The sequence below is a fragment of the Streptomyces sp. NPDC059788 genome (assembly GCF_042732265.1).
Taxonomy (GTDB): Bacteria; Actinomycetota; Actinomycetes; order Streptomycetales; family Streptomycetaceae; genus Streptomyces.
In genome coordinates, this window is record NZ_JBHWHY010000003.1 from 170292 (window position 1) to 227962 (window position 57671).

At 70.7% G+C, this 57671-nt stretch carries 49 protein-coding genes, 1 tRNA gene and 3 pseudogenes (1 of these 53 only partly in view); 31 read left to right on the top strand and 22 right to left on the bottom strand.

Features of this window, described 5'->3' with window-relative positions; all coding sequences use genetic code 11:
- A protein-coding gene (locus ACFV57_RS04060) for an MFS transporter (protein WP_385225418.1) crosses the window boundary here: on the bottom strand, positions 1–344 show its start. Its footprint begins 1189 nt before the window's first position; only the first 344 of its 1533 coding nucleotides appear in the window; its start codon is at positions 342–344; its stop codon lies off the left edge, out of view.
- A gap of 511 nt (positions 345–855) precedes the next feature.
- Positions 856–1524 (bottom strand): TetR/AcrR family transcriptional regulator, encoded by a 669-nt coding sequence (locus ACFV57_RS04065; protein ID WP_385225420.1) that lies wholly within the window; start codon positions 1522–1524, stop codon positions 856–858.
- Between the two features lie 272 nt (positions 1525–1796).
- Between ACFV57_RS04065 and ACFV57_RS04070 the strand changes: the two genes are divergently transcribed.
- Positions 1797–2516, top strand: a complete 720-nt coding sequence (locus ACFV57_RS04070; RefSeq protein WP_385225422.1) for a rhomboid-like protein — start codon at positions 1797–1799, stop codon at positions 2514–2516.
- On the opposite strand, the pseudogene ACFV57_RS04075 reads toward ACFV57_RS04070, so the two are convergent.
- The 3 genes and pseudogenes from ACFV57_RS04075 to ACFV57_RS04085 form a co-directional block, all read right to left on the bottom strand.
- Positions 2500–2601 (bottom strand): annotated as a pseudogene (locus tag ACFV57_RS04075) (DUF397 domain-containing protein); the annotation flags it as partial. The gene ACFV57_RS04070 and the pseudogene ACFV57_RS04075 sit on opposite strands and share 17 nt — an antisense overlap.
- Positions 2598–3413 (bottom strand): helix-turn-helix domain-containing protein, encoded by an 816-nt coding sequence (locus tag ACFV57_RS04080; RefSeq protein WP_385225424.1) that lies wholly within the window; start codon positions 3411–3413, stop codon positions 2598–2600. The gene ACFV57_RS04080 and the pseudogene ACFV57_RS04075, both read right to left, overlap by 4 nt.
- 115 nt (positions 3414–3528) lie before the next feature.
- Positions 3529–4191 (bottom strand): TetR family transcriptional regulator, encoded by a 663-nt coding sequence (locus tag ACFV57_RS04085; protein WP_385225426.1) that lies wholly within the window; start codon positions 4189–4191, stop codon positions 3529–3531.
- Positions 4192–4324: 133 nt separating this feature from the next.
- Here ACFV57_RS04085 and ACFV57_RS04090 point away from each other — a divergent pair, with 133 nt between their 5' ends.
- Together ACFV57_RS04090 and ACFV57_RS04095 are read left to right on the top strand one after the other, a co-directional pair.
- Positions 4325–4456 (top strand): hypothetical protein, encoded by a 132-nt coding sequence (locus ACFV57_RS04090; protein ID WP_385225645.1) that lies wholly within the window; start codon positions 4325–4327, stop codon positions 4454–4456.
- On the top strand, positions 4453–4806 hold the full coding sequence (locus ACFV57_RS04095; protein WP_385225428.1) for a hypothetical protein: 354 nt from the start codon (positions 4453–4455) through the stop codon (positions 4804–4806). The genes ACFV57_RS04090 and ACFV57_RS04095 overlap by 4 nt, the downstream gene beginning before the upstream one ends.
- Before the next feature lie 45 nt (positions 4807–4851).
- Here ACFV57_RS04095 and ACFV57_RS04100 read toward each other — a convergent pair whose 3' ends face one another.
- Positions 4852–6123, bottom strand: a complete 1272-nt coding sequence (locus ACFV57_RS04100) for an IS701 family transposase (RefSeq protein WP_385225430.1) — start codon at positions 6121–6123, stop codon at positions 4852–4854.
- Between the two features lie 438 nt (positions 6124–6561).
- Positions 6562–7266: a TetR family transcriptional regulator gene (locus ACFV57_RS04105; RefSeq protein WP_385225432.1), complete on the bottom strand. Its 705-nt coding sequence runs from the start codon at positions 7264–7266 to the stop codon at positions 6562–6564.
- Between the two features lie 506 nt (positions 7267–7772).
- Between ACFV57_RS04105 and ACFV57_RS04110 the strand changes: the two genes are divergently transcribed.
- Entirely contained in the window at positions 7773–9326 is a 1554-nt protein-coding gene (locus tag ACFV57_RS04110) for an IS701 family transposase (protein ID WP_385225434.1), read from the top strand.
- 107 nt (positions 9327–9433) lie between these two features.
- On the opposite strand, the gene ACFV57_RS04115 is transcribed toward ACFV57_RS04110, so the two are convergent.
- Together ACFV57_RS04115 and ACFV57_RS04120 are read right to left on the bottom strand one after the other, a co-directional pair.
- The gene (locus tag ACFV57_RS04115) at positions 9434–10858 is read right to left on the bottom strand and encodes an NAD-dependent epimerase/dehydratase family protein (RefSeq protein ID WP_385225436.1); all 1425 of its coding nucleotides are present in this window, start codon (positions 10856–10858) and stop codon (positions 9434–9436) included.
- 19 nt (positions 10859–10877) lie between these two features.
- Positions 10878–11501, bottom strand: coding sequence for a ScbR family autoregulator-binding transcription factor (locus ACFV57_RS04120; protein WP_385225438.1), 624 nt, complete (start codon positions 11499–11501; stop codon positions 10878–10880).
- A 207-nt stretch (positions 11502–11708) separates the two neighbouring features.
- Here ACFV57_RS04120 and ACFV57_RS04125 point away from each other — a divergent pair, with 207 nt between their 5' ends.
- From ACFV57_RS04125 to ACFV57_RS04165, 9 genes are all read left to right on the top strand, one after another.
- Complete coding sequence (locus ACFV57_RS04125; RefSeq protein WP_385225440.1) at positions 11709–13040, top strand: ScbA/BarX family gamma-butyrolactone biosynthesis protein; 1332 nt, start codon at positions 11709–11711, stop codon at positions 13038–13040.
- A gap of 485 nt (positions 13041–13525) precedes the next feature.
- The gene (locus ACFV57_RS04130; protein ID WP_385225442.1) at positions 13526–13687 is read left to right on the top strand and encodes a hypothetical protein; all 162 of its coding nucleotides are present in this window, start codon (positions 13526–13528) and stop codon (positions 13685–13687) included.
- Between the two features lie 478 nt (positions 13688–14165).
- Positions 14166–15530, top strand: a complete 1365-nt coding sequence (locus ACFV57_RS04135) for a hypothetical protein (RefSeq protein ID WP_385225632.1) — start codon at positions 14166–14168, stop codon at positions 15528–15530.
- Between the two features lie 244 nt (positions 15531–15774).
- Positions 15775–16368 (top strand): hypothetical protein, encoded by a 594-nt coding sequence (locus ACFV57_RS04140; RefSeq protein ID WP_385225444.1) that lies wholly within the window; start codon positions 15775–15777, stop codon positions 16366–16368.
- Between the two features lie 40 nt (positions 16369–16408).
- Entirely contained in the window at positions 16409–17995 is a 1587-nt protein-coding gene (locus ACFV57_RS04145) for an MFS transporter (RefSeq protein ID WP_385225446.1), read from the top strand.
- 431 nt (positions 17996–18426) lie between these two features.
- Complete coding sequence (locus ACFV57_RS04150; protein ID WP_385225447.1) at positions 18427–19032, top strand: hypothetical protein; 606 nt, start codon at positions 18427–18429, stop codon at positions 19030–19032.
- 95 nt (positions 19033–19127) lie between these two features.
- Positions 19128–19730: a carbonic anhydrase gene (locus ACFV57_RS04155; RefSeq protein ID WP_385225449.1), complete on the top strand. Its 603-nt coding sequence runs from the start codon at positions 19128–19130 to the stop codon at positions 19728–19730.
- Between the two features lie 17 nt (positions 19731–19747).
- On the top strand, positions 19748–21361 hold the full coding sequence (locus ACFV57_RS04160; RefSeq protein WP_385225451.1) for a SulP family inorganic anion transporter: 1614 nt from the start codon (positions 19748–19750) through the stop codon (positions 21359–21361).
- A 186-nt stretch (positions 21362–21547) separates the two neighbouring features.
- Positions 21548–21623: transfer RNA gene (locus ACFV57_RS04165), tRNA-Arg, on the top strand.
- A 68-nt stretch (positions 21624–21691) separates the two neighbouring features.
- Here the strand turns inward: ACFV57_RS04165 and xerC are convergent.
- Positions 21692–22681: pseudogene (xerC, locus tag ACFV57_RS04170) on the bottom strand (tyrosine recombinase XerC).
- A gap of 347 nt (positions 22682–23028) precedes the next feature.
- Here xerC and ACFV57_RS04175 point away from each other — a divergent pair.
- A complete protein-coding gene (locus tag ACFV57_RS04175) occupies positions 23029–25047 on the top strand; it encodes a hypothetical protein (protein WP_385225453.1) in 2019 nt (672 codons plus the stop codon).
- Between the two features lie 54 nt (positions 25048–25101).
- Here the strand turns inward: ACFV57_RS04175 and ACFV57_RS04180 are convergent, their stop codons facing one another.
- Positions 25102–26037, bottom strand: coding sequence for a HindIII family type II restriction endonuclease (locus ACFV57_RS04180; protein ID WP_385225455.1), 936 nt, complete (start codon positions 26035–26037; stop codon positions 25102–25104).
- A gap of 503 nt (positions 26038–26540) precedes the next feature.
- On the opposite strand from ACFV57_RS04180, the gene ACFV57_RS04185 reads away from it, so the two are divergent.
- The 5 genes from ACFV57_RS04185 (at position 26541) to ACFV57_RS04205 (ending at position 31965) form a co-directional block, all read left to right on the top strand.
- A complete protein-coding gene (locus ACFV57_RS04185) occupies positions 26541–26969 on the top strand; it encodes an RHS repeat-associated core domain-containing protein (RefSeq protein ID WP_385225457.1) in 429 nt (142 codons plus the stop codon).
- On the top strand, positions 26970–27377 hold the full coding sequence (locus ACFV57_RS04190) for a hypothetical protein (protein ID WP_385225459.1): 408 nt from the start codon (positions 26970–26972) through the stop codon (positions 27375–27377).
- A complete protein-coding gene (locus tag ACFV57_RS04195; protein ID WP_385225460.1) occupies positions 27374–28183 on the top strand; it encodes a hypothetical protein in 810 nt (269 codons plus the stop codon). Before ACFV57_RS04190 ends, ACFV57_RS04195 begins: the two co-directional genes overlap by 4 nt.
- 183 nt (positions 28184–28366) lie before the next feature.
- Entirely contained in the window at positions 28367–28555 is a 189-nt protein-coding gene (locus ACFV57_RS04200) for a hypothetical protein (protein ID WP_385225462.1), read from the top strand.
- A 428-nt stretch (positions 28556–28983) separates the two neighbouring features.
- The gene (locus ACFV57_RS04205; protein WP_385225464.1) at positions 28984–31965 is read left to right on the top strand and encodes a LuxR C-terminal-related transcriptional regulator; all 2982 of its coding nucleotides are present in this window, start codon (positions 28984–28986) and stop codon (positions 31963–31965) included.
- A 280-nt stretch (positions 31966–32245) separates the two neighbouring features.
- Here the strand turns inward: ACFV57_RS04205 and rfbB are convergent, their stop codons facing one another.
- The 4 genes from rfbB to ACFV57_RS04225 form a co-directional block, all read right to left on the bottom strand.
- Positions 32246–33196, bottom strand: coding sequence for a dTDP-glucose 4,6-dehydratase (rfbB, locus tag ACFV57_RS04210; RefSeq protein WP_385225466.1), 951 nt, complete (start codon positions 33194–33196; stop codon positions 32246–32248).
- A complete protein-coding gene (locus ACFV57_RS04215; protein ID WP_385225633.1) occupies positions 33193–34257 on the bottom strand; it encodes a glucose-1-phosphate thymidylyltransferase in 1065 nt (354 codons plus the stop codon). Before ACFV57_RS04215 ends, rfbB begins: the two co-directional genes overlap by 4 nt.
- 169 nt (positions 34258–34426) lie before the next feature.
- Positions 34427–35653 (bottom strand): cytochrome P450, encoded by a 1227-nt coding sequence (locus tag ACFV57_RS04220; RefSeq protein WP_385225468.1) that lies wholly within the window; start codon positions 35651–35653, stop codon positions 34427–34429.
- The gene (locus ACFV57_RS04225) at positions 35650–36951 is read right to left on the bottom strand and encodes a glycosyltransferase (protein WP_385225470.1); all 1302 of its coding nucleotides are present in this window, start codon (positions 36949–36951) and stop codon (positions 35650–35652) included. Before ACFV57_RS04225 ends, ACFV57_RS04220 begins: the two co-directional genes overlap by 4 nt.
- Positions 36952–37315: 364 nt before the next feature.
- Here ACFV57_RS04225 and ACFV57_RS04230 point away from each other — a divergent pair, with 364 nt between their 5' ends.
- From ACFV57_RS04230 to ACFV57_RS04275, 10 genes are all read left to right on the top strand, one after another.
- Positions 37316–38830, top strand: coding sequence for a flavin monoamine oxidase family protein (locus ACFV57_RS04230; protein ID WP_385225472.1), 1515 nt, complete (start codon positions 37316–37318; stop codon positions 38828–38830).
- On the top strand, positions 38827–42132 hold the full coding sequence (locus tag ACFV57_RS04235) for a ferritin-like domain-containing protein (protein WP_385225474.1): 3306 nt from the start codon (positions 38827–38829) through the stop codon (positions 42130–42132). The genes ACFV57_RS04230 and ACFV57_RS04235 overlap by 4 nt, the downstream gene beginning before the upstream one ends.
- Positions 42133–42178: 46 nt before the next feature.
- On the top strand, positions 42179–43435 hold the full coding sequence (locus tag ACFV57_RS04240; RefSeq protein ID WP_385225476.1) for a cytochrome P450: 1257 nt from the start codon (positions 42179–42181) through the stop codon (positions 43433–43435).
- Between the two features lie 70 nt (positions 43436–43505).
- On the top strand, positions 43506–44333 hold the full coding sequence (locus ACFV57_RS04245) for a methyltransferase domain-containing protein (RefSeq protein WP_385225478.1): 828 nt from the start codon (positions 43506–43508) through the stop codon (positions 44331–44333).
- Between the two features lie 83 nt (positions 44334–44416).
- Entirely contained in the window at positions 44417–45850 is a 1434-nt protein-coding gene (locus ACFV57_RS04250) for an NDP-hexose 2,3-dehydratase family protein (RefSeq protein ID WP_385225480.1), read from the top strand.
- Position 45851: 1 nt separating this feature from the next.
- On the top strand, positions 45852–46853 hold the full coding sequence (locus ACFV57_RS04255) for an NAD-dependent epimerase/dehydratase (RefSeq protein WP_385225482.1): 1002 nt from the start codon (positions 45852–45854) through the stop codon (positions 46851–46853).
- Positions 46854–46935: 82 nt separating this feature from the next.
- The gene (locus ACFV57_RS04260) at positions 46936–48045 is read left to right on the top strand and encodes a DegT/DnrJ/EryC1/StrS family aminotransferase (protein WP_385225484.1); all 1110 of its coding nucleotides are present in this window, start codon (positions 46936–46938) and stop codon (positions 48043–48045) included.
- Between the two features lie 55 nt (positions 48046–48100).
- The gene (locus tag ACFV57_RS04265; protein ID WP_385225486.1) at positions 48101–48727 is read left to right on the top strand and encodes a dTDP-4-dehydrorhamnose 3,5-epimerase family protein; all 627 of its coding nucleotides are present in this window, start codon (positions 48101–48103) and stop codon (positions 48725–48727) included.
- Positions 48728–48860: 133 nt separating this feature from the next.
- Positions 48861–49700 (top strand): SAM-dependent methyltransferase, encoded by an 840-nt coding sequence (locus tag ACFV57_RS04270; RefSeq protein ID WP_385225488.1) that lies wholly within the window; start codon positions 48861–48863, stop codon positions 49698–49700.
- Positions 49701–49844: 144 nt separating this feature from the next.
- Positions 49845–51479 (top strand): FAD-dependent monooxygenase, encoded by a 1635-nt coding sequence (locus ACFV57_RS04275; RefSeq protein ID WP_385225490.1) that lies wholly within the window; start codon positions 49845–49847, stop codon positions 51477–51479.
- Positions 51480–51574: 95 nt separating this feature from the next.
- Here ACFV57_RS04275 and ACFV57_RS04280 read toward each other — a convergent pair whose 3' ends face one another.
- On the bottom strand, positions 51575–52693 hold the full coding sequence (locus tag ACFV57_RS04280; RefSeq protein ID WP_385225492.1) for an LAETG motif-containing sortase-dependent surface protein: 1119 nt from the start codon (positions 52691–52693) through the stop codon (positions 51575–51577).
- Between the two features lie 130 nt (positions 52694–52823).
- Here ACFV57_RS04280 and ACFV57_RS04285 point away from each other — a divergent pair.
- A pseudogene (locus ACFV57_RS04285) lies at positions 52824–52937 on the top strand (deoxyxylulose-5-phosphate synthase); the annotation flags it as partial.
- On the opposite strand, the gene ACFV57_RS04290 reads toward ACFV57_RS04285, so the two are convergent.
- The gene (locus ACFV57_RS04290) at positions 52934–53815 is read right to left on the bottom strand and encodes a LysR family transcriptional regulator (RefSeq protein ID WP_385225494.1); all 882 of its coding nucleotides are present in this window, start codon (positions 53813–53815) and stop codon (positions 52934–52936) included. The pseudogene ACFV57_RS04285 and the gene ACFV57_RS04290 sit on opposite strands and share 4 nt — an antisense overlap.
- Positions 53816–53910: 95 nt before the next feature.
- On the opposite strand from ACFV57_RS04290, the gene ACFV57_RS04295 reads away from it, so the two are divergent.
- Positions 53911–54624: a hypothetical protein gene (locus ACFV57_RS04295; RefSeq protein WP_385225496.1), complete on the top strand. Its 714-nt coding sequence runs from the start codon at positions 53911–53913 to the stop codon at positions 54622–54624.
- Positions 54625–54649: 25 nt separating this feature from the next.
- Here ACFV57_RS04295 and ACFV57_RS04300 read toward each other — a convergent pair whose 3' ends face one another.
- The 5 genes from ACFV57_RS04300 to ACFV57_RS04320 form a co-directional block, all read right to left on the bottom strand.
- Positions 54650–55405, bottom strand: a complete 756-nt coding sequence (locus tag ACFV57_RS04300) for a hypothetical protein (RefSeq protein ID WP_385225498.1) — start codon at positions 55403–55405, stop codon at positions 54650–54652.
- Positions 55386–56111 (bottom strand): RNA polymerase sigma factor, encoded by a 726-nt coding sequence (locus ACFV57_RS04305; RefSeq protein WP_385225500.1) that lies wholly within the window; start codon positions 56109–56111, stop codon positions 55386–55388. The genes ACFV57_RS04300 and ACFV57_RS04305 overlap by 20 nt, the downstream gene beginning before the upstream one ends.
- A complete protein-coding gene (locus tag ACFV57_RS04310) occupies positions 56111–56338 on the bottom strand; it encodes a hypothetical protein (RefSeq protein ID WP_385225502.1) in 228 nt (75 codons plus the stop codon). Before ACFV57_RS04310 ends, ACFV57_RS04305 begins: the two co-directional genes overlap by 1 nt.
- A 212-nt stretch (positions 56339–56550) precedes the next feature.
- On the bottom strand, positions 56551–56835 hold the full coding sequence (locus ACFV57_RS04315) for a hypothetical protein (protein ID WP_385225504.1): 285 nt from the start codon (positions 56833–56835) through the stop codon (positions 56551–56553).
- A gap of 89 nt (positions 56836–56924) precedes the next feature.
- Entirely contained in the window at positions 56925–57494 is a 570-nt protein-coding gene (locus tag ACFV57_RS04320) for a DUF4232 domain-containing protein (RefSeq protein WP_385225506.1), read from the bottom strand.
- Positions 57495–57671 lie beyond the last annotated feature (177 nt).

Here is a 57671-nt window from a genome sequence, read left to right on the forward strand (position 1 = left end):
AAGACGCCCTGGAGGGCGCGCGCGCCGAGCAGTACGCCCTCGTTGGACGCGGCGCCGCCGAGGGCCGAGGCCAGCGCGAAGCCGACCAGGCCGATGACGAAGGTCCGCTTACGGCCGAACAGGTCGGCGACCCGGCCGCCGAACAGCAGCAGACCGCCGAACGCGAGGGCGTACGCCGTGATGACCCACTGCCGGTTCGCGTCGGAGATGCCGAGATCGGCCTGTGCGGAGGGCAGTGCGATGTTCACGATCGTCGCGTCGAGCACGACCATGAGCTGCGCCAGGGCGATGAATATGAGCGCTTTCCAGCGCCGGGGATCGACGTTCGTGGCCGATTCAGACATGGGTGGGTCCACCTAGCGGTGCGTGAGCGAAAAACGGGACGTGGGCTTGGTGTGGGTAAGCGTTGTCGGACGACGGTGGGCGTCGGTAAGTGAAAGAACGGTGCTGGTGTGGTGTTGAGCTGGTGTTGAGTGCGTGTTGATCAGGTGTTGATCGGCTACGTGTACGGCGGTCCTGCGGGTGCCGGTCCGGGTACGGCGGTTCGTGTACGGCGCTCCGCGTACGACGGTTCGCCTACCGCCGTGCGTGCGCCGCGGTTCGGGTATGGCAGTCCGTGTACGACGGTTCGTGTACGGCGGGCAGCCGAAGCTGTCTCTGTGCGACAGGTCCGTGTACGGACGGGTCCGCTTCCGGGACGCCGGTGGCCGTGCCGGGAGGATCGAGGGCGCGGTGGCCGGACGTCGGCGGCCGTCGCCACGGCGGCGCATGGCCGCCCGCCGGCGATCGGACGTCAACTCTCCCCGGCCGGGCCGGGCGGGCCCTGGCCGGGTCTCGAATCCCCCGTACGGTGCGCTAGCTGTGCCGAAGATCCTCCAGCGTGGCCGCGCAACCGGGCAGTTCGGAGCGCGCCGGCGCCCGCAGGCCGTCCAGGAACAGCAGCAGATGCCGGTATACGAACCGGTCGAAGTCGGTACAGCCGCTTCCAGGCAGCGGCCGTGTCAGTTGGGTGAGCGCGACCATCAGGTCACCGACGGCGATGTCGGTACGCAGCTGGCCGCTGTCGCGCGCGGCACCCATCAGGGCCTCGACGGCTCCCTCCAGGCGCTCACGCGCTGCGAGCAGGTCGGGGTGGTCCTTGTCGACACCGTCCGAGAGCAGCGGGCACAGGGCCCCGATCCGCTCCTCGACCGCGGCGAAGACAAAGCGCCTCAGCGCTCGGAAGGTATCGGACTCCTCCGCGAGCGCGGACTCCGCCTTGTCCGCGGTGCGGTGCATGACGGAGAGCGTGACGTGGTGGATCAGCTCCAGGCGATCCGGGAAGTGACGGTAGAGCGTCGCATTGCCGACCCCGGCACGTCGAGCGATTTCATCGAGCGGGATCTCCGCCCCGAACTCGACCATCGCCTCACGGGCCGCCCCGATGATCCGCTCCCGGTTGCGCAGCGCGTCCGCGCGCAGCCGATGCGGTGGCGTCGCCGCGCATGCGCCGGGGGCGCGGGTGCGGGACCGGGTGGCGGTCATGTCGGCACGTTCCTCTCGTCGTCGTGTTTCTTCGTGTCCGGGTCGTGCGTCCGGGTCGTGCGTCCGGATGGTGCTTTGCGGTTGTGCGTCCGGGGCGGGCCCGGAAGCCGGTGATCCGCCAAGCGGGGAGTGATCCCCCGCTTCAGTCGGACGTCTGGTTAAACGGGGACGACCTCCCCGGTTATTTCGGCCAAACCTGTGTTCTGCGCCACACGCGCCGTACGGACCCCGTGCGATACGACGGGCCGCGCACCATGGCGTATACATGCGCCATGAGGGATGCGCTCCGCCCGGCCACCCTGGCCCGCGCGGCCTGGTCCTACGTACGCCGGGCCCCCGGCACGTTCACCTGGCTCGCGATCCTCTTCGTGACGTCGGTGATCATGCACCACCTGGCGCCCGACACGTTGGACCACGTCCTGCAACGCCGCTCCACCAACATCAACAACCTGCTGCACTCACCCGGCCGGGTACTCCTCACCAGCGCACTCTGGCTCGGCGGCGGCAACTGGCTCTACTACTTCGTCCTCTACAACGTCTTCCACGTCCCCGCCGAACGCTGGCTCGGCACCCGCCGCTGGCTCGCGGTCATGGGCGTCACCCACATCGGCGCCACGTACCTGAGCGAAGGCATCCTCGCCCTCGCCATCCATACGGGCGCGGCGCCGCACTCCGCCGTCGACACGCTGGACGTCGGCGTCAGCTATGCGATGGCCGGCGTTGCGGCCGTTCTCACGTACCGCCTCCCCTGGCGCCCCCTCCGCTACGTATACGCCGCAGGCGTCCTCGTCTTCTACGCGATCCCCCTCTTCGACAACCTCACCTTCACCGACATCGGCCACCTCTCCGCCGCGCTGCTGGGTTTGGCGTGTTACCCGTTCACGCCGGGCCGGCAACACCGCCACATGCGTACGGCAGGAACTCGGCCCAAGCAGTGGCCCCGAACGCGAGCTGGGGACCCTTCGGGTCCTTCGAATCCCGGACACGTATAGCGCCCGGCGGGGTGGTGCTTATCTCTACGCATTCACCACCGAGCGAGTCGCTGTAGCTGGACTTGAACCACACACAGACGGTCACAGGTTCTCCACCATCTTCCGCATGAACTGGGCTGAGTCCCGCGGGCTGAGCGCTCGCTTGAGGAGCTCGTTGTATCGCTGGCGCATAACGCTGACCCTCTCCGGTTCGGCGTAGATCACGCCGCCCATGTGAATCTCCGTGTAGGCGAGGTTCTCGTGCTGAGCCGTCTCCAGCAGGACGAACGGGCCATGCAACGCCGGGGTGATCAGGTCACTGTCGAGGAGGATCTGAACGGACGCGTTGTACTGTTCGCCGACTTCCAGCATTCGGAGCAACTGCTCCTTGTGCATCTCGTTGTCCCCGATAGAGCAGTGCAGCACCTGCTCGCGGATCACGAAGCTGAAGGACCTCGTCGGATCGTTCAGCAGGGCCTGGCGATCCAGACGCGACCTGATCCGGCGCTCGATCGTCTCGGCGTCCAGCGGAGGCCAGTGCCCACTGATCAACGCCCGGGCATACGCCTCGGTCTGGAGAAGTCCCGGCACCAGGCAGACCTGGAAGAACTGGAGCACGATCGAGTCGGCCTCGTGCAGCATGTAATCCGCCGAGTACGACGCGAACTTCTCCGGCTTCAGGTACTCCTCCGCCGCCGTCAGCATTCCATGCGCGCCGCACACTTGATCCGCGACCCGAAGCAGATGGCTCGTCGGCTTTCGTCGGCCCTGCTCCATCGACTTCACATACTCGGCCGCATAATCCGCCTCCTCGGCCAACTGATCCCGACTGACCTGTGCATGACCTCGCCACAGCTTGATTTGATCGCCGCAATACCGCCACGTCATCGGTGGTTGGGCATTTTCGTTCGCCGCCATGTCCGCCTCCCGCTACTCGCGTAGTTGACTCACGACAAACGCTAGACCCACCCACTGACAATTGAGCCAACTAACGTACTAACGACACTTTTTGACCAGCCACAGACACATCCGATCAGGAAACGGCATCGCGCCAATGCTGCCGCCCCACACTGATCAGACGCAGCTGCCGACGCGCAGTCCCGGCAACCATCTGCCACCGCTCCGAACCCTCTCCCTCACCCGGCCCCTCCCCATCGCTCACATCCAGGAACGCCGACGCCGTCATCACCAGCCGGTCCACGTACAGCTCCGCCAGCATCCGTACGTCCTCGTCGCTCCAGCCGTCCGACACCGGCTGGGTCTTGAGCGCCGCCGCGACCTCCGTGGCGAAACGATCCAGTTCGTCGGCTATGGCCTGCCGTACGGCCCGTACGCCGCCGTGCCGTTCGCGCGCGATGAACCGCACGTGCGCGGGGTGTTCGCGTACGTACCGCTCGACGACCGCCACCGTGTGGTCGATCCGCTCCTCCGCGCCGTGCTGTTCGGCGAGCACCGCGCGGACCGTCGTGTGCAGACTGCTCAACGACTCCTGGACCAGGGCGACTCCCAGTTCGCCCAGGTCGCGGAAGTGCCGGTAGAAGGCGGTGGGGGCGACGCCGACCGCGCGCGTCACCTCGCGCAACCCCATGCTGCTCAGGCTCTGTTCCGCCAGGAGGTCCAGCGCCGCGTCGAGCAGGGCCTGTCGGGTGCGCTGCTTCTGGGCCTGGCGGACGCCGCCGGTGTGACTGTGACTCATGTCATCCAGTAAACAACCGTTCTCTCAGTTTCTCCACCCCTACACTGGGAACCTGAGTGAACAACTGTCCTCCAAGTTGGAAAGGCAGATCATGCTCTTCCTTGTCGCAGCCCTCCTCCTACTGGGGATTGTGGTGGGTACCGCGGCACATCTCCCGGTCCCCGTCACGATCGTCGCGGCAGTGGCCATCGGTTGCTGGCTGCTCGTCTTCGCCATCCGCGAGCGCCGCCACCACACCACCAAGACCGAGGGAGCATCCCGATGACCACCCTCACCACCGGAAACAAGCCCGCCGCCGGCACCGACACCAAGCCGTCGGCCGACGCCAAGCCGGCCGTCGACTCCAAACCGGCCACCGAAGCGGAGCGCACCGCGCCGCGCGGGCAGGCCGACGGCATGGCCGTGGCCGCGTTCGTCCTCGGCCTCGTCGGCACCCTGGTCGCCAACGTCATCCTCGGCCCCATCGCCCTCGTACTCGGAGCGCTGGCCCTGGCGCGCAACACCACCCGGCGCTTCCGTGCCGTCCTGGGCATGGCCCTCGGCGCGGTGGACCTGATCATCCTGGCGACGCTGGCGACCGCCGACGGCTCCCTGAGCTGGACCTTCGGCGGCTGAGCCGAGCCCCGGGCGCCTGCCGCGCCCGCTGTGCGCAACCGCCCTTCACCCCGCGAGGGTGAGGGGCGGCCCGGCGTGCCCGTAGTCGTACGCGTACGGATACGGCGCGGACTGCGGGAGCGAGCGCAACGGCAGCCGGGGGCCGCGGCCCGGCCGTGCGGCGTCGAGCGCGGTGAGCGACCGGACGGCGTACGCGACCGAGGCGAGGGTCATATGCCGGTGCCAGCCGTCGTACGACCTGCCCTCGAAGTCCCGCAATCCCGTACGGCCTCCGGTGCGGACGCTGTCGCGGGCGACGCGCGCGGCGGTCCTCGTGAGCTGGTGCAGGTCGGCCGGGGTCTGCCCGGTCGGCGTCGTCAGCCAGAAGTCCGCGCGGGCGCCCGGCCCGTGACCTCCCGCGTACGCGTCGGGGTCCTCGTACCGCTGCGCGTAGAGCAGCAGCTCACGGCCCTCGTCGCCCGCGCGCGCGGGAACGACCCGGGCGAGTACGGCCCGTACACCGGGAGCGACGTCGTGCACCGGCAGACCGAAACGCTCCGGTGCGGCCAGCACGCGCTGTGCGCGCAGGACGCCGCGGCGGGACGGGCGCCCGCCGCGGTCCACCAGGTGGAGCGCGAGGGAGCCGGGCATCCGGGCCATGACGGGCAGGCCGAGCGGGGCGAGCGCGCCCACCACGTCGCCTGCGTGGTGCATCTGGCTGTCCCAGATGATCGGGGCGATGTCCTCGGGCACCGGGGTCGCGGCCCGCCGCGCCAGTTCGAGGATGTCGGCCACGCCGTCGTCACCGGGGGCGGCGGCGGGGGCATGGGCGTCGGTGGCCGGCGCGGGCAGGTGCAGACGCCAGTCCACGGGGACGTCGAGGCTCCGGCCCGCGTACCAGAGCCCGTACGCGAGCTGGCCGTTGACCAGCTGGCCGGTGGCGGGGACGAAGCGGCGGTGGACGCCGACCGAGTTCGTACCCGACTTGGGGATGAGCATCGGGCGTACGACCCAGGAGCGCGGCCGCGCGCGCTCCACGAGGTAGTGCGCGAGGGCTTCGCGGACGGCGTGCCAGTTCCACGGGGCGTTGCAGATGAAGTGGTGCAGGCGCTGGGCCGCGCCGGAGTCGTCCAGCGTCCGGGCGATGTTGCGGATGGACTTGCGGCCGGGGGCGGTGAGCAGCCCGCGTACGTACTGCTCGCCCTTGAGGTGATGGTCGGCCCTGGCGAAGGAGACGAACAGCCGTCTGCACAGTTCCTCGGTCCACACGTCCTGGGTGCTGGTCGGCCGCGCGGGGAGGAGCGGCGGAACGGCGGTGGGAGATGCGGGAACGGACAAGGGACTGGCCCCCGGGGAGGTGGGGTGGGTGGACGGCCTACAGCAGGACAATAAAGAACGTTCGCTATTTTTTCGGAGTCGGCGGGCGGATCGCGGACGACTTCGCGAAGTCCCGGGGAGGCGCGCTCGGGCGCTCTGACGGGGTGTTGATCCGCGTCGGGATGGGGTGCATGAGGTGCGTGCGCGGTGCAGGGTGGCGCCTGGGGCGCGGGCCAGGAGGCGCCCGGAGCGCTGGGAGCGCGGGGCGCTGGGAGCGCGGGGCGCTGGGAGCGCGGGGCGCTGGGAGCGCGGGGCGCTGGGAGCGCGGGGCGCTGGGAGCGCGGGGCGCTGGGCGTGACGGCGTCAACGGAAGGCGCTACGCGCCCCGCGCGCCCCGTACCGTCCGCGCGCCCCGTACATTCCGTGCGCCCCGTACGTTCCGCGCGCCCCGTACGTCCCCTACGGAACCGACCGGCAAGGGCGGCGCCCGCCCGACTCCGTACGGACCGGCGGCGCAGCCGTCACCGCACCCACCGGGTTCTCGTCGCCGGCCACCAGGAGCGGCGCCCGCGCCCCGAGCACCAGCCCCCACACGCGGTCCACGTGCTCCCACGGGGACAGCCCGGCCGTCGCGCCGCGCGGCACGCCGATGCGGGCCGCGAACTCCGCGCCGGTCACCACGGAGACCGCCGTGGCGGTGACCGCCTCCGCGGTCGTCCAGCCGGCGAAGTCCGGGCGGGCCCGTTCGACGAGTTGGCCGAGGGACGGCAGCCACATCGCGTACCAGGTGTTGCCGTCGTCGGGGAAGTCCCACGCGAGGCGGGCGGCGGCCCGTACGGCGGGCTCGTCCTCCAGCAGGCGCGCGAGGGTGCGGGTGAAGGCGACGACCCGCCGCATCTCCCCCTCCCCGGGCGGGGTGGGGCACCCGTAGGCCGCCGAGAGGGAGGCCAGCGCGCGCCGGGTGAGCGCGCAGCCGGTGTCCCTGACCGCCTCGGCGAGCGCGGCCTTGGACGCGAAGTGGAACGTCAGGGCGCCGATGGTGACGTCCGCCGCGGCGCTGATCCGGGCCAGCGAGGCGCCCGCGTACCCCTTTTCGGCTATCTCGTCGGCGGCAGCCCGAAGCAGGGCCTGGCGCGTCCGCTCGGCTCGGTCCTGTCGCGCCATTGTCCCGCCTCGGTAATCGCCCTCGGTTGCCAGCGTCGTACCGGTGACATCCAACCGTCCATGCTAGGCGCGGGCTTGGCGGCCCGCACGGCTCCGGCAGCAGTTGGCGGAGACTTGATCAGTATGGGAACCGGCGGCGCCGAAGCCCGCTCCCAGGCGGCCGACGGCCCCTTTCCGGCACCTTCCCGGACGCCCGCGGAAGCGGAATCCGCGCCCGCACCGCGCCCGCTTCCGCGCCGGCCGCCGAAACCGCGTCCGGACCGGCCCGCGGAGGGGCCGCGGGAGGGGTGCCGGACCGGCTCGCGCGCCCGCTCGCGAAGGGCCGCGGCACGGGCCGACCGGCCGTCGCACGCCCGGAGTTCGATCAGCGTTCAACCACGCCGGACCGGCTCCCGGTACGACTGAAACAGCCCCGGACCTCGTGGGCTCGCAAAAAAAACGATCGTTCTTTATTCTTTGCTGGTCGGCGCCCGATTCACGGGATGACCACGGGAGGGAACGAACACATGACGACAGAAACAGCGCATCCGGCTACCCGTACACCCGCACGCCCCCTGTCCGCCCCCTTCCCTTCCGGCCACCCCCTCGCAGTGTTCAACGGGTCCGACAAATCCGGCGTGCGGGACGTCTCGGGCGTCGCCGCCGACGCCCACCCCAACGGCTCCGGACGGACCGCCCGCTCCGGCCGGACCGCGGCCCGCAACGCGGGCAGCGGCACGACCGCGACCGCCGGGGGCACCGGAACCACCCGCCGAACCGGAACCTCCCGCAGGGCGACCCACGCCAACGGGACCGCCGCGGCCGCCCACACCGGCGCCGCCGACGAGCACTCCGCCGTCTCCGCCGCGGCCGCGGCGCCCGGCGCATCCGGGGCTTTCGAGACGTTCGACACCTTCGCGGACGACCTTTTCGGCCATCTGCCGCGCACCGACCAGCGCCGCTGGGCCCACTCGTACCTGCTGGCGCTGCTCACCACCGAAGGCAAGAAGTCCGTACGCCGACTGGCCGCCGCCATCTCCGACTCCCCCACCGCCTCCCAGTCGCTGCACCAGTTCCTCAACGCCAGCCCCTGGGACTGGAACCCGGTACGGCGCGAGCTCGTACGCCGGGCCGAACAGCCCGCTCCGCCCCGCGCGTGGATTCTCGCCCCGGCGGTGCTGCCCAAGCGTGGTGGCCACTCCGTGGGCGTGCACCGGCGCTTCGACTCCTCCGCCGGACGGACCGTCAGCTGCCAGCTTGCCATGGGCATGTTCCTGCCGGTGGGGGAATCTCCCGCTACGGCCGCACTTTCCGCGTCTGCCGGATCTGCGGCCTCTGCCGGAGCCGCGGCATCCGCGACGGCTTCCCGCTCCGGCGTCCTCGCCGCCGGTGACTGCGGCGGCAACGCGACCGTCTCCGTCGACTGGCGCCTGTTCCTGCCTCCCCAGTGGGCCGACGACCCGGCGCTGCTGCGCCGCAACCGCATCCCCGCCTCGGAGACCACCCACCCCCGCCCGATGTGGGTGCACGCCCTCGACCTCGTGGAGGCACAGGCCGCCCGCTCGTCCTGCCCGCCGGCACCCGTCGTGGCGGACCTGAGCGAGTACTCCGACTCCGTACGGCTCATCGAGGCGCTGGCCCGGCAGGGACGCGACTTCGTCATCGCCGTACCGCCCGCCACCGCCCTCGCCACTCCGGCCACGCCCGGTATGCCCGGCGACCCGGGCGCGCGCCCGCGCCTGCTGCAGACCGCGCCCACTCCCGTACGCCTGCCGGGCTCGCACCACACCTACCGCGCCTTCACCGAGCCGGGGCCGGCCGGCGCGCGGCCGACCCGGGTCTGGCTCACCAACATGGCGCACCGCCGCATGGGCCAGCTCGTCGGCCTCGCCCGGCTGCACCAGCTGCCCACGGCCACCCTGCGCACCCTCGCCACGGACTTCGGCCTGCACGACTTCGAGGGCCGCTCCTTCCCGGGCTGGCACCACCACATGACGCTGACCTCCGCCGCGCACGCCTACCGTGCACTGACCGAGGTGCCGGACGAGCAGACGCTCCCCAAGGTGCGGTTCGTTTCCTGACGGGGCGCCCTGCGAAGCCGTACGGAACCGGCCCCGGGGGGCGGTTCCGCACGGCTTGTCCGGCCGGGGGTTCGGGTTGATGCCGTACGGCTTGTCCGGCCGGAGGCTCAGGACGCCGTGAGCTGGGCTTGTAGACGGGTCCTGAGGTGGGTGCGGTACCAGTCGGCTGCCTCCGCGACCCGTACGAGAGGGCCGGGGCCCGGGTCGCAGCCGGCCGCCGTCCAGACCTCGTCGCTGCGGTACCAGTGGTCGTCGGCGAGCAGGGCGAACTGACGCTCGCTCACGCGGCCGGGGGTGGCGCGGAGGCGCTCCAGGCAGTCTTCCCAGGAGAGGTCGGGGAGGTCCGAGAGGTCGGGGAGGCCCAGGAGGCCGGGGCTGCTGGGGCCGTCGGGGCTGCTGGGGCCGTCGGGATCGCCGGAGTCGCCGGAGGGGCGCTGCGGGAAGACCGCGTGGCCGATCAGGGTGTCCATGAGGTCCCCGTTGCGTACGGGGGTGGGGTGGCTGGCGTGGTACACGCCGCCGGGGACGCCGTCCGACGCGAGAGCCAGCCGCGCGAAGAGGCGGGCCAGGTCGTCGACGGCCACGGCGGAGAGCAGGCCGCGCCCGCCGTTCCAGCGCGCCGGGAGGCGGCCGAGCAGTTCGGCCAGCGCCGGCACCACCCACCGGTCGCCCGCGCCCAGCACCAGGCCCGGCCGCAGCACCGTGCCGCCGGCCTCCAGGACCAGGCGTTCGGCGGCGAGACGGGTGCGGCTGGCGGGCGAGACCGGTGCGGGCGGGACCTCGTCCACGCCCAGGCCGGCGTGCGGCCCGGCTCCGTACACGGCGGCGGTGGAGAGGTGGACGATACGGCCGACTCCGGCGCGTACGGCCTCGTCGAGCAGCGCGGCGGTCCCGCGGACGTTGACCAGCTCGCAGCGTTCCTCGTCCCGGCCGATGTCGGAGGCGAGGTGCAGCAGGACATCGGCGCCTTCACAGACACCGCGCAGGGAGGCGGGGTCGGAGAGGTCGGCGGCGCGCCATTCGAGGGGGACGGCCGAGGCGGCAGCCAACGGCGAAGGGGAGCCCGGGGCCGCGTCCGTGGTGGCGGCCGGGGCCGCGTCCGTGGCCGCGTCCGTGGCGGCGGCCGGGGCCGCGTCCGTCGGGGGCTTGCGGGCGGTCGCGCGGATGCTCGTACCGGCGCCCGTACCCGTACCCGTACCGGTACCCGTCTCCGTACGCAGCAGTTCCCGCAGCACCGCGGAACCGATGAATCCGGTCGCTCCGGTGATCACCACCCGCCAGGGGGCCGTCGCCGGGGCGCCACCCGGCACGCCGCCACCCGGGAGTACGCCGCCGGTCGCCCCGCCGCTCGCAACTCCGTCGCCGGTCGCCCCGCCGCCCATGACTCCGTCGCCCGTAGCTCCGTCCGTCACGCCGTTCACCACGCCTTCCGTCGTGCTCCGTACCCCGCCACCGTAGCCGTCACCGGCCGCGGCGCGGACCGAGGCATGGGCCGAGGCGTGGGCCGCGACGCGGACCGGGACATGGGTCACGGCATGGACCGGGGCGTGCTCAGGCGGCCGCCCGCCTCCGCCGGGCCGCGAACGTCACCTGCGGCCTGACGGGCGGCACGGCGACGCCCGGCAGCAGATAGCGCCACAGGGAGACGACGCGCTGATGGAGGTCGGCGCGGCCGGAGGAGATCTGCGAGAAGAGTTGAGTGCCGGTGTAGGCGCTGACCAGGACCCAGGACAGCTCGTCCACGTTCACCTCGGGGAGCAGTTCGCCCTTCTCGCGTGCGGCGCGCAGCTGGCCGCCGAACTCGTCGGCCCAGTGGCGGTACGCGGAGTCGTCCTGGACGCCGAATTCACCCTGCTCCACCGCGAGCCGGACCCCGGCGCGCAGGGTGGGGTTGGACTGGAGCTCCTCCGCCAGATACAGGGTGATGTCGACCAGGCGCTGAAGGCCGTCCTCTCCGGGAGGCAGCTCCAGGCCGCCGCCCTGCTCGATCATCACTGCCTGGGCCAGGGCTTCCTTGGACGGGAAGTGGAAGTACATCCCGCCCTGGGTCACTCCGGCACGCTTCATGATCTTGCTGATACTGGCGCCGCTGAACCCGAACTCGTCGAACACCTCGGCGGCCGCCCGGAGGATGACCTCGCGTGTCCTGACCGCACGCTCCTGCATGGACAGCATCAGCTCCCTCGACAAACAAAACGAATACTATTTATTTTATGAAAGCCGAGGCTCTCACGCGGTGACGGCTGAACCGAACACACAGCAGCCTCCGTTGGCCACCAGGCAACCCGCTCAGGACGGCGACGGACCACCCCGGGAGCCCCGGCGGACCACAACGGGCCGCAACGCACCGGACCTGCAGACACTCCTCAGGGGGATACCCGCATGAGCACCACCGGCCAGCTTCCGAAGTTTCCCGCACCTGCTGCCGCCGGACCGTCCCCGCGCACGCTGACCACCACCGTGCCCAAGGAGTATGTACACAAGACGGCGCTGTCCGAAGTCCTGCTCACCAGTTGGCAGGAGACGGCTCCGGACGTTCACACCGTGACCGCGGAATGGCCGCGGGCCCATACGTTCTACTCCTCAAGAAACCGGCTGCACGACCCGCTCCTCCTCGTGGAGACGATCCGGCAGACCATTCCACTGCTCTCGCATCTCGCTTACAACGTGCCGTTCGGACACCAACTCATCTGGGATCACTTCACTTATTCACTCGACCCTGAGGCACTGCGTACCGAGACTGCCCCCACAGAGATCGAACTACGCATCGTCTGCTCCGACATCAAACGCCGTAAGGACACACTGAGCGCGCTGACCATGGACGTCGAGGCAACACGCAACGGTGTCCGCCTCGGCAGCGCGGTCGCGCGATTCACCAGCCACGCTCCGGCGATCTACCGCCGGCTGCGCGGTGAATACGGCGACGCCCGCGAGGCGATGGCCCGCGCGGTGCCGCTGCCGCCGCCGGTCGCGCCGCGGCGGGTGGCCCGTGCCCAGTTCGAGAGCGTGATGCTCTCGCCCACGGACACCCGGAACCGCTGGCAGCTCCGTACGGACACCACCCACCCGGTCATCTTCGACCACCCGGTCGACCACGCCCCCGGGATGCTCCTGCTGGAAGCCGCCCACCAGGCCGTTCACGCGGTGCTCCACCCGCTGCAGGTCATACCCGTCGGCCTGAGCACGGTCTTCACGCGATACGCGGAGCTGGACGCGCCGTGCTGGATAGAGGCCACGGTGCTGGGGCGGCCGGAGGGCGAGGAGGAGACGGGGGCGGATGCCGGGGAGGACGCCGGGGCGCAGGCCCTGGCGGCTGCCGGGGCCGACGCCGGGCCGGGTGCCGGGGAGAAGGCGGAATTCCCCGTCGAATTCCTGCCCGGAAGCGCGCCGCAGCCCGATGCGTTCGGCCTCCTCCACGCGCGTGTCACCGCCCACCAGAACGGCCGGGAACTGTTCTCCGCCACGGTCGCGGCGCACCCGCTGGGGGACCGATCGGCAGCGGAATCCGGTGCCGAATGGGACTGGGGCGCGGGCGCGGAGACCGACAGGGATTCCGGTACGGAATCCGCTTCGGGAACGGACCGGGGAACAGCTCCGGGAACCGGATCGGGAACGGGTTCGGGAACAGCACCGGGAGCTTCGGGAATGCGTCCGGAAACAGGCGCGGAATCGCTCTCCGCCACACGCGGGGATTCCCGTACGAACCTGGGCTGACACCCGTACCGACCGGGGAAGAGGGCATGGGCCGGGGCATCCGGCCCCGCCCCGCCCGGCGGTTTTCCGGGCGCTCGTCACGCGCCGCGCACATTGGACGCCATCCCGCTACGACTTCGGGAGATCCACCGGGCGTTCACCGCGCGGCCACTTCGCCGTAATCCAGCCACCCGACGGCGTTCCGGCCAGCTGCTTTGTTGTCATGGACACGCCACTCATGCTCGTGGTCCAGACCTGTTCCGCACCCCTCACCTATCGGCCGCGACCGGCTACTACCAGCCACGAAGCCCCTTCGAGCCGTGGTCGCGACGGGAAAGATCAAGCCAAAGTGCCCTCTCGTGTCTGCGTTTGAGCCATCCCTGCATTGCAGACCTTTGACGATCACTTGGTCTTTCTTTTACGTTCTAGGGAGCGGCACCCGCGCGGCTCGCGTGGCTGATCATCGCCGTTTTCCACCATCCCCTGCCTGCGGAGGCTCGACGGACATGGAACAGCTGATCAAGAAGATGACCCAGGACGGCGTCTGGCGTGAGTGGGTCGCCCTGAACTCCCCGCGCGGCGCCGGCAAGGACGGGTGCATCAGCGCGACGAAGTCCGGCTGCATCAGCGCGACCACGGCCGCGCCCAAGACGGGATGTATTTCCTGACCGGGCGTTGAGCCTTCCCGGCGGGGAACCGGCCGGCGGCCCGCACACCACCGGCCGGTTCCCCACCACTTCGTGAAGTCGGGCGCGCGACATCGGTTGTTCCGGGTGTTCCGTGCGAATCTCACGTTCCGCGTGTTCCGCGTCTTCTGCGTGTTCCGTGTCTTCGACGTGTTCCGTGTGTTCGGCGCGCTCCAGAGGCTTCATGCGTTTTCACGGATTCCACACGTTCTCTGCACAACGCGGGCGCAACGTAGGCATAGCGCAGTCACCGCGGGCCAGTTACCGCTGAGTTACCGCGGTGCAGTCACCACGGCACAGCCGCATCAGCGCAGTCACAGCAACGCAGTCACGTCGGCGCAATCGCATCAGCGCAATCACATCAACAGTGCGGGCTCCGCGCCCGCGCGACGCAGGTTCTCGTAACGCCGCGACACCGATCACTCCCCGTCCGCCACACAAGACAGACCTGAGGGTGACCATGGATGGCCAGCCGAGCCGGCCGGGACAGCCGACCGCCGACATCGTGAACCGGATAAGGGACATACCGATCTACCGCTCGTCAATAGAGCGGGGGCACTTCCCCATACTGGACAAGCCCGAGATCGCCCGGGATTTTCCGGACAACTGGATGACGCCGGTCCTGGCCGACGCGCTCGCCGCCGGCAAGGCGGAGTACGTGCTCTCCACGGGCACCAACCACGCCCGGATGCAGATCATCCGGCCGCCGTATTTCCTGCTGAACTCCTACTACCAACTGTGGAGCGAGCACCCGGACATCGCCGACACCTGGCACGAGGGGTGCCAACGCGTCTCCCTCACCACCGTGTTGGCGACGGAGCACGTGGCGCGCGTGAACGCGAAGAAGCGGCGCCGGTCCACGTCGGCACCCGGCGCCGAGACCGCGCCCGCGCCCGTACCGGAGCTGGCGGACCGCCGGCTCGACGAGCGCACCTTCTACGTCAACCTCACGCTGGACCCGGCGCTTTGGGACCGCGCGGACGTCGAACGGATGCTCGCCGAGATCCGTACGGCCCAGCAGGCGCACCCCGAAGGCCGCTACCACCTCGACTGCTCCAGCTACCACCTGGCGCACCTCGTACGGAAGGCGATCGACTGGGGCCTGTGGGACCGGTTCCCGCGGCCGGCGAGCATCGTGCACGCGTACGAGTACACGCCGGTCAACGTCCGGCGCTTCCTCCTGGAGCACTTCGACTGCCCGGTCATCGACCTGTTCGGCAGCACCGAACTGGGCTACCTCTTCTACAGCGACCGGCACGGCCGGTTCCACCCCTACCTCGACAAGATGAGCGTCGAGCTGGTCCCCGTGGAGCCGGGCAGCCGCATCTTCAGCATGATCGTGTCGAGCGTACGGAACCCGTACATGCCGCTGATCCGTTACCGGTCCGGCGACTGCGCGCGGACGCTGGACGGCACCCCCGACCCGGAGAAGATCACCCGGTTCTGCGGCCGCGAGAAGGAGTTGCTCGCGTCGGCGCACGGCCAGGGGCCGGTCGCGCAGGGCGATCTGGACGAGTGCGTCAGCGAGGCGTCGCCCCACGTGTTCGTCCACCAGCTGCGCGTACGGCGCGACCGGAGCGCCGCGGAGCTGCGGTACACGACGTTCGACGGCCGGCCCGTGAACGCGTCGGAGGCGGTTGCGCTGGGCGCGGGGGTGGAGCGGCTGACGGGCATTCCGTGCCGGGTCGAGCACCGTGCGCACATTCCGATCGGGAAATCGGGGAAGTACGCGTGGCTGGATCGCGGGGACGGGGTCGGGGACGGGTGCGCGGGCGAAGGCGAGGACCTGGGCGGGAGCCGCGGCGAGCAGGCCGACGAGCCGTGAGGCGGTGAGGGGGGGGCGGCGGTCCGGGTGGCGGTCCGGGGCTCGGGGGCTTTCGGGGTGTCTCGGGCGGTCTCGGGTGATCGTCGGCTCAGGGGCGGCCGCTCGGGGCGGCCGCGCGGGCGCACGTCCCCGCCTGCACGCCTCCGCCTGCACGCCCCCGCCTGTGGACGCCGGGCGCCCGCCACGTCCATGACCGCGCCCACTCCCCATCCACGACCACCGGCCAACAGCCATCGGGAGAACCATGACCACGCAGCCGCAGGAACAGTTCCAGGCCCCCGCCGGCCAGGAGCCGCACGCAACCCACGCATCTGACATCACCGGCACCACTCACACCCCCCACGTCACCCCGGACGACCTCATAACCCTGCTCGGCGAGCGCCTGCACACCGAAGTGGTGCGGCACTTCACGGCGTTGGGCGACGCCGCGCCCGAATACGTGGAACGGCAGGTCACCGAATGCCTGCGTTACCTGTACCTCGTGTCCCGCCACCGTGAGCGGCTCAGCGGCCTCTTCCTCCCCGTAGAGCAGGACATCGACGAGATCTGGCACTACCTCATCCTCCAGACGCGCGAGTACCGCGAATGGTGCGAACAGCGGCTGCCGGGACGGTTCTTCATCGAGCACCGGAGCATCGGCTACGAGGACTACCAGCAGGAACCCGGCCGGGAGCAGGTGATCGAGGAGGCCCTGCGCTGGATACCGCTGTACGTACGGGAGTTCGGCCCCTTCGACGAGGGCGCCCTGCCGCACTGGACGATCGTGCGCTTCCTGCACGACCAGCTGAGCATGTCGCTGCGGGACATCGCGGCTCTCCAGCCTGCCGGCGCGCCCTGAGCGCGCTTTCGGGGCAGCCCGAAGACGAGGAAACGGACCCATGAGCGCTCGGCCCGGCAAACCGGCCCCCCACGCCACACCCCGTGGCCCTGAGGACCACCAAGCCCACCAAGGTCCACACAGTCTCCAAAGCTCCCAAGGCCACCAAGAATCCCGTGACCCACAAGGCCCACAAGGCCCCTATGGGGACTCCCACGCCTCGCCCGAGGCCACCGAGCCGCCGGAGCAGAAACGTGTCCTGAGGGTCCTCGCCCTGTCCCAGGTGCTCAGCGGCGCGGGGCTGGCCGCGGGCATCACCGTGGGCGCGCTGCTCGCCGAGGAGATGCTCGGCTCGACGGGGCTGTCCGGCCTGCCCGCGGCGCTGTTCACGGGCGGAGCCGCCCTCGGCGCCGTCGCGATCGGCCGGATCTGCCAGCGCTGGGGCCGACGGCCCGGCCTCACCGCGGGGTACGCGACCGCGGGCCTGGGCAGCCTCGGCGTCGTCATCGCCGCCGCCGTCGGCAACGTATGGCTGCTGTTCGTCTCCCTCCTCGTCTACGGAGCGGGTACGGCGACGACCTTGATGGCCCGGTACGCGGGCGCCGACCTGGCCGCGCCCGCACGACGGGGCCGCGCGGTGAGCCTCGTACTGTTCGCCACCACGCTCGGCGCGGTGGTCGGGCCGAACCTGGTCGGGGTCACGGGGGACGTGGCGGACGGCTGGGGCATCCCGCGGCTGGCCGGACCGTTCCTGCTGGCCGTGGTCGCGTACGCGGCGGCGGCCGTGGTGCTCGGGGCGTTCCTGCGGCCGGACCCGCTGCACCTGGCACGGGCCCGTGCGGAGGCGGCATCGGACGCCTTCCCCGCCCCCGCCCCGGCCACGCCTGCCGCCCCTGCAGCCTCTGTTGCCCCTGCGAACTCTGCCGCCCCGGAGGCCTCGGAGGCCCCGTCCGCCGACCGTGCCGATGTCCGCGGGGTCGTGACCGGTACCGCCGTCATGACGCTCACCCAGCTGGTCATGATCGCGATCATGACGATGACGCCCGTCCACATGCGGGCGCACGGCCACGCGACCGAGACCGCCGGGCTCGTCATCGCCCTGCACGTGGCGGCCATGTATCTGCCGTCGCCACTCACCGGGATGCTCGTGGACCGGATCGGCCGGCTGCGGGTCGCGGCGGCCTCCGGCATCGTCCTGCTCTGCGCCGGCGCCCTCGCCGCGCTCGCGCCGGCGCACTCGGTACCGGCGCTCGCCGCCGCACTCGTACTCCTCGGCATCGGCTGGAACTTCGGCCTCGTCAGCGGCACCGCCATCGTCACCGACGCCGTACCGCTGGCCACGCGCGCCTCGACACAGGGCCTGGTCGACGTGGGGATCGCCGTCGCGGGCTCAACCGGCGGCATGGCGTCGGGGCTGGTCGTGGCCACGGGCGGCTACTCCACGCTGGCGCTCACAGGCGGAATCGTGGCGCTCGGCCTCGTACCGCTGCTGGCCGTGACCGGCCGTACGGGACGACGCGGCGGCCGTACGGGTACGGGTACGGACACGGGCACGGGTACGGGTACGGACGCGGGTACGGACACGGCTTCGACACCGACGCCTGCTCCGGCCACCTCCCCGGCAACCGCCCCCCGGGAACAGACATGAAGCACCTCAAGCACCTCAAGAGCCTCAAAGGCTTCACGGGGCTTAAGTACTTCAAGGGCCTCAAGGGCTTCGCCCCCCTCAAAGCCCCCGAGGCCACCCCCTCTACCGGCTCCTCTCCCTCTCCCTCTCCCTCTCCCTCTCCCTCTCCCTCTCCCTCTCCCTCTCCCTCTCCCTCTCCCTCCCCCTCCGCCTTCCCCCGCCCGCGCCCCACCCGCCCGGACACGGCCGGTCACCCGGCCCACTACACGGCGTCCAACCGGCCGCACAGCCCGCCGGGCACGAGCTCGCTCCGTACGGCGGCCCGTACGGCGGCCCGAGCAGCAGCGCGCACGGCAACCCGTACGCCGGTACGCACACCCGTTCGCACTCCGGTACGCACTCCGGTTCGCGCACCGGAGTACACGCCGGTACGTACATCGGCGCGGCCCCGGATGTGGACCGCCCCCTTCAAACAACCCCACGCCACGCACACCCCCACCCGCCCCACCCGCTCCTCCCTCTCCACCCACTCCCCCCACCGCAGCCATTCCCCCCATCTCCCCCACCTCCTTCGCACCACCACCCCCCTCAGCATCCTCGGCATCCTCGTCGTCATCCTGACCCTGCTCTTCTCCGGTACGGCAGCGGCCAAGGGCGGCAAGGCCCCGTTCCCCACGGCGTCCGGCGCCTCGCCTGTACAGGTCCCCACCCCCACCCCCACCCCGGCGGCCCCTCCAGGCGCACACGGCACACCCACCCAGGTGTCCCCCACCCAGGCGCGGTCCTCCACAGGCATCCAGTACCGCCGCGACAACGAGCGCGACCCCGGGCGTGAGAAGGACAAGGACCGTAACCAGACGCGCCGTTGTGCGCGGACCACGCCGGGGGCTCCGTCCCCGTGCCGCCGTCCGCCGCCACCGCCCCTCCACGCGGCCCGGTCCTACCCGACCGCCGCCTTCCTCACCACACAGGCCGGCTCCGCCGCACTCACCACTTCAAGACCGGGCGTGGCCACCCGCCCCGCCCTGCACTGTCTGCACTGCGTCTTCCGCTGCTGAGGAGTACCACCGGGGCTTCCTGCTCCGCACCAGTCGAACGGGTTCTGCCATGCCCTCTATGGCACCACTTAACGACCAGCAGGAGACATTCCCTAGTGGAAACCTTCATCGAAAACGCCCGCTCCTTCAACGCCCGCATCGCGGCCGTACACGAGGAGCGTGAGACCTACCAGCGGCTCGCCGACGGCCAGTCGCCGCTCGCCCTGTTCATCACCTGCTCCGACTCACGGATCATCCCGTCCCTGATCACCGGGGCCCTTCCGGGCGAGCTCTTCGAACTGCGGACGGCGGGCAACGCCGTACCGCCGCACCGGCCGGACATGCCCGCCAGCGCGGAGGCCGCCACGATCGAGTACGCGATGCGGGTGCTGCGCGTCGCCGACATCGTGGTGTGCGGTCACTCGCACTGCGGGGCGGTCGGCGCCATGGCGCGCCGCGAGGACCTCGCCGGCGCCCCCGACGTACGTGCCTGGCTGACCCAGCAGCTCTCCGACGAGCTGCCGATGGACGAGGCACCGACGGTCGCGACCGCGGTCCAGCGGCACGTCACCGAGCAACTGGCACGCCTGCGTGCCTACCCGTGCGTACGCGAACGGATCGACGCGGGCGAGGTGGGGCTGCACGGCTGGTACTACGAGGTCCACACCGGCCTGGTCTCGGCGCATCAGCCCGCCACCGACACGTTCCTCCCCCTCTGACGGCGAAGGCGCCTTCCATGACACCGAAATCCACCCCGGACACGGCCGCGGGCGTGACCACGGGCGCAACCACCTCAGCCCCGGCGCCCACCACGAACGGCGCGCCCCCCAACCCGAAGGAGACACCTCAGGAGACCCCCACCCCGTCGAAGCCCTCCTCCCCCCGCTGGCCCCACCTCCGGGCCGACTTCACGGCCTCCGTCGTCGTCTTCCTGGTGGCGCTGCCGCTGTGCGTCGGCGTGGCCGTCGCCTCGGGCGTACCGGCCGAACTCGGCCTGATCACCGGCATCGTCGGCGGCCTGCTCACCGGGTTCCTGCCCGGAAGCAGCCTCCAGGTCAGCGGCCCGGCCGCCGGTCTGACCGTCCTCGTCTACGAAGCGGTCAAGGAGTACGGCCTCGGCGCGCTGGGCGCGATCGTCCTCGTGGCGGGCCTCCTCCAGGTCGCCATGGGCGCACTGCGCCTGGGCAGCTGGTTCCGCGCCATCTCCGTGGCCGTCGTCCAGGGCATGCTGGCGGGCATCGGCCTCGTACTGATCGCCGGACAGCTGTACGCGCTCACCGACACCAAGGCCCCCGGCAGCGGCCTCGCCAACCTCGGCGGCCTGCCCGGTCTGGTCACCGGCACCGCCGGGTCGGGCGCGGCCCTGTCCGCGCTCGCGGTCGGCGCGGGCACCGTCGCCGTACTGGTGCTCTGGCCCCGGTGGCAGCGCGGGGCCCGCGTCCTGCCGGCCCCGCTCGCGGCCGTGGCCCTGGCCACGCTCGCCGTCTTCGCCCTCGACCTGCCCATAGCCCGCGTCGAGGTGCACGGCCTGCTCTCCTCCGTCCAGCCACCGGGCGGCTCGGACTTCGCCCAGCTGGTGAGCGTCGGCGCGATCGGCACCGTCCTCGCCTTCACGCTCATCGCGTCCGCCGAGTCGCTGTTCAGCGCGGCCGCCGTGGACCGGCTGCACGACGGGCCGCGCACGCAGTACGACAAGGAGCTGATGGCCCAGGGCGCGGGCAACACCGTCTGCGGCATCCTGGGGGCCCTCCCGATGACGGCGGTGATCGTCCGCAGCTCCGCGAACGTCAACGCTGGGGCCCGTACGAAGGCGTCCCGCGTGCTGCACGGCGTCTGGCTGCTGATCTTCGCGGCGGCCCTGCCGGCGGCGCTGGGCATCATCCCGGTGGCGGCGCTCGCGGGCGTCCTCGTCCACGCGGGCTGGAAACTCCTCCCCGTACGCGACTTCGCCCCGCTGTGGCGCGAGCACCGCGGTGAAGCCGTCGTGCTCGCCGCGACCGCCATCGCGATCGTCGTCACCAACATGTTCGAGGGCGTACTGATCGGCCTCCTCCTGGCCGTCGCGAAGACCGCCTGGGAGACCTCCCACGTCCACCTGGAGTTCAGCGGCCTGGACGCCCCGTCCACCGAACCCATCCAGGTACGCGCCCTCGGCAACGCCACCTTCCTCCGCCTGCCCAAACTCCTCGACCAGCTGGAGGCCCTCCCCCACGACCGCAGGATCGACCTCGACCTCACCGGCCTGCGCCACCTCGACCACGCCTGCGCCACCGCCCTGACCACCTGGTCCACCCACCGCACCACCCAGACCAACTCCCCAACCCCGGACAACCCGGCCCACGCCCCCTAGCCCCACCACACGGCCGCCCGGTGACCACCGGGCGGCCGTGCGACCGGCACTCAGCGGGCGCCCACCCCCGAAGCCACGGGACGTGGGCGCCCCGCCCTTCCCCCGCCCAGCCCCCCATCCGCTACCCTGTCCAAAGCTGCCCACCAGCAGCCCGTCGACGCACCCACCATGCGCCGACCACTCCCCGCCTCCGTAGCTCAGGGGATAGAGCACCGCTCTCCTAAAGCGGGTGTCGCAGGTTCGAATCCTGCCGGGGGCACCAGCGAAAAGGGCTCCTACCGATCTTGGTAGGAGCCCTTTGACATCCAGTTCTGACATCAACGCCCATGGTCACTGACGACCGGGACGCCTCCTGAGCAGCCGGTCCATGTGACTCATGGCCTCGCGCTGTGTGTCCTGGACGACGTGGGTGTAGACGTCCTGGTGATGCTGATCTGAGAGCCGCTCCTGTCACCCAGCTCTCCCCCGCCTTGGCTCGAGCAGCTGCTTGCCGCATCCGGTGCCAGCGCAAGGGGCGATGCAAAAGCCCGGGAGCGGGACAATTCGACGACGACGGCTCTTGAGGTCGTCGTCATACAGGACGCCACGGCGGCGCTGGGTCTACTGGCGCACGCGAAGGACACGGTTTTCGAGGTCGAGGTCCAACCAGCGCAGGCCGACGATCTCACCCCGGCGAAACCCCATCCCGATGACGAGGACGAAGGCCGCGTAAAGCGGGTCCTGTCTGGAGGCCGCCAGCAAGCCGAGGGACTCGTCCAGCGTCCAGGGGCGCAGCTCGCGTAAGTCGGTGCGAGACGGTTCAACGAGCTTGGCCACGTTGCGCGTGATCAGCTCTTCCCGGCACGCGGAGGAGAGCGCCGAGCCCAGTACACGGTGCGATTCCTTGGCAGTTGCGGCAGTGGTCTGGCTCTCCAGACGGACGAGGAAACGGCGCATATCGGCGACGCCCAGGGATTCGAGCCTCTTCGCGCCAAGCATCGGCGACAGGTAGAGCCCTGTGTGTGCCTCGTACTTGTCGTACGTGCTGAGCTTGCGACGGGGCTTGATGTCGTTGTCCAGCCAGTACGGCAGCCACTCAGAGAGCTTGGCCGAACGAGTGGGCACAGGCACGCCCTGGTCGACCTTGTCGAGAAGCTCCCGGCGCTTGGTGTCGCGCTCCGCCCAGGTCTTGCGGTAGGCGAACTTCCGCTGAGTTACAACTTTCTCTACTGGTTCAAGGCCCGCGCACGGCGCGGGCGCGCGCCGCCTCTGCGGCGCGGCCTGCCTCCCGTCTTCGCCCCGGCTGACCGCGCCCGGCAGCGCGCTCGGCAGCCGCGGCATCGAGTGGTAGACACCTTCTGTGGCTGAGTCCGGTCGCTCCACGGCTTTAGGCAGCCACCATGGGGCGAGCCTCCAAGATCATGGGCCCAACATCGTGTTTTACCGGGCAGGTCCACAGACTGCCCGACAAGCCATCAGCTTACGGGGCCATGATCACTCGCCCCATGGCAGCTCCAGTCCAAAGCCGCTCCGCGCCCTCACTGGCATGCCCCCCCGCTGAGACGCTGCCACCACCCCACTAATACAGCCACTTCGGTATGGTCTTGTGGACCACGGTGCCGTCGAGCTCCACAGAGCACACGGAAATATGGGACACTGCGTTGCTTGAAATCTTCTAAGGAGAATCAGTGTCGGAGATCCAGAAGCGTCCGATTGAACAGTATCTCGATGTCGCATCCATCTCCGAAGCGGGCACCTCCGAAAGGTACCAGCGCGCCTCTTCTCCCCACACTGTCTTCACTTGGTGGGCTCGCCGCCCGTTCTCTACGGCAGCAGACCTACTTTCCGCTTCCCTCGACCCGACTCAAGCAGCAGAAGAATCAAAGGTTCTTGACCCGTTCGTAGGTGGCGCCACGTTCCCGCTTGCAGGTACGCGCCTGGGCGTTGAGATGTATGGGATGGAAAACAACGAGCTCGCTTATTTCACAGCGAAGGCACTCCTCGATTTCAGCAGGCCCGCTGGTCGGCAACTCCGGCATCTATTGATGCTGGAGGGAAGGAAAGTCTTGGATCAACTGAAATCCGAGACCGGCGAGCTTTACCCTGCCCGTGACGCCGACAACATTATCTGCTACTTCTGGAGCCGTTCCGCCGTGTGCACTAACTGCGGTAACGAGATGCCCCTCCAAAAGCGACCCTGGCTTTCTAAAAAGACAGGGAGGCAGCGTGCCATCATGCAGCGGCCAGACTTTGACAATAAGTCGTTCGATATCCATGTCGTCGAATCGACGTCCGACGCAGTAACCGATCACTCGGCCTGGAGCGGGCGAAACTCTCTGCGTTGCCTGTTTTGCGGACAGGAATACGACAGGAAGCAAACGGCCGACTTGATTCGAACGGCTTCGACCGACAAACTCACGGCAGTTGCAAAGCTCGACAAGCGAAAGCATTTCCTTCCCGCGACGGATCCGCGTAAATATGGTACTGATGCAGTCGCGGAGCAGATGATCAAGGAAGACTGCGCCGCACTCGGCCTTCAACTTCCGGACGTCAAAATTCCGGCCTGGTCAGGCATCACGAATCCCACCATGTACGGCCACGACACTATTACTTCCCTATTCACGGAGCGGCAACTTGCGGTCATCACTCGCCTTTGCCGGGTCCTGAGTGAGCGGCAGAAGACCTGGGAAGCAAAATATGGCGAGCCTCTGGCCAAAGCAATCGCTGCTTTCCTTTCTGGCCTCATTGATCAGCTAGCTGACTGGAATTCTCGGCTGTGCATGTGGATTTCACAGAATGAGCAGGTGGGACGCGGCCTCTCTGGTCCAGGAATGCCTATGCTGTGGGACTTCGTTGAGATTGACCCACTCTTGCGCGGGCCAGCGAATCTCTACGGGAAACTTGAGCGAATCGCTGCTGGCGTAGACCAAATCCCGATGCCAGCGGACCAAGAGGAAAGGATCACCCGCGGCGACTCCCGCTCAATGGCATACCCAGACGCCTTCTTCGACGCCATTGTCACCGATCCGCCGTACTACGATAATCTCTACTACAGCATCCTCGCCGACTGCATCTATTCCTTCAAGAGGATGGCGTTGATCGGTACCTTCCCTGAAATTTTCAGCGAGCCCAGAACTGACTCAACTAGGGAGCTGACCGCAGCTCCTCGACGTCAGGGAAGTCCCACAGAGGCCTGGACATACTTCAGTACGGGGATGGCGCAAGTCTTGCGAGAGGCTCGGCGGGTCGTCAAGCGAGACGGTGTGATCACCGTTTGCTACGCTCACAGTTCCATTAGCGGCTGGTCATCACTAATCGCGGCTTACGTGCGGGCCGGACTAAAGATCACCCAATTGTGGCCCATGACAATCGAACGAACGCACCGGCCTCGTTCGATGAAGTCAGCCGCGATCAACACTTCTCTCGTCTTGGTTGCCAGGCCTTATGAAGCAGCAATCGCGATGGGCCTGACACAAGATGCACCCAGTACTGGCGCGCTAATCAAAACAGCTCTGGATCGTGCTGCTTCAGCCGACTGGCCAGGCGACGTGGCAGCAACTATTGCTTTCGTCTCGGCCGTTGAGGCCCGGATCAGTCAATTTACGGACGAGATGCTGAGCCAGCAAGATACAGTAAACACCGCATGCCGCGAGGTTGCCGATCAAATTTATGAGAGCATCCCAGGATTCAGCTTCTCATCACGCTGATCCACGTTGTCTCCTTCGGCCGGCGCGTGCCGAAGGAGACAATTCATTAGCTACCTACCGATCCCGGTCTTCCATCTCACCCATAAGAGCCCTGGTTTTAGCCACCCGCGCTCGAATGGTTCGTATTTTACTGTCAATCTTAAGTGCGCCTACAGCTATATCAACGAGCTCTTCGCGATCCATAGCCGCAATGTCACTTTTCACCTGGTCGAAGTAGGCGAGTTCTGTCTCCGCATTAAGTAGAAGGCTTTCGAAGTACTCTCTCCTCGCCTCTGACCAGTTCACTTGGTCCCACGACAGAGCCTGGCGCAAGGCGCTGTCTAGTGAGCTCCAATATTGCGGAGCACTAAGGGTAACTGACGTATGTTCGACGCTGCGCATCCAAATACTCTCAAGCCGAGATGGTCCTGACTCGGAGGCAATCATCAGGGCGAGATGCGAGTAAGAGAGTAGCGTCACTTGATGTCTGTCAGCCTCCACGTAGAGGCGGCTTTCTCCTTCTGGGTAGCCAGCGATAGGGGCGACTAGAATTGCGAAATCAGCACCCTTCCGCCACTTACTCAGCGCCTCAATCTTGTAATCTTTAGGGTTGAGTGCTGTACGAGAAAGCCTAAACGCCTTAGCGTCTGCCACTAGAGAGTGCGCGGGCGATCCGCCTTCTGCCACTACGTCTGCCGAGTTAGACCTTTCTTGCGAGACCTCGGCTTCATATCCAATCCGACGAAGAGACTCGGCAACGATCGAATCCATCGCCTTGGCATACAGCTTTTCCTCGGAGGAGTCGTGGCTGTATCGCTCCGGGATGCAGCCGGCCCTCACCAGCAGGGAAAAAAATCCGTCATCATCCGCACCTTGGATGATTTTGTCTAGTTCGATAGCTGCTCGATCGAACAGAAGTCCTTTTCTGGCAAGTCGATCGATAACTGCATCTATCGAGAAGTGCATATTGACCTCGATCCCCACCCGGCTGAGCGCCATGAACATCAACATTTTGGACGATCATGCTAGCGGAGCCCTTTGCCGCATGTGGCGGGTCAACCGATTCGCATGAAGCCACCATGTGGACAGAAAGGTTCTTATCGCCCGAAAATATGGCAGGTAATACCAGGACGCCCGGTTACTCCAGGGGTGCCGCCAGCTGGCCGGCGCCGAACCAGCGGAGTCATTGACGATCTACCCGATGCCCGTGGGCGTTCCGCTGACATCCAACGGTGACATCAACGGCCACGGACAGCGGCATCATCCGGCAGCCACATGCGGCCCCTACGGACGCGTTGGACCCCGACCACGACCGGGCAAGATCGAACCCCTAAAGCGGGTGTCGCAGGTTCGAATCCTGCCGGGGGCACAAGCGCGTAAAGCCGCTGACCTGGGGCTTCTCCCCGGGGAGGCACTCTATCCGGCCTCGGGCTTCTTGTCCGGGGCCGTTTGTGTGAGTGGGCGGTTCACCGGGCTTCGGTGCCCCTCCCGACGGATCAGAACCATCCGGCACCGTGCCGGCCGAGGAACTGCGCAGCAGTTCGAGTTCAGCCGACACCCAGACCACCAGTTGGGAGTGGGGCCCGGGCAACTACCGCGTCCTGACCCAGGTCGAGGGCACCGCCGACGCCCTTGTGCCGACCCAGGAGGAGTTCGACACACGGTTCTACTCCATCATCACCGACCTGGTCGGCACGCCCACGGAACTTGCCGACGAGAACGGCGGGATCGCCCGGCGTGCCGGCTCCTCGCTGTGGGGCACCCCGTTTCCCACCGGCCCTCGTGAGACGGCGGTGGGGTGCAGTCTGGGATTCCCCGGCCAGTACTTCGACCGGGAGAGCGGCCTGCACTACAACGTGTTCCGCTATTACGACTCGCTCACCGGCCGATACCTCAGCCCCGATCCGCTCGGTCTCGGGCCCGCGCCCGACCCCCACGGCTAGGTGGACAATCCCTTCGCCGAGATCGATCCGCTCGGCCTGGCGAAGAAGAAGTGCCCGGTCATCATCGAGCGCTACGGCAGTGAGGCGGAAGCGAAGGCGAGCGCCGCGGTGAAGCCGGGCGGGGGCCTTGTCCCGAGGCCCGGCCACGAACGGCAGCCCAAATGGATCGCCCAGACCGGCAAGGTCAACCCCGGAACGCCGGGCAAGAGCAAGAACTACACCCACAAAATGGAGTTCTCCTGCAAGCCGGAGGTGTTGGCCTGGCTGAAGCAGTACGAGATCAAGCCGACCAACGAGCCAGGGCGCTACGCAGTACCGGCTGACAAGATCGATGAGTTCGACCAGTACGTGGAGAAGACAACTGTCCAGCCGCTCGATTCAGGCGGTGGCCGTGGGAGGAGACGATGAATCCGTCATCGCCGCGCGCACGCCTGCGCCAGGCTCTGCTGTGTATCGGCGAGAGCGGGTCCGTACCCGACGATCTCGGTACGGCAGTCGTCACCGCGCTGCGCGAACTGGCCGTGGAGGAACTAGGAGAGCGCTCGCGCGTCGAGCTGTTCGCCTCTGGTGCCGAGGACCACTCCTGGGGACGAAATTTCGGTCTTCGGCTGGCGGACTACGACATCGGGCTGCCAGACCTGCTCTTGTACGCGGACTCAAGCGACCTACCGCCTCAGGTGCAGGAGAGTTGCCCGACTCTGATTCAGGAGGAGTGGGAGGCCGCACTGCTGGTCTCCAAGCTCATCATCACGGGTCTTGAGTCGGAGCCCGTGCCTGTGCCTGTGCCTGTGCCAGGCAGTGGCGCACGACACCCGGAGGGGAATTCGAGACCGGCCCGGTCGGTGGCGAGAGAACAGTTGTGCCGGGCGCTGACTGCCATTGCGGAAAGGGCGGACCTGCACCAGGACGAACTCACCGCCGGCTTGCGCCGCGCGCTTCTTGATTTCGCGTCGGAGACTCCCGACAACGTGGAAGCCGTACAGCACATCACGGTGCTGTACGCAGGGCAGCCGGAGCAAGGGGCGCGTTTGTGCCTCAGCCCCTCGGGGGTGGCCTTCTCGCAGGTCATCCTGAGCGCTGACGGCTGTCCCGTTCCCAGTGACGTGCTGGAGAAAGTCCCGGATCTGACCCTGGACGAGTGGCACGCCGTCATCCAAGTCACCGGCCTGACCCTCTTGGCCTTCGAGGCCGAGGCGGCTCGCGAGGAGGCTTGACGGCCGCATTGTCTCCTGCCTCAGGTCGTGCAGATCGACCGTTCCCTGGGCCATGGGGCCCGGGGTCTGCGGAATTTGTGTCGAGCCGCGTGCTGAATTCGCTGCGAACATAGAGCGCACGGGCGCCCGGCGCGTGAGACGGGCTGGGCTCCGCTCACGACAGGTCAGCCGTATATTGGGCAGATGAGCAGAAGGCGATACGTCGCGCGGGGGGTTTCTGGTGGTTACCGGGTTTGGGATAATCGGGGGCGGCGCTGGTGGGGGGACTTGTATGAGTTCTGTCCCGATGAGCTGCTGGCAGAACTGAACGGCGGAGCCGACCCCACCAGGATCACCGCGCTCATGAAGCGCTACCGGTCGCTGAAGCGGTAGGCCGCGGGGCGGGGGCTGCCGCGTGGTGTCGGGGCATTGTGATGGCAGGCCGCGGGGGCGGGCCGGCGTCGCGGGTGTGAATGGGCAGTAAAGGGGTTCGTCGGGGGTCTTGGCCCGCAGTCATTGAAGGTTCGACGGATATTGCGCCACTTCTGCGCCGGGGCTTGGCCCGAATCGTCTTGGAACGTCTTCGTCCGGATCGGCCAGTGCGGCCCGCGGCCCTCCCCCGCTCCCCACAACCCCCCAAACTCGCACATCGATAGATCGAAAAGCGCCTTGGCTTGAACCTTTGTCCGAGGAAGCGAACATTGTGACCCAACTGACGCATCTGACACTGAACTTTTGCTTGTAGGGGTAGTTCCTTCTAGTAGCGAGGTGGAGCGCTGCTCCATCGAGGGCTGGCCTGCACGGTTCACGAATGGAGCGTCATGGGTCCCAACGTACGAGCGTTACCGCAGGTGCGCGGGCGGGAACAGCAGCTGGCACAGATAAGCGCAAACCTGCACAGTGTGGCAAGTGTCCGTCGGAGCAAGGTACTTGTGGTAGAGGCGGTCGCCGGGGCGGGAAAGAGCCGGCTTCTGTTGGAGGCCGCGGGCGTCGCCGACAGGGATGGGTTCGCTGTCGTCAACGGTGTGTCGGTGGGGGATGGGGCCGGGGTTGTGGCTCAGGCGTCGGATGGGGCCGGAGTTTCCGCGCGGGCGGCCAGGGGTGCCGCCGAGGCGGCCAGGGGCGCTGAGGGCGGGCTGCGCAGTGCGGGAGTGGTGGCCGCGATCGAGGTGGCGCGGGGGTGGCTGCGGGGGGATGTGGAATGCGGCCGGGCCGTTGTCGTGCTCGATGATCTGCAGCTGGCCGACGGGGGTGTGCTGAGCGCGTTGTGCGATCTGATCGTGGCTCTCAGCGGGCGGCCGGTTCTCTGGCTGCTCGCCTTCGCCCCGGACCGGGAGGCCGCGTCGGGCGAGCCGATGAAGGCCTGCCTGGGCAGGCTTCGGGGCAGGGTTTTGATCGAGCCGGTGCGGGAGTTGGGGCCGCTGTCGGGTGGCGCGTTGGGGCAGCTGGTGGCCGACTGCGCCGGGGCGGAGCCCGGGCCGGGACTGCTGGCCCTGGCGGAGAGCGTCAACAGCACGCCCCGCGCGGTGATCGAGCTGGTGCGCGGGCTCGTGGAGGACGGCGACTTATGCGTGGTCGACGGTACCGCGCGATTGCAGCCCGGGGCGGGGGGCGACGCCCCGGCAGGCAGCGGTGGTGGAGGCGACGGGGGCTGCGTGGGGAGTGACGCCTGCGCGCCGGCGCCCGTGCCCAAGCGGTTTTCCGCGTTGCTCCAGAAAGAGCTGCGGTCGCTCTCCGAGCCCACCATGAAGGCGCTCAGGCTGGCGGCGGTGCTCGGGTCGCCGTTCGCGCCGGAGGATCTTTCGGCCATGCTCGGCGAGGCGCCGGTCGGTCTGCTGGCGGCGGTGGACGAGGCGGTCGACCGGGGGCTCCTGGTCTGCGGTGAGCACGACATCGCGTTCCGCAGCGAGCCGATCTGGCGGGTGCTGCTCGACTCCGTTCCGGCGCCGGTGTGCACGCTGCTGCGCCGGCAGGCGGCGGAGATGCTGCTGGCGCGCCCCGACGGCATCGAACGCGCCGCCCTCCAGCTCGTACACATCGCCCAGCCCGGCAACGCGGAGGAGCTGCGCATCATCGCCGAAGGGTCCCGGAGGCTGCTGGCCGCCGATCCGTCGACCGCGGCGTCGCTGGCGACCCGTTGCATGGAGCTGCTGGCCCCGGGGCAGGCCGAGCGCGTGCGCCTGGCGAAGACCGCGGTCGAGGCGTTCACCCGGGCGGGCGACCTGGACCGGGCGATCACCCTGGCCAAGGACACGATCGACGAGGCCGCGCTGCTCGCCGCACCCCTGCCGGAGGCGCTCGCCTCGGACATCGCCGCGCTGCGGGCGTCGATGTCGGCCGCGCTGTTGCTGCTGGGGAACGCGAAGCTGGCGCGCCGGGCCGCGCGCGACGCGCTGGCGGCGCAGGAGAACGGGTTCCAGCACCGTGAGGCCGTGATCACCCATCTCGCCGCCTCGTATCTGACCGGCGACAGCACCGCGGCCGAACGCGCCCGGCAGATCCTCAGCGCGCCCGACCACCACGCACGGGCGGTGCAGGTCGGCGCGATGGCCTTCCACGCGTTCGGCAAGTGGCGCGAAGGCCGGGTGGGGGACGCGGTGGAGACGCTGCGCAAGGCCGTCGCGCTCGACCGCGGGGGCGACGAAGGCGGCGGGCAGCTCCTCGATCCGCGCTGGTTCCTCGTCTTCGCGCTGACCAGGACCGACGAATACGAGGAGGCGGCGGCGGTCGTCCAGTGCTCGGTCGGTACGGCCCCGTCGGAGGCGGGGACACTGGCCGCCGCCGTACCGGCCGTGCTCCGGGCCCCTCTGCACCTCGCCCAGGGGCGCCTGGACGAGGCCGAGGAGGAGGCACGGATCGGTGTGGGCTCGGAGGGCCCGTACGTGCCGATGCTCGCTCCACAGGGGTGGCTGGTGCTGTCCCTCGTCGCACTGCGCCGGGGGGCGCTCACCCAGGCCGAAGACCACATCAAGACGCTGGAGAAGGATTTCCCGCAGCATCCCTCCAGTCCTTGGTGGGCCGCACGCCTGCTGCTGAGCGCGCAGCTGGCCGAGGCCCAGGCCGACCCCCGGGCGGCGGCGGAGGTGCTGGCGGAGATCGGGGCGCAGACCGGCGCGCTGCGCGAACTCGTCCTGGAGGACCCGGCCGCCGCGGCGTGGTGCGTCCGCTGCGCGCTCGCGGCGGACATGCCGGACATCGTGCAGGCGGTGCTCGATACGACGGAACGCCTGCGCGCGCGCAACCGGCACGTACCCGCCGTGCTCGCCTCTGCCCTGCACGCCCGCGCGCTCGCCGAGGGGGACGCGGACGCCCTGGGCCGCGCGGGCCGGCTGCACCGCAACCCGTGGGCGCAGGCCGCGGCGGCCGAGGACCGGGCCGGTGTCCTGCTCGACCGCGGAGACCGCGGAGCCCGCGGAGACCGCGGCGACAGCGCATACCGTGGTGACCGCGGGGACCGCGACAACCGCGGCGACCACGAGACGGCGATCAGCGAGCTGGACCGGGCGATGAACGCCTACGGAGCGCTCGGCGGCGAGCGGGACGCCGCGCGCGTGCGGGCCCGGCTGCGGCAGCTCGGTGTGCGGCGACGGCACTGGACGCACGCCAAACGCCCGGTCTCCGGCTGGGACAGTCTCACCAAGACGGAACGCAAGGTGGCGGAACTGGTGGCCAGCGGTCTCACCAACCAGCAGGCCGCGCGCCATCTGTTCATCTCCCCGCACACGGTGGGATTCCACCTGCGGCAGATCTACCGCAAGCTCGGCATCCGGTCCCGTACGGCGCTGATCCAGTCGAAGGCGTAAGGAGCCCGGCCGGGGTCCTGGCAGGGGTCTTCGGGGCGGCTCGCGCAGGGTCCCTCGCAGTGGCTCTCCCCTCGTGCTGCCGGAGTGGCTCACGTCAGTCTCCGCAGGGCCACGCCGCAGCGGCCCGAAGCCGGCCGCGGGCATCCGCCGCATCCCGTCGACGTCCCTCTCCGGTTCCCGACCGAGCGGATCACTTCCACCTCCGGTCCCCGCCGAAGCGGCTCATCGAACGCGTGCTCCGCCGAAGCGGTTCAGGTGACGCACACCCCGCCGAAGCGGTTCACGGAACGCGTTTCTTCAGCGGCTCCCACCACTGACGGTTGGCTGCGTACCACTCGACGGTCTCGGCCAGACCGCGCTCGAAGCCGGTCTGTGGCGCGTAGCCGAGTGCCCGCAGCTTGCCGTCGGTCAGGGAGTAGCGGCGATCGTGTCCCTTGCGGTCGGGTACCCGCTCGACGCGCCGCCAATCGGCCCCCAGCGCGTCGAGCAGCCGGGCGGTCAGTTCGAGGTTGGTCAGCTCGGTGGTGCCGGCGACGTGGTAGACCTCGCCCGCTCCGCCGCGCTCGGCGACCAGCCGGACGGCCCGGCAGTGGTCGGCCACGTGGATCCAGTCGCGGACGTTGCCGCCGTCGCCGTACAGCGGCACGTCCAGGCCGTCGAGGAGATTGGTGACGAACAGCGGGACGACCTTCTCCGGGTACTGGTACGGCCCGTAGTTGTTGCCGCAGCGGGTGACGCTGACCGGCAGGCCATGGGTGCGGGCGTAGGCGAGGGCGATCAGGTCGCCGCCGGCCTTGGCGGCGGCGTAGGGCGAGTTCGGGGCGAGCGGGGCGCTCTCGTCCCAGGAGCCGGCCTCGATGCTGCCGTACACCTCGTCGGTGGAGACGTGCACGACCCTGGGGGTGCCCGCGTCGAGGCAGGCCTGCATGAGGGTCTGTACGCCCAGGACGTTGCTGTGGACGAACTCGCCCGCGCCGGCGATCGACCGGTCGACGTGCGACTCGGCGGCGAAGTTGACGACGACGTCGTGGCCGGGCACCACGTCGGTGAGCAGCCCGGTGTCGCAGATGTCGCCGTGTACGAAGGTGAAGCGGCCCTCGACGGGCTCCAGGTTCGCCAGGTTCCCGGCGTAGGTCAGCTTGTCGAGCACGGTCAGTTCGTCGGTGCCGGCGCAGGCGCGTACGAAGTGCGAGCCGATGAAGCCGGCGCCGCCGGTCACGAGCATCTTCATGAGGCGACCTGCACCTTGCTGTGGTCGCCGAGGACGAGGCGGTGGGCGCGCAGGATGCGGGGCGTCGACGTCACCTCGACCTCGCGTCCGATCAGCGAGCGCTCGACGCGCCGCACCCCGGCGATGGACGCCCCGCGCAGCACGATGGAGTACTCCACCTCGCTGTCGACCACCGAGCAGTCGCTGTCGATGGAGGTGAAGGGGCCGATGTAGGAGTCGCGGATATGGGTGCCGGCCGCGACGACCGCGGGGCCCACGATGCGCGATCCGGTGACGGTCGCGCCCTCCTCGATCACCACCCGGCCGACCAGTTCGCTGGCGTGCACCTCGCCGGCGCAGTCGCTCTCGACGCCGTCCAGGACGAGGTGGTTGACCTCCAGCATGTCGGCGACGTTGCCGGTGTCCTTCCAGTATCCGCAGACGAGGGTGGAGTCGACGGCGCATCCGGAGTCGATCAGTTCCTGGATCGCGTCGGTGATCTCCAGCTCGCCCCGCCAGGACGGCTTGAGCCGGGCCACGGCGTCGTGCACGCGCGCGGTGAACAGGTAGACGCCGACCAGCGCGAGGTCGCTCTTGGGGTGCTCCGGCTTCTCCTCCAGGCCGATCACCCGGCCGTGCGGGTCGAGTTCGACCACGCCGAACGCCCGCGGGTCCGACACCCGGGTCAGCATGATCTGGGCGTCCGGCCGGTTCTCCCGGAAGCGCTCCACGAGGGCGCTGATGCCGCCGACGATGAAGTTGTCGCCGAGGTACATCACGAAGTCGTCGTCGCCGAGGTAGTCCCGGGCGATGTGGACGGCGTGGGCCAGGCCCAGCGGCGCCTCCTGCGGGAGGTAGGTGACGTCCAGGCCCCACCGCGAGCCGTCGCCGACCGCGGACTCGATCTCGGCGGCCGTGTCGCCGACGACGATGCCGACCTCGCGGACGCCCGCCTCGGCGATCGCCTCCAGGCCGTAGAACAGCACCGGTTTGTTGGCGACGGGCACGAGCTGTTTGGCCGAGGTGTGGGTGATCGGCCGCAGCCGGGAGCCGGACCCGCCGGCGAGCACGAGGGCCTTCATCGGCACCCCCGCGCCCGTACCCGGCGCGTCGGCCTGAAAGGTGGGAACCATCATCTCCCCAATATCCGTGTAAGGGCCGGGTTCACGTGGTCATCCTGGTGAGCGCGTACGGGGCCGGCCCGTGCGGCCGTACGGACCCATGCCGTACGGCCGCACGGCCCCGCCGTCCTCAGGACAGTACGGCGGGCAGGACACTCATCCGGCGGATCATCCACTCCGACTCCCACTCGACGGGGGTGCCGGTGCTCAGCCGAGCCTCCGGGAAGCGGCGCAGGAACCCGCGCACCGCGATCTGCGCCTCCAGGCGGACCAGCGAGGCGCCGATGCAGTAGTGCATGCCGAGGCCGAAGGTGAGGTGCCCCTGGCCCTGCCGCTCCGCTTCGAAGCTGTCGGCCCCCTCCCCCGGCCTGCGGTTCGCCGCGGCGATGCTGACCTGCACCGGGGCGCCCTTGGGGATCAGGTAGCCGCCGAGGTCGATGTCCGTCATGGCGAAGCGCCAGGTCGGGTGCGGGAACGGCGGGTGCACCCGGAGGGCCTCCTCGACCCACGCCTTGATGTCCTCCTCGGAGCGCGGGCGCTCCTCCGGCGGCCGCCGCAGCGCCTCGTACAGCGACGCGGAGATCAGGCTGCCGGTCGTCTCGTAACCCGTGATGATCATGCCCAGGGTCCAGACGATGACCTCGCCCTCGGTGACCGCCGCGTCCGGCCCGTCGGAGGAGTCCAGCAGGCCCGTGATCACCCCGTCGCGCAGCGGGCCGGGGTTGCGCACCCAGCCTTCGACCGCCTCGTACAGCGAGCGGACCGCCTTGGTGCGTGCCGGGTAGTCGGAGGAGTAGAGCATGACGTCGGTGATGCTGCGCAGCTGCCGCTCGGCCTCCAGGGGCAGGCCGAGCATTTCGGAGATGAAGGCCAGCGGAATCCGGTGGGTGTAGTCCGTGACGACGTTGACCTCGGCGGTCTCCCCGGAACGGGACTGCGCGAGCTCGTCGAGGAAGCCGTCGACCTTGACGCTGACCCGCTCGCCCCACCGTTCGGTGTTGCGCGGGCTGAGCACCGGCGCGTGCATCCGCCGGATGCGTGCGTGGTCCTCGCCATCGCTCATGATCATGGCGCGGGCGTACTCCGGGTCCGGCTGCGACCCCACCATCAGCCCCGGCCGGCGCATCCAGTCGGGGACCCAGGTCACGTCCTTGGCCATCTGGGGATGGGTGAGCGCGATCCGCACCAGCTCCGGGTCGCACACGACCCAGGCGTGCTTGCCGAGGTAGGGAATCCGGACGACCGGCGCCACGCGCGCGGCCGCCAGGAGATCCGGCATACAGTCGAAGGGACCGGGGTCCACCGGCATGGTCGTCTCGGGCGGCAGTGGCAGGCCGGTCTTTGTCGTGACGTTCAACGTGTGACACCTCCTGTGGAAATCTGGCCCTGGGATTCGGCCATGGACTCGATCAGCTCGGCGGCCCGTCGCGGGGCGTCGCAGCTCTGGTACTCCCGCGCCAGCGCGTGGGCCCGCCGCCGGTAACGGTCGTCCTTCAGCACGGTGCGCACCCCGTCGCGCAGGGTGGCCTCCGACACGGCCCGCCGTTTGAGGACGAGACCGGCTCCGGCCCACTTGATGCGCGCCGCCACGTCCGGCTTCTCCTCCGAGCCGGGCGCGACGACGAGGGGCACGCCGTGGGCGAGGGCCGCGTTGACGCCGTTGTAGCCGCCGTTGGTCAGCATCACGTCGACGTGCGGCAGCAGGTGGTGGTACGGGACGAACCGTTCCAGCCGGACGTTGTCCGGCAGCGGGCGCAGCCGGTCGACGTCCAGGCTGCTGCCGGTGGTGACCACGACGAGGACGTCCTCGCCGGCCAGTGCCCGTACGGCGGGTACGAGCAGCCAGTCGACGTCGTTGGCGGTGGTGCCCTGGGTGATCAGCACCACCGGGCGGCTGTCGTGCAGCTCCTCCCACCAGCCGGGCGGGTCGAACCGCTCCGGGGGCAGGCCGAGGAGCCCGCCCACGAAGTGGGTGCCGGGCAGCAGGTCGCTGCGGGGGTATTCGAAGGACGGCACGGTGCCCACCAGGTAGAGGGCCGGCGGGCGGGCGATGTTCTCCATGGCGCTCGTCCGCAGCCGCGGCAGGTTCACCCGGGCCCGGGTCCGGTCGGCCTCCCGGCGCATGTCCCGCATGGCGACCTGGTCCCCGGCGAACCTGAGCAGCGCGTTGCGCAGCCGTCCGAGCGGCGACGAGCTGGGCTGGACGCCCCGCCCGAGCGGCGCGGTGTCCCTGCTGCCGAGGATGTAGATGGAGTTGCTGACCCAGGCCAGCGGGATGCCGGTGCGCTCGCTCGCGAAGCACGCGCCGTAGCACATGTCGTCGGAGATGATGCAGTCCGCCGGGAAGCGTTCGAGCACCGCGAGCAGGTCCTCCAGCTGGCGCGGCGCGGTGCCGTAGAAGATGTCCCGTACGCCGGTCTTGAAGCTGGCGAGCCCGGTCAGCCCGGCGTGGTCGGGGTAGGCCTCCTCCCGGCTCTTCCCGCCGAAGTCCAGCTCGGGGCTCATGGGCTCGAAGGCCGCCCCGGCCTGTTCGACCTGTTCCCGGAAGGACCGGCCGGTGTACCACCGCACCTCGTGGCCGCGCCGGGCCAGTTCGCGTGCGACCTCCAGTACGCCGACGACGTGTCCCGGTGCCGGTGTGGTAGCGATCAACACTCGTGTCAACGTCGCCTCCGTGGGGGTCCGGTGTCACCGTGCTCGCCGTCCGGGCCGGGCACCCGCGGCCCCGGCCGTCCGGCCACGCACGCCAGCATCACCCCACCCCGGGCCCGGCACGGCGGCGCCGGGTAAACCCCGCACACTCGCGCAGGGTGAGGCTCTCGCACCGCCCCGATCGCGGTGGCGGACCGGCGGCCGAACCGTCCGTGCGCGGGACCGCTGGGGGATACGAACGCCTGCCTGCCACGCAAACAATGGCCGATGAGCAATCCCCGGCATAGCTCTTCCCGAACCCGGGAAAGGCGCTGGGTTCATCCAGGACATGCTCCCGGCCTTGGACATCGCGTACTGGAGGAAACCTGTGGCGGCACCCTTGCAGGAGATTGACGGGCCGGACGGCGTCAACGGCGGGCCGAAGAAAGTCACCGTCATCGGCGCCGGCATCGCCGGTCTGGTGGCGGCGTACGAACTGGAGCGGCTCGGACATCACGTCGAGGTCATCGAGGCGAGCCGCGACATCGGCGGCCGTATCCACACCCATCGCTTTCCCGGCGACGGCCAGGCCGGGCCGTTCGCCGAACTCGGCGCGATGCGGATTCCCGCCGGGCACCGGCTGACGATGCACTACATAGCCGAACTCGGCCTGCAGAACCAGGTGCGCGAGTTCCGGACACTGTTCTCCGACGACGCCGCGTACCTGCCCAGTTCCTCCGGATACCTTCGGGTGCGCGACGCGCACGAAACCCTGGTCACCGAATTCGCCGCCGGGCTGCCCCACCACGACTACCGTGCCCACACGATGCTGTTCGGCGCCTGGCTGGACGCGAGTATCCGGGCCATCGCGCCCCGTCAGTTCTACGACGGGCTGCACAACGAGATCGACGTACAGCTGCTGAACCTCGTCGACCACATCGACCTGGCGCCGTACCTGTGCGGCAGCTCGGGCAACCGCATCGACCTGCACGCCTTCTTCGCCGACCACCCCCAGGTGCGGTCGCTGTGCCCGCCGCGTCTGGAGCGCTTCCTCGACGACGTACTGGACGAGACCAGCCCCACCATCGTGCGGCTGCGGGACGGGATGGACGCGCTCCCCCGGCGGCTCGCCTCGCGCATCCGGGGGCAGGTCTCGACCGGCCAGGAGGTGGTGGGCATCGACGTACGGGACGACGCGGTGCGCCTGCGTGTCCGCCAGGGCATCAGGACGTTTACCCGGGACTGCGACTACGTGGTGTGCACCATTCCGTTCACGGTGCTCAGGAGGATGCAGCTGTCCGGCTTCGACCAGGACAAGCTGGACATCGTCCACCAGACGAAGTACTGGGCGGCGACGAAGATCGCCTTCCACTGCCGCGAGCCCTTCTGGGAGAAGGACGGGATCAGCGGGGGCGCCTCCTTCACCGGCGGGCAGGTCCGGCAGACCTACTACCCGCCCGCCGACGGCGATCCGGCGCTCGGCGCGGTGCTCCTCGCCAGCTACACCATCGGGCCGGACGCCGACGCCCTCAGCCGGCTGAGCGAGGCGGAGCGCAACGCGGTCGTCACCAGGGAACTGAGCGTGATGCACCCCGAGTTACGCAGGCCCGGCATGGTCCTGGGCGTGGCGGGCCGGGCCTGGGGGGCGCGCCGGTGGTCCTGGGGCGCGGCCACCGTCCGGTGGGGGCAGGAGGCGGCCCTGCGCGAGGCGGAGCAGCGGGAGGCGGCCCGGCCGCAGAAGGGACTCTTCTTCGCCGGTGAGCACTGCTCGGCGAAGCCCGCGTGGATCGAGGGCGCCATCGAGTCGGCGATCGACGTGGCGCACGAGATCGAGTGGTACGAGCCGCGGGCGAGCCGGGTGTTCGCGGTCAGCCGGGCGAGCCGTTCGGGCGAGTCGGCGTGAGCGTATTCGACCTGCCCCGGCTGCACTTCGGCGGAACGGCGACGACGCACCTGCCCACCGGCGCGCGGCACGGCCTCGCCGACCTGGCGACGAACACGGCGCTCACCGCGGACGGGCAGCCCTTCCCCGCGCACCGCCCGCCGGGCGAGTACCACGACCACCTCGACGGGCTGGGGCCGAGGTTCGACAGCTCGGGCCGCCCGGCGGCCGACGGGCCCTTCAGCGCGGCCAAGGGCGAGGACTTCGCCGGCAACGGGCACTTCGCGGTCGACGCGCGGATCGTCGGCGCCGAGAGCCGCGCGGGTGACCTCGACACCTCGGACCCGGTGGTCGGGCGCGGGGTCGACATGTGGGGGCACTACAACGAGTACCTGGCCACCACGGTCAACCGGGCCCGGGTCTTCGACCTCGACCCGTCGTCCGACTGGACGACGACGCTCATGGTCGGGCAGTTCTGTTTCGGGCGCGACGGGCGCTCGCACGACGTCGGGTACATGGCCACCGGCGCCGTCCGCGGCTTCCATCCGCCGCGGTGGCACAACACCGGTCAGGTGCGCGGGGTCGGCGACCACTGGCTGGCGAAGCGGCTGAGCCGGTCCGTGGTCCACCAGTTCGTCGTGACCGGGCAGGACGGACTGTCCTGGCTCGAAGAGGCGGCCGTCTCGCCGGTCGTACGGCGGCTGCGGGACGCGGTGGCCTCCGAGGGGGCAGGTGGCCTGGTGGTGCAGTTCGCGCTGAGCCACCTGGCCGCTCCGCAGGCGCCCGACCGGCCGGGCCGGTGGCGGCTGCGCGGGACGATCGCGCCCTGGCGCCCGCACGAGCTGCGTACGTACCCGGCGGGCCGGCTGCTCGTCCCGGACCGGAGCGCGGGCGCGGGCGCGGCGGGCCGGGGTCCCGGTGAGCTGCACAACCTCTCCGTGGAGGTGACGGACGAACACGTCACCCTCAACATGATCACCGCGGTGCCGGAACACGGCCCGGACGGCGACCGCCGGTCCCGGGCCACGGACCGCTCCCCCGGGCCGGTCGACGTCGGCGACCTCGAACTGCGCACGGCGCGCACCGGCCGCCTGGTGGCCCGGGTGCCCCGGCAGGCGTACCTGGGGAAGGAGTACGAGCTGGCCTGCGGCCTGGTGACCGTGCCCAGTGAGATGCCCGCGAGCGCCGCGGCGGAGGAGGCGCTGCACCTGGTGGGCACCGGCCCCGGCGGCCCGGTGGTGCACCTGCGCGAGAAGGAGATCAACCTCCAGGTCGACGACGCGTGCCTCGTCCTGGAACACCCCCGGGACCGGGACGACGCGGACCACGACGTCGAGGTGCCCGTGCGGTCCTTCGTGCGGGGCCGGCCGGGCGCGGTCGGCGGGATCGGCGTACGGCAGTTCTTCAACCCGCGCGCACTCCCGCGCGACCCGGCCGCGCGCGACCCCGAGGCGCGGTGCGCCGACATCGGCATCGTCCGGCTGCGCGCGGGCCGGAAGGACGCCTCCGGAGAGTGGGCCGGTGCCTGCGTCGTGGACACGGACCACGCGGGCCGCGGGTGGTTCACCCTGCGGGGCGCGGCGGCGGGCACCACCCGCGTCCTGCTGTCCGGGGGCGCCCACGACCTGCCGTGCGACGTGGACCTCCCCGGCTCGGCGGCCCTCGGCTACGACCACGACGACGCTCTCGGCTACTGGCCCGGCGCCGGATACCTGTCGGTGCGGGTGCTGCCCGACGACTGGCGGCTGGCCGGCATCGCCCAGGACGAGGTGACCTTCGACCTCGTGTACACGGAGGTCTTCGCCTTCTACGAGCACCTGTACTCCTTCATGAAGGCGGAGGTCTTCAGCCTGGCGGACCGCTGCAAGGTCGAGACGTACGCCAAGCTGATCTGGCAGATGTGCGATCCGCGCAACAAGGCGAAGACCTACTACATGCCGCCGACGCGGGACCTGTCCGAGCCGAAGGCGCGGTTGCTGCTGAAGTTCCTGCGGGCCCAGCAGGTGCCGGACGAGGTCCTGCTGACCGTGCCGGCGGCAGGCCGCAGGAGCAGAGGGATCAGCACCCGCGGCCAGCTCGTCGGGGTGCTGCGCGACGCCGCGGCGATCGAGCTGGCCGTCATGCTGCAGTACCTGTACGCGGCCTATTCGGTGCCCACGCACGGCGCCGGCCTGGAGTTCGTGCGACGGGGGGTGTGGACGCCCGGGCAACTGCGGCTGGCCTGCGGTGACGGGGGCGAGACGCTCGACGAGGGCGTGCGCAGCATGCTGCTGAACATCGCCCGCGAGGAGATGATCCACTTCCTGCTCGTCAACAACATCCTGACCGCGGTGGGCGAGCCGTTCCACGTGCCCCGGATCGACTTCGGCACCATCAACAACGAGCTGCCCGTGCCGCTGGACTTCTCCCTCGAACGGCTGGGAATCGGCAGCGTCGACCGGTTCGTGCAGATCGAGCGGCCGGAGGACGCCGTCGGCGACGTGCGGCGAGGCGACGCGCCGGCGGCCCCCGCCGCCTTCGACGGCCGGCACCCCTACGCCTCGCTGAGCGAGCTGTACGCGGACATCCGGGAGGGACTGCAACGCGTACCGGACCTCTTCCTGGTGGACCAGGGCAGAGGCGGCGGGGAGCACCACCTCTTCCTGCGGGAATCGGTCAACCGGCAGCACCCGGACTACCAGTTGGAGGTCGACGACCTCGCCAGTGCGCTGTTCGCGGTCGACGTCATCACCGAGCAGGGAGAGGGCGGGGTGCTCGACCCGGAAGCGGCCGAGCCGTCCCACTACACCTCGTTCCTGCGGATCGCCGACCTCCTCGGCAGCGCACCGGCCACCGGCGGGCGTCCGGGCGGCGAACGGTGGAACCCGGCCTACCCCGTCGTACGCAACCCGACCCTCGGCCACGGGAACCCGGCCAAGGAGACGGTCACCGACCCCGACGCCAGGTCGGTCATGGAGCTGTTCAACCGCGCCTACTTCATGGCCCTGCAGCTCATGGTGCAGCACTTCGGCGAGTGCCCGGACGCCAGCCTGCGCCGCTCCGACCTGATGAACGCGGCGATCGACATGATGACGGGCCTGATGCGCCCGCTGGCGGAACTGCTGGTGACCCTGCCGTCCGGGCGCCGGGGCAGGACCGCCGGGCCGTCGTTCGAACTGTCCGCGCAGCCGACGCCCGTGCCCCGCCCGGACGTGGCCCGGCGCGGCATCGCGCTGCGCCTCGACCACCTCGCGGCGGAGTGCGGCAAACACCCTCTGGTGCCCACCCGGGTGGGCGAGATGGCCGCGTTCTGGGCCGACCACTTCCGGCCACCGGGCCGCTAGGACACCCCCGGCCCTCCCGGGCCACCCGACAACTTACGGAGACCGCATGCCATCCGCGACGCTGCCGCGGTTCGACCTCAAGGGCTGGGGCCGCGAGGACATCGCCCACCCGTACCCGGTGTACCGGCGCTATCTGGAGGCCGCGCCCGTCCACCGCGGCGCGTCGGAGGCGGGCAGGCCGGACACCTATTACGTCTTCTCCTACGACGAGGTCGTCCGGGTGCTGTCGGACCGGGGTTTCGGCCGGGACGCGCGCGTGGCGTCCGGCGATCCGGGCGCCGCGTCCGTGCCGATACCCGCCGAGTACCGGGCGCTGCGGACCATCGTCGAGAACTGGCTGGTGTTCCTGGACCCGCCGCGCCACACCGAGCTGCGCTCCCTGCTCGGCAAGGAGTTCTCGCCCTCGATGGTCGCCGGGCTGCGGCCCCGTATCGCGCAGATCGCGCACGGGCTCCTGGAGCGGCTCGGACGGCACGGGGAGGCCGACCTCGTCGAGGGTTTCGCGGCGCCGTTCCCCATCCTCGTCATCTGCGAACTGCTCGGCGTCCCGCCGGAGCACCAGGCCTGGCTGCGCGCCGAGGCGGTGGCCCTCCAGGAGGCCAGCTCCACCCGGTCGCGCAACGGTACGGGCGGCTACGCGCGCGCCGAGGCGGCCGCCCGGGAGTTCGACCGCTACTTCCGCGAGGAGGTGCGCCGGCGGCGCGGGGACGACCGCGCCGACCTGCTCACGCTCCTCGTCCGCGCGCGGGACGGCGGTGCGCCGCTGAGCGTGGACGGGATCGTGGGGACCTGTGTCCACCTGCTGACCGCCGGACACGAGACCACCACCAACCTGCTGGCCAAGGCGGTGCTGACGCTGCGGGCGCACCCCCGGGTCCTCGACGGGCTGCGCGGCGCGCCCGAGTCGCTGCCGGGGGCGGTCGAGGAGCTTCTGCGCTACGACCCGCCGGTGCAGGCGGTCACGCGCTGGGCGTACCGGGACAGCCGTCTCGGCGGGCAGGACGTGCCGCGCGGCAGCCGCGTGATCGCCCTGCTGGGCTCGGCGAACCGGGACCCCGGGCGCTTCCCGCGCCCCGACGAGCTGGACATCCACCGGCCCGCCGACCGGAACCTGGGCTTCGGACTGGGCATCCACTACTGCCTCGGCGCGACGCTGGCCCGCGCCGAGGCCGAGATCGGCCTCAAGGCGCTGCTGGACGGCCTCCCCGCGCTGGGCAGCGGCGGTCAGCAGGTCGAATACGCCGACGACATGGTCTTCCACGGGCCGAAGCGCCTGGTGCTGAGCATGCCCGGCCGGCCGTGACCGGCACGGCCCACCGGCACCCGCCGCCCGACTCCGACACCCACCGACACCGTACGAAAGGAAGGCAGCCATGACGCAGCAGTCCGACACCACGCCCGACTCCGTCGGCGAGGTGTACGACGTGTTCGCCGACGCCGGGGCCACCACGGCGCTGGGCGGCAACATCCACGTGGGCTACTGGGACGGTGCCGACGACGTCCCGATCACCGAGGCCACCGACCGCCTCACCGACCTCGTCGCCGGACACCTCGCCCTCCGGCCCGGCCAGCGGCTGCTGGACGTGGGCTGCGGCAACGGCGACCCGGCCCTGCGCATCGCGGGCGCCCACGACGTACGGGTGACCGGCATCAACGTCAGCCACCAGCAGATCGCCCACGCGACCGCGCAGGCGGACAGCTCCACGGCGCGCGGCCGGGCCGCCTTCCAGTTCGCGGACGCCATGGACCTGCCCTTCGACGACGGCAGTTTCGACGGCGCCTGGGCGATCGAATCGCTGCTGCACATGCCCGACCAGGCCGCCGCCCTGCGGGAGATCCACCGCGTCGTCCGTCCCGGCGGCCGGCTGGTCGTCACCGACCTGTGCCAGCGGCAGCCGTTCACCGGCGACGACCAGGACGTACTGGACGGCATGCTGCGCGTGTACGAGATCGCCGGGATCAACACGCCCGACGAGCACCGCGCACGCCTGGCCGAAGCGGGCTGGGAGCTGCTGGAGCTGACGGACATCGGCGAGCGGGTCCGCGCCAGTTACGGACACGCCGCGACCGCCTTCCGGGGCATCGCCGCCTCCCTCGACACCGCCGCGGCCGGGCAGATCAGCGCGGCGGCCGACCTGATGGAGGCCTTCGGGCGGCACCCGCACACCGGCTACGTCGTGATCACCGCGCGGCGGCCCTGACCCGACGAGCGTGGCCGGCCGCTCGCGCGACGGCCGGGCGACCACCGTCCTGCCCCGATGCCCCGCAGACAGGGAGTACTCCGATGTCGTCTTGCCCGGCTCCACCGCCTGCCGCCACCGCCGCCGTACGTCCGCGCGAGGACCACGGGCTGGCCGACCGTATCGCCCTGTCGGCCGCGACCGGCCGCGGGGCACAGCTGCGGACCGAGGACGTGCACGCCTGGCTGGCCGAGCGCCGCCGCGCCCACGTCTTCCACGTGGAGCGCATACCGTTCGCGGAGCTGGGCGAGTGGCGCTTCGAGCCCGGCAGCGGAAACCTCGTCCACCGCAGCGGGCGCTTCTTCACCGTCGAGGGCATGCATGTGGCGGAACACGGCGCGCCCTTCGGCGACGGCCCCCGCCGGGAGTGGCAGCAGCCCGTCATCAGGCAGCCCGAAGTCGGCATCCTGGGCATCCTGGCCAAGGAGATCGACGGAGTGCTGCACTTCCTGATGCAGGCCAAGATGGAGCCGGGCAATCCCAACCTGCTCCAGCTCTCCCCGACCGTGCAGGCCACCCGCAGCAACTACACCAAGGCCCACCGGGGCACGGACGTCAAGCTCATCGACCACTTCATGCGGCCCGACCGCGACCGCGTGATCGTCGACGTCCTCCAGTCGGAACAGGGCTCGTGGTTCTTCCGCAAGTCCAACCGCAACATGATCGTCGAGACCGTCGACGAGGTCCCCCCGCTGGACGACTTCCGCTGGCTCACCCTCGGCCAGATCGCCGAACTCCTCCACGAGGACGAGACGGTCAACATGAACGCCAGGACCGTGCTGTCCTGTCTGCCGTACCGGGACACCTCGCCCGGCGCGCTGCTGTCCGACGCACAGCTGCTGTCGTGGTTCACCGGCGAACGCTCCCGCCACGACGTGCGCGTGCGGCGCATCCCGCTGGCCTCGGTACGCGGCTGGAAGCACGGCGTCGAGACGATCGAGCACCAGGACGGCCGCTACTTCAAGGTCGCCGCCGTCGCCGTACGGGCCGGCAACCGCGAAGTGGTCAGCTGGAGCCAGCCGTTGATCGAACCGGTCGGCCTGGGGGTGACGGCCTTCCTCGTCCGCGAGATCGGCGGCGTGCCGCACGTGCTGGTGCACGCACGGGCCGAGGGCGGCTTCCTGGACACGGTCGAGCTGGCGCCGACCGTCCAGTGCACACCCGGCAACTACGCCCACCTCCCGGCGGCGGACCGGCCGCCCTTCCTCGACGCCGTCCTGGACGCGCCCCCGTCGCGCATCCGCTACGAAGCCGTCCACTCCGAGGAAGGCGGGCGCTTCCTCAACGCCAGGAGCCGCTACCTCGCCGTCGACGCCGACGGCACCGAGGCCGCGCTCGACCCGCCGGCCGACTACATCTGGGCCACGCCCGCACAGCTCCGGGCCCTCACCCGGCACGGGCACTACCTCAACGTGGAGGCCCGCACCCTCCTGGCCTGCCTCAACGCCGTAGCAGCGCGACCCCAGGGAAAGGCGTGACATGCCGCGCACACCGCAGCACCCCACCCCACTGATCACCGTGCTCGGCGCGTCGGGCTTCGTCGGCTCGGCCGTCACCGCCGCGCTGGCACGCCGCCCGGTCCGCCTGCGGGCCGTGGCGCGCAGGCCGAGCACACCCCCTCCCGGCCCGGCCGAGACGAGCGTCGTCACCGCCGACCTCACCGACCGGGCGGCGCTCGCCGAGGCCGTCGCGGGATCGGACGCGGTGGTGCACCTCCTCCTGGCGGACGGCGGGTGGCGGGCGGCCGAGAACGACCCGGGGGCCGAGCGCGTGAACGTGGGGGTGATGCGGGACCTCGTCGGCGTACTGCGGCCGGACACCGGCAGCGGGACGCCCCCGCTGGTGGTCTACGGCGGCGCCGCCTCGCAGGTCGGCGTGCCGCCGCGGGAGCCGCTGGACGGCAGCGAACCGGACGAGCCCGGGACCGCCTACGACCGTCAGAAGCTGACGGCCGAGCACATCCTGAAGAAGGCCACGGCCGAGGGGCTGGTGCGCGGCGTCAGCCTGCGCCTGCCCACGGTGTTCGGCGAGGGCGCGGCGCCCGGTGCCGCGGACCGCGGCGTCGTGTCCGCCATGGCGCGGCGGGCACTCGACGGCCGGCCGCTGACCATGTGGCACGACGGGACCGTACGGCGCGACCTGGTGCACGTCGACGATGTCGCGGCGGCGTTCACCGCGGCGCTCGACCACCCGGAGTCCCTGGTGGGCGGCCACTGGCTGATCGGCGCCGGCCGGGGCGACGCGCTCGGCGACGTCTTCCGGCTGATCGCCCGCACCGCGTCCGAGCTCACCGGGCGGCGCCCGGTCGCCGTGGAGTCCGTGGCCCCGCCCGCGCACGCCCCCGCGACGGACTTCCGCAGCGTGACCATCGACTCCTCCCCGTTCCGGACGGCCACCGGCTGGCACCCGCGCATTCCGCTTCCCGAAGGGGTGCGCCGCCTGGTCGCCGCCCTGGACCGGCCGGGGCACGACGGCCGGTGAAGACGAGCACCTCTGATACGCACCCACCGCAGGCGTACGGCCGGCGCACGGCCGCCCGCCGCAGTTCTGGAAAGGCTGGCACATGACCACGCGTGTATGGGACTACCTGGCGGAGTACGAGTCGGAGCGTCGGGACATCCTGGACGCCGTAGAGACGGTCTTCAATTCGGGGCAGCTCGTGCTCGGCGAGAGTGTGCGCGGCTTCGAGACGGAGTTCGCCGCCTATCACGGGGTGGACCACTGCGTCGGTGTCGACAACGGAACCAACGCGATCAAACTCGGGCTCCAGGCGCTGGGCGTCGGCCCCGGCGACGAGGTGATCACGGTGTCCAACACCGCGGCGCCGACCGTGGTCGCCATCGACTCCACGGGCGCCACCCCCGTCTTCGTCGACGTCCGCGCGGACGACTTCCTCATGGACACCGGCCAGGTGGCGGCGGCCATCACCGAACGCACCCGGTGCCTGCTCCCGGTGCACCTGTACGGCCAGTGCGTGGACCTGGCGCCCCTGAAGGAGCTGGCCGACCGGCACGGGCTGGCCCTCCTGGAGGACTGCGCCCAGGCCCACGGGGCCCGGCAGGGCGGCACGCCGGCGGGCACGACGGGCGACGCCGCCGCCTTCTCCTTCTACCCGACCAAGGTCCTCGGCGCGTACGGCGACGGCGGCGCGACGATCACCTCCGACGAGACCGTGGCGAAGCGGCTGCGGCGGCTGCGCTACTACGGCATGGAGGAGCGCTACTACACGCTGGAGACGCCCGCCCACAACAGCCGCCTGGACGAGGTCCAGGCCGAGATCCTGCGCCGCAAGCTCAAGCGGCTCGACACCTACATCGCGGGCCGCAGGGCCGTCGCGCGGCGCTACGCCGAGGGCCTCGCCGGCACCGGCATCCAACTGCCGCGCACCGTCCCGGGCAACGAGCACGTGTACTACGTGTACGTGGTGCGCCACCCGCGGCGCGACGACATCATCGAGCGCCTCAAGGCCTACGACATCCACCTGAACATCAGCTACCCGTGGCCGGTGCACACCATGACCGGCTTCGCCCACCTCGGCTACGCCAAGGGCTCGCTGCCGGTCACCGAGGCGCTGGCCGCCGAGATCTTCTCGCTGCCGATGTATCCCGCGCTCTCCCACGACCTCCAGGACAAGGTCATCCACGCGCTGCGCGAGGTGCTCCAGACGCTGTGACCACCCGCCGACCGCCGACCACGCCGAGCCGTACACCCGAGCCACGGGAGCAGACATGAAAGCACGCGAACTCACCGTCGAAGGCGCCCTGGAGTTCACCCCCCGCGTCTTCCCCGACAACCGGGGCCTGTTCATCTCGCCGTACCAGGAAGAGGCGTTCACCGAGGCGCACGGCGCCCCGCTCTTCCCCGTCGCGCAGACCAACCACAGCGTGTCGCGGCGCGGCGTCGTACGGGGAATCCACTACACCGTGACGCCGCCCGGCACCGCCAAGTACGTCTACTGCGCGCGCGGGAGGGCCCTGGACATCGTGGTGGACGTCCGGGTCGGCTCGCCCACGTACGGCCGGTGGGACTCGGTGCTGATGGACCAGCAGGACCACCGGGCCATGTACTTCCCGGTGGGGGTGGGCCACGCGTTCGTGGCGCTGGAGGACGACACCGTCATGTCCTACATGCTCTCCAGCAGCTACGTACCGGAGAACGAACTCGCCCTGTCCGCCCTCGATCCGTCCCTCGGGCTGCCCGTCGGCGAGGACGCCGAACCGGTCCTCTCCGAGCGCGACCGCGCGGCGATCACCCTCGCCGAGGCGCGGCAGCAGGGGCTGCTGCCCGACTACGCCCGGTGCCAGGAGATCGAGAAGGGACGGCTCAGGGATGCCGCGGTGATCGCGGACGCCTGACCCCGCGCGCGGGCACCCGTCCCCACCGCGCCACGAACCCGCCGGACGCCCCGCGTTCACCGGCCCCGCACCACCTTGTCGCACCACCATTTCGCACCACCTTTCCGCACCTGTCGACCGAAAGGCCGTTGCCATGACCGACTCCGCCCAGACCGTGCCCGTACCGGGAGCCGTCGGCGAGCTGTACGACCGGCTGACGCTGAACGCGATGCACGACGGCACCTTCAACACCAACGTGCACATCGGCTACTGGGACACACCGGACTCCGAGGCCACGATCGAGGAGGCGATGGACCGCCTCACCGACGTGTTCATCGAGCACATCCGGGTGGACGCCTCGTCCCACGTCCTCGACCTGGGCTGCGGGGTGGGCGGCCCCGGCCTGCGGGTCGTGGCGCGGACCGGCGCGCGGGTCACCGGCATCAGCATCAGCGAGGAGCAGATCAAGACCGCCAACCGGCTGGCGGCCGAGGCCGGGGTCGCCGACCGGGCCGTGTTCCAGCACGGCGACGCGATGAAGCTGCCCTTCGCGGACGCGTCGTTCGACGCGGTGATGGCCCTGGAGTCGCTCTGCCACATGCCGGACCGGCAGCAGGTGCTCACCGAGATCGCCCGGGTCCTCGTCCCCGGCGGCCGGCTCGTGCTGACCGACGTGTTCGAGCGCCACCCGCGCAAGGAGGTACGGCACCCGGGCATCGACAAGTTCTGCCGCGGCCTGATGTCGACCACGGCGGACATCGACGACTACGTCGCCCTGCTCCACCGCGCCGGCCTGCGGCTGCGCTCCCTCACCGACGTCACGGAGCAGACCACGCTGCGCCTCGCCGACGAGATCGCGAAGCTGGCCGCCGTCGAGGACCGTCCGGTGGCCCTCGACGAGAGCAACTTCTTCTCCGACGACGCCTTCCAGCCGTCCGACCTGGCCGGCGTCGACGACTTCGGCTGCCTGCTGGCCACCGCGGAACGCCCCTGAGCCACCGGCGTGCCGGGAGGGCGTGCGCGCCCTCCCGGCGCCTGTACGCGCGCCCGTCCCCCGTTCCATCGCCCCCGACGCCCCCGGTCCCGCACAGGACCGGAACAGAGCCAGGACAGAGCCACAGCGAAAGGAAGAAACGACATGACGCGTTCCGGTGAGTGGACCGACGTGCTGATCGTGGGCGGCGGCCCGGTCGGGATGGCGCTGGCGCTGGACCTGACGTACCGCGGGATCGACTGCCAGGTCATCGACGCCGGGGACGGCACGGTCCGGCACCCCAAGGTGAGCACGATCGGGCCGCGCTCGATGGAGCTGTTCCGCCGCTGGGGCGTCGCGGACGCCATCCGCGGCGCCGGCTGGCCCGCCGACCACCCCCTGGACATCGCCTGGGTCACCAGGGTCGGCGGCCACGAGATCCACCGCTACCGCCGCGGCACGGCCGCGGACCGCCCGGCCTTCGCCCACACCCCCGAGCCCGACCAGATCTGCCCGGCACACTGGCTGAACCCGGTGCTGACCGAGGCCGTCGGCGTCCACCCGGACGGCCCGCTGCGACTGCGTACGACCGTCGACCACGTCCGGCAGGCCGATGACCACGTCGAGGCCGCCCTCACCGACCACGCCACCGGTACGACCGGCACCGTCCGGGCGCGCTACGTGGTCGCCTGCGACGGCGCCAACTCCCCCGTCCGCCGGTCCTGCGGCATCGACGCGCCGGCCCGCCACCGTACGCAGGTCTTCCGCAACGTCCTCTTCCGCGCCCCCGAACTGGGGCGGCTGCTCGGCGACCGGACGGCCCTCGTCTACTTCCTCATGCTGTCGTCCACGCTGCGCTTCCCCATGCGCTCGCTGAACGGCAGCGACCTGTACAACCTGGTCGTGGGCGCGGACGACGACACCGGCGACCGGGTCGACGCACTGGCCCTGATCGGCGACGCCCTCGCCGTCGACACGCCGGTGGAGCTGCTGAGCGACGGCGAGTGGCACCTCACCCACCGCGTCGCCGACCGCTACCGGGCCGGCCGCGTCTTCCTCGCCGGCGACGCCGCGCACACCCTGTCGCCCTCCGGCGGCTTCGGGCTCAACACCGGCATAGCCGACGCCGCCGACCTGAGCTGGAAGCTCGCCGCCGCGCTGGACGGCTGGGCCGGGCGCCACCTGCTCGACACGTACGAGACCGAGCGCCGGCCCGTCGCCGTGGAGAGCCTGCGGGAGGCCAACGCCAACCTGCAGCGCACCATGCGCCGCGAGGTGCCGCCGGAGATCCACCTCGAAGGGCCCGAGGGCGAGCGGGCCCGTACGGAGATGGCGCAGCGGCTGGCCGACAGCGGCGTGGAGCGGGAATTCGACGCCCCGGAGATCCACTTCGGGCTGCGCTACCGCTCGGCGGCCGTCCTCGAAGACCCCGACGTACCGGTGCGCCACGGCAAGCCGGACGCCGACTGGCGCCCCGGCAGCGAGCCGGGCTACCGCGCCGCGCACGCGTGGTGGGACGCCACCACCTCCACGCTCGACCTGTTCGGCCGCGGATTCGTCCTGTTGCGCTTCGACGGGCACGGGCACGGGCACGACGGACTCGCGGGCGTCGAGCGCGCGTTCGCCGAGCGGGGCGTGCCGCTGACCGTGCACGGCGGCGGACCGGAAGAGGTCGCCAAGCTCTACGAACGGTCCTTCGTGCTGGTCCGCCCGGACGGCCATGTGGCGTGGCGCGGCGACGAGTTGCCCCGGGACCCGGCGGCGTTCGTGGACACGGTGCGGGGCGACCGGGCCCGGTAGCGCACCGGTGCCGGGCCCGGACAGCCGCCGGGCTCCGGTGCCGGGCCCGGGATGTCGCCGGGCCCGGCACACAGGTCCTTGCGTTCTTGCCGTTCCTACGCCGCGGCTCCCGGGCCGGCAGCGGTCCTGCGGCGGCGTACGGTGATGATCGCGCCCGCTCCCACGGCCATCGCCACGCCGCCCACCAGGGCGATCATCGGCAGCGCCGAGGACGATCCGGTCGCGGCCAGCTGGGTCTTGCCGGAGATCTGCGTGACACCGCCCTGCGGCGTGCGGCCGTGCTGCGGCTCGGCGACCGGCGCGGGCTTGGCAGGCTTGCCGGGCTTGCCGGTCCCGCCGTGCGCCGGGGCGATGGTGAAGTGGTACTCCCCGTGGTTGGACAGGGCGCAGAGCCCGCCCTTGTTCTGGAAATCCCCCTCCATGATCAAGTAGCCACGGCCGGGCGTGGCCTTCGCGACCGCGCGGATACGCAGCGGGATCGTGAGGGTGCGGTGCGCGGCGAGGGAGAAGGTGGGGATCTCGTCGGGCTGATCGTAGCCCGGGATGCTCACCCACTTGCCCGTCACCGGGTTGCGGTACGACGCCTCGAACTCGGCGTACGCGTAATCGACTTCCTCGGCGGAGGAAATGAACGGGTCCAGCCGGACCTCCTCCATGTCCGTGTCGGTGTTGTTGCTGACCGTGATGGTGGAGTGGCTCCAGTCGGCACCGGCGACGAACGTGGACTGCAGCCCCTTGACCGCCAGCCGCAAGTCGTGCGGCGCGATCGGGCACTCGTTGTGCGAGTCGTCGTCCTCGGACGGGGAACCGCCGGGCGGGGTGCCGGGATTGGTTCCGGGCTCCTTGCCGGGGGCGGGGTCGGTGTCCTTGCCGGTTTCCTTGCCGGGCTCCTTGCCGGGCTCCTTGCCGGGCTCCTTGCCGGGCTGAGGCTTGGGGTCGTTGCCCGTACCGGGACCGGTGTCGTTCCCGGAGCCGGGCTTGGTGTCCTCGCCCGTACCCGGCTTGGTGTCCTCCCCGGAGCCGGGCTTCGGGTTCCCGTCGGTCCCGGCGGCCGGGCCGCCGTCCTGCGGGCTGCCGGTCTTCTGCGACTCGTCGGTGTGGGCCGACGGATGCGGCGCCTGGGCGGCGAACGCGGCGCCGGGCACCGCCAGTACGGCGGCGGGCGCGATGACGGCCGCTGCCGCCGCGGCCGTCAGGGCTTGGCGGAACTTCATCAAGGAGACCTTCCTGAAATGTCGCCTGAGCTGTCAGATGCGTACGCCTGTGCGACCACTGACCGGGCAAACGGTTGCCCCGGAGGACCGGTTATGGAAGACAGATCACATTGCGTCGTGGGGGCCACGGGGTGGCCCCGGTTACCGACCACGCACCCTCAGGGAGGTGCGGGAGCGGATGGCCTGCGCCCGGTCCACCGGCGAACCGTTCGCGCGGGCGCTGGTCCGTCCCGAGCTGCCCTAGGCGCGGCAGATGAGGTCGGCCAGTCGGCTCGCGGGGTCCGTGGGGTCGGCGGGGTGGACGAGTTCGGTGCGGTGTGCGAGGCGGGGGGACTGGACCGGGACGGCTGTGCCGGCGAGCGTGGCGGCCAGGGGCAGGGGGAGGGCGGCGAGGCCGTGACCGGCGGCGGCCAGGGCGGCGAGGCCGTGCAGATCGGTTCCGCGGTGGCGGATGCGCGGGCGGAAGCCGTCGGTACGGCACACGGCGCGCAGCCGGTCGAGGGGTACGGCGGTGTCGGGCGCGTCGATCCACTGGGCCTGCGACAGGTCGGCCAGCCGCACCGAGCGGCGCCGCGCCAAGGGGTGGCCGCCGGGGAAGAGCACGGCCAAGGGCTCCTCGGCCGCGACGCGGGTGGTGGCCGGGCCGAGGTCGGGCAGCGGCAGCGGGTCGCTGGGGGCCGCGACACCGTCGACGAGTCCGAGGTCGGCGCGCCCGGTGAGCACGTCCTCGGTGACCGTTTCCCGGCCCGTCACCCGCACTTCGAGGTCGAGTGGGTGGCCGGTGCCGTGCAGGCGGGCCAGCGCCTGCGCGACGGAGGGGGTCAGCGCGGCGGGCGAACAGGCCAGGGTCAGCCGGGTGGGATCGGTGCGGTGCAGGCGGGCGATGTCCGCGCGGGCGACGTCCAGGCGCAGCAGGAGGGCGGGGGCGTGCTCCATCAGGCGTGTCCCGGCCGGTGTGGGGGCCACGGGGCGGCGTTCGACGAGCCGGGTGCCCAGGTCGGCTTCGAGGGCGGCGATGTGCTGGGAGACGGCGGACTGGGTGTAGCCGAGGGCCGCCGCGGCGGTGGAGAACGACCGGTGGTCGAGTACGGCCACGAAGGTGCGCAGCAGGTGGGGGTCCATGGCGCAAGCATTTCCGACCGGCATCAGCAACGCTTATGCGGTGTACGGAAATCATCGTTGGACCTGATGCGAGCCCCGGGCGCAGGATCGTTTCCATGTATCACACGGCACGCATCGCCCTGGTCGGGGACCGCTCCGACACCGTCCGCTCCCATGTCCGCATCCCCGGCCTGCTCAAGGCGTTGCGCGTACGGGACGGGCTGGACCTGGACGCGTACTGGGTCCCCACCGAGGACGCCGGCCAGGGCATGGCGGGCTTCGACGCCGTCTGGGTCCTGCCGGGCAGCCCCTACCGCAGCGAGGCGGGCGCCCTGGCCGCGATCCGGTCCGCACGTGAGGGCGGCATCCCCTTCCTGGGCACCTGCGGCGGTTTTCAGCACGCGCTGCTGGAGTTCGCCCGTAACGTCTGCGGACTGACCCGCGCCGGCCACGCCGAGAACGCCCCGGCGACCGCCCCCGAGGAGGCGGTGGTCGTCCCGCTGGCCTGTTCCCTGGCCGGTCACGAGGGCGCCGTCGAGATCGCTCCCGGCTCCCGGGCCGCCCGCCTGCTCGGCGCCGGCCGTATACAGGCGCGCTACCACTGCACCTACGGCCCCAGCCCCCGCCACCTCGACGTCCTGCGCGAGCACGGCCTGTCCTTCACCGGCACCGACGAGTCGGGGGACGTCCGCATCGCGGAGCTGCCCGCCCACCCCTTCTTCCTGGCCACCCTCTTCCAGCCCGAGCTGGACGGTGACGGCACCCGGGCCCACCCGCTGATCACCGGGCTGGCCGCGGCCGCCGTCGAGCACGCGGCCCGGGCCCGCTGACCGCGGCGCCCCGGATGCGCGGGGGTCAGGGGCGCACGGTGGTCAGCTGCTCGATGCGTTCGGCGAAGCCGGCCGGCGGGAGCGGGAGGTCGAGGTCGGCGTCGCCGGTGAACTGGATGGCCCGGGAGACGTAGCCGACCACGGCCGCGGCGGTGGTCAGGGGCGGCGGGTTGCCGTTCCCGCGGGCGATTTCGAGGGTGATGGCCCAGGAGATGACCAGGTCGTAGGCGTCGGCCGAGGGGCGGGTGCGGGCGGGGCGGTCCGGGTCGGCGTGGGCGTGCCACCAATGGGCCTCGCCGACCTCGGCCAGGGAGAGGTGGTGGAGGTAGAGGCAGTAGGCGGCGGAGGTGTCGCCGGCACCGGCGGCGTACTGCCACCAGAAGCGGGCAGAGTCCTCGCGGCCGGCCAGCTGGAGCACACAGGCCAGGACACGCGCGCCGTCCGGTTCGAGGACGCGGCCGCCGATGAAGACGGACATCTGGTGCAGCGCGTCGGGCTCGCCGACCACGAGGGCGCACAGGCGCTGGAGGTCCTGCGCGGCGTCGTACATCTGGCGCTGCTCGGTGGGTTCGCGTTCGCCCGTCGTACGGCCGCGCCCGACGGCGGCCTCCACGCGGGCCTGTATGGCCGCGTCGAAGGACAGGGCTCCGTACAGCACGCGGTCGGCGACGCGCGCGCCCAGCCGGGCTTCCGCCGCGGCCAGTTCGCGGTCGCTGTACGCGGGCGTGTCCAGGCGCGCCTTGGCCAGGATCTGGTCCAGATCAGTCCGTGAAGCGGGCATCGCCCTCCCCTTCCTCCAGGCCGAACGCCTGGCGCAGTCGGCGGCGTGCGTGGCGGGTGGTGGAGCGGACTCCGGCCTCGGTGATGCCCATGAGGCGCGCCGTCTCCTTGGTGGCGTACCCGAGTGCGTAGCGCAGCAGCATCACGTCGCGCTGGCGCTCCGGCAGGGCCGCGACGGCCTGGTAGAGGGTCAGGGATTCCTCCAACTCGCCGATCGGGTCCAGGGAGTGGCGCAGGGAGTGGGTCTCGAAGGCGGCGACGTCGACGACGACCGGACGGCGGCCGCGGGCCCTGGCGTGGTCGGTGGTGCGGTTCTTCACCACGCGCCAGGCGTACGCCTCGGGGACCGGCTGCTGCAGCACGGTCTGCCAGGCGATCATGAGCTGTTCGAAGGCGAGGTCGACGGCTTCCTCGGCGTCCGCCCGGGACTTCAGGTGGAGCTCGGCGTACCGGATGTAGCCCGCCCGGTAGAGCTGGTGGAAGGCGCGGAAGTCGGCCGGCAGGCCGAAGCCGGCGGGGATGCCCGGGAGGCGGCCTACGGGGGTGCCCGAGGGGCCGCCGGCCGGGGTGTCCGCGGGCGGGGGGCCGGGAGGGCGGAAAGGATACTTCTCGTGGCGCGGGGCGGCCTGGGGCGCTCGGGCCGGCGCCGGGCGAAAGGCCTCCGGGGACCGCGGACGGTGTTCGGCGATCGGCTCGTCGTCGGTCATCAGCGCTCGCCCTCCTGGAGGTCGTCGTCGCGCCGAAGGCCGTACGGGGCGCTCCGGTCGGGCGCGCGGTGGGTGCAGGCACGGGTACGCGGAAGCGTGCGGCCGCCCGTACGGGTGAGTTCGGAGACGCCTGCCAGCACCTGGGCGGCGGCGAGGCGGCGCAGCAGCATCCGTATGTCGGCGCTGAACACGCGGACCGCGACGGCGGCCACGGCCCAGTCACGCACGAGATCAAGGTTCACGGAACCTTCGGTCCCTCCGGTCGGATGAACGGTGCCTGCTCGTCCCGGCACCGGAGAGCCGGTACGAGCTCTCTGCCCGCAATAGCGTTCAGGAGTGCTCAGTCGTGCAACGAAAGAAGGCAAAATCTTACGGACTGCTACCGGCCAGTTACTCCTGTTCGAGAAAGTGACAGCTGGGGTCCCTGGGGCGCCTGCGGCTACGAGGAACGCGTACGGCCCCGCCGGGGGCCCTGGGAGCGGGGGGACGAGCAGTGCGGGCACCAGTAACCGTCGCCCTGGTAGTACGTCCAGCCCATGTCCGCGATGCGCGGGGCGGCCGCGTTGGCGCTGTGCAGGAGATGGCCGAAGAGGTTCGTGCCGATGTCCGGCGGCGGATCGGCGACGACCAGGTCCAGGACGGCGCGCGCGCCGCACCCCATACGGTCGCACAGCAGGAAGAAACGCACGGGGCCCGGCGGCTCGCCGGCGGTCGTGAGACTCATGCGCTCACTTTGGCCGATGACGGGCACGGGGGCGGGCCGTTCGGTACAACCCGCCCCCGGTCAGCGGCACTTGAGGGAGCCCGGCGGGGTCAGGCAGGGGTCGGGCGCCACCATGTCGTGGTCGGGGACCAGACGCGGATGCCGGTCGGCGGGGCGCCCAGGGCCGCGGCGTCGAAGCGGCGGCCGTGGTGCGAGGGGTCGGCGGCGACGGTGACGAAGCCGACGGTGCGGGCGGCCGGGGCGGGCGCCCCGGTGACGGTGCGGACCGTCGCGTACGCGGTGGCCCCGGGCGCGAGGCGGTACGGAGCGCTCTCGGCGGGCGGGTCGGGCTCGGCGGCGCCGTCGAGATCGCCGAAGGTGACGGTCGGGATGCGGTCGACGGCACAGGGTGCGGCGCCGCGGTTGGTGACGCCGATGCGCAGCACGTCGGGGTGGTGGGCGGCGAGGACGGACGCCGAGACCGTCAGGGCGGATTCGGCGCAGCGGGGAGCGGGGGCGTTCTTCGCCGTGGTGGGGGCGGCGGGGCCGGCTGCCGAGGCGGTCGCGGCGGCGGTGGGCAGGGTCACGAGCGCCGCTGTGATCGTGGTGAGGAGAGCGGTGCCGCGTACGGCGGCCCGGCGGCGGGCGGGCCGAGGGGCGGTGGGGCGGTGGAAACGCATAGGGTTCTCCGTCCTTGCCACGTGACATTCTTCGTCGCCTTCTGGGACCGCCGGGTGGTGGATTTCGTTGTACGGCGGGGCCGCGCGGGCTCTGTGGGGCCGTGTGGGCCCGTACGGGAGGTAGCAGAGGGGGGCGGCCCGGCGCGGTGTTATCCACAGGGCTGAGCGCGGGTGGCG

Bases quoted from the DNA above. Each gene is read 5' to 3' on its own strand.
- ACFV57_RS04240 (WP_385225476.1), top strand. From the start codon at position 42,179: ATGCCATCCGCGACGCTGCCGCGGTTCGACCTCAAGGGCTGGGGCCGC.
- ACFV57_RS04215 (WP_385225633.1), bottom strand. From the start codon at position 34,257: ATGAAGGCCCTCGTGCTCGCCGGCGGGTCCGGCTCCCGGCTGCGGCCG.
- ACFV57_RS04295 (WP_385225496.1), top strand. From the start codon at position 53,911: ATGTATCACACGGCACGCATCGCCCTGGTCGGGGACCGCTCCGACACC.
- ACFV57_RS04085 (WP_385225426.1), bottom strand. From the start codon at position 4,191: ATGAGTCACAGTCACACCGGCGGCGTCCGCCAGGCCCAGAAGCAGCGC.
- ACFV57_RS04245 (WP_385225478.1), top strand. From the start codon at position 43,506: ATGACGCAGCAGTCCGACACCACGCCCGACTCCGTCGGCGAGGTGTAC.
- ACFV57_RS04180 (WP_385225455.1), bottom strand. From the start codon at position 26,037: ATGTTGATGTTCATGGCGCTCAGCCGGGTGGGGATCGAGGTCAATATG.
- ACFV57_RS04290 (WP_385225494.1), bottom strand. From the start codon at position 53,815: ATGGACCCCCACCTGCTGCGCACCTTCGTGGCCGTACTCGACCACCGG.
- ACFV57_RS04080 (WP_385225424.1), bottom strand. From the start codon at position 3,413: ATGGCGGCGAACGAAAATGCCCAACCACCGATGACGTGGCGGTATTGC.
- ACFV57_RS04280 (WP_385225492.1), bottom strand. From the start codon at position 52,693: ATGAAGTTCCGCCAAGCCCTGACGGCCGCGGCGGCAGCGGCCGTCATC.
- ACFV57_RS04130 (WP_385225442.1), top strand. From the start codon at position 13,526: ATGGAACAGCTGATCAAGAAGATGACCCAGGACGGCGTCTGGCGTGAG.
- ACFV57_RS04265 (WP_385225486.1), top strand. From the start codon at position 48,101: ATGAAAGCACGCGAACTCACCGTCGAAGGCGCCCTGGAGTTCACCCCC.
- ACFV57_RS04250 (WP_385225480.1), top strand. From the start codon at position 44,417: ATGTCGTCTTGCCCGGCTCCACCGCCTGCCGCCACCGCCGCCGTACGT.
- ACFV57_RS04260 (WP_385225484.1), top strand. From the start codon at position 46,936: ATGACCACGCGTGTATGGGACTACCTGGCGGAGTACGAGTCGGAGCGT.
- ACFV57_RS04110 (WP_385225434.1), top strand. From the start codon at position 7,773: ATGACGACAGAAACAGCGCATCCGGCTACCCGTACACCCGCACGCCCC.
- ACFV57_RS04160 (WP_385225451.1), top strand. From the start codon at position 19,748: ATGACACCGAAATCCACCCCGGACACGGCCGCGGGCGTGACCACGGGC.
- ACFV57_RS04275 (WP_385225490.1), top strand. From the start codon at position 49,845: ATGACGCGTTCCGGTGAGTGGACCGACGTGCTGATCGTGGGCGGCGGC.
- ACFV57_RS04135 (WP_385225632.1), top strand. From the start codon at position 14,166: ATGGATGGCCAGCCGAGCCGGCCGGGACAGCCGACCGCCGACATCGTG.
- ACFV57_RS04140 (WP_385225444.1), top strand. From the start codon at position 15,775: ATGACCACGCAGCCGCAGGAACAGTTCCAGGCCCCCGCCGGCCAGGAG.
- ACFV57_RS04150 (WP_385225447.1), top strand. From the start codon at position 18,427: ATGTGGACCGCCCCCTTCAAACAACCCCACGCCACGCACACCCCCACC.
- ACFV57_RS04095 (WP_385225428.1), top strand. From the start codon at position 4,453: ATGACCACCCTCACCACCGGAAACAAGCCCGCCGCCGGCACCGACACC.
- ACFV57_RS04320 (WP_385225506.1), bottom strand. From the start codon at position 57,494: ATGCGTTTCCACCGCCCCACCGCCCCTCGGCCCGCCCGCCGCCGGGCC.
- ACFV57_RS04200 (WP_385225462.1), top strand. From the start codon at position 28,367: ATGAGCAGAAGGCGATACGTCGCGCGGGGGGTTTCTGGTGGTTACCGG.
- ACFV57_RS04105 (WP_385225432.1), bottom strand. From the start codon at position 7,266: ATGGCGCGACAGGACCGAGCCGAGCGGACGCGCCAGGCCCTGCTTCGG.
- ACFV57_RS04315 (WP_385225504.1), bottom strand. From the start codon at position 56,835: ATGAGTCTCACGACCGCCGGCGAGCCGCCGGGCCCCGTGCGTTTCTTC.
- ACFV57_RS04120 (WP_385225438.1), bottom strand. From the start codon at position 11,501: ATGCTGTCCATGCAGGAGCGTGCGGTCAGGACACGCGAGGTCATCCTC.
- rfbB (WP_385225466.1), bottom strand. From the start codon at position 33,196: ATGAAGATGCTCGTGACCGGCGGCGCCGGCTTCATCGGCTCGCACTTC.
- ACFV57_RS04255 (WP_385225482.1), top strand. From the start codon at position 45,852: ATGCCGCGCACACCGCAGCACCCCACCCCACTGATCACCGTGCTCGGC.
- ACFV57_RS04065 (WP_385225420.1), bottom strand. From the start codon at position 1,524: ATGACCGCCACCCGGTCCCGCACCCGCGCCCCCGGCGCATGCGCGGCG.
- ACFV57_RS04270 (WP_385225488.1), top strand. From the start codon at position 48,861: ATGACCGACTCCGCCCAGACCGTGCCCGTACCGGGAGCCGTCGGCGAG.
- ACFV57_RS04300 (WP_385225498.1), bottom strand. From the start codon at position 55,405: ATGCCCGCTTCACGGACTGATCTGGACCAGATCCTGGCCAAGGCGCGC.
- ACFV57_RS04205 (WP_385225464.1), top strand. From the start codon at position 28,984: ATGGGTCCCAACGTACGAGCGTTACCGCAGGTGCGCGGGCGGGAACAG.
- ACFV57_RS04305 (WP_385225500.1), bottom strand. From the start codon at position 56,111: ATGACCGACGACGAGCCGATCGCCGAACACCGTCCGCGGTCCCCGGAG.
- ACFV57_RS04125 (WP_385225440.1), top strand. From the start codon at position 11,709: ATGAGCACCACCGGCCAGCTTCCGAAGTTTCCCGCACCTGCTGCCGCC.
- ACFV57_RS04070 (WP_385225422.1), top strand. From the start codon at position 1,797: ATGAGGGATGCGCTCCGCCCGGCCACCCTGGCCCGCGCGGCCTGGTCC.
- ACFV57_RS04195 (WP_385225460.1), top strand. From the start codon at position 27,374: ATGAATCCGTCATCGCCGCGCGCACGCCTGCGCCAGGCTCTGCTGTGT.
- ACFV57_RS04145 (WP_385225446.1), top strand. From the start codon at position 16,409: ATGAGCGCTCGGCCCGGCAAACCGGCCCCCCACGCCACACCCCGTGGC.